This window comes from Streptococcus sp. 27098_8_91 (assembly GCF_041432385.1).
Taxonomy (GTDB): domain Bacteria; phylum Bacillota; class Bacilli; order Lactobacillales; family Streptococcaceae; genus Streptococcus.
Window position 1 is genome coordinate 1 of sequence record NZ_JAPVZN010000010.1, and the last position, 57,671, is coordinate 57,671.

General features: G+C 39.4%; 46 protein-coding genes, 8 tRNA genes and 3 pseudogenes (1 of these 57 running past the window's edge). 50 read left to right on the plus strand and 7 right to left on the minus strand.

The features are described 5' to 3' along the window. The 8 genes from O3611_RS08425 to O3611_RS08460 all read left to right on the plus strand — a co-directional run bounded on the left by O3611_RS08425 (position 1) and on the right by O3611_RS08460 (position 709). Positions 1–73, plus strand: a tRNA-Met gene (locus O3611_RS08425). Between the two features lie 13 nt (positions 74–86). Next, a tRNA-Ile gene (locus O3611_RS08430) sits at positions 87–160 on the plus strand. 11 nt (positions 161–171) lie between these two features. Beyond that, a tRNA-Ser gene (locus O3611_RS08435) sits at positions 172–261 on the plus strand. A gap of 10 nt (positions 262–271) precedes the next feature. Then, positions 272–345: transfer RNA gene (locus tag O3611_RS08440), tRNA-Met, on the plus strand. Between the two features lie 3 nt (positions 346–348). Beyond that, positions 349–421 (plus strand) — tRNA-Phe (locus O3611_RS08445). A gap of 13 nt (positions 422–434) precedes the next feature. After that, a tRNA-Gly gene (locus O3611_RS08450) sits at positions 435–505 on the plus strand. Between the two features lie 36 nt (positions 506–541). Further along, a tRNA-Ile gene (locus O3611_RS08455) sits at positions 542–615 on the plus strand. Between the two features lie 6 nt (positions 616–621). Next, a tRNA-Ser gene (locus O3611_RS08460) sits at positions 622–709 on the plus strand. A 201-nt stretch (positions 710–910) separates the two neighbouring features. On the opposite strand, the pseudogene O3611_RS08465 reads toward O3611_RS08460, so the two are convergent. The 5 genes and pseudogenes from O3611_RS08465 to O3611_RS08485 form a co-directional block, all read right to left on the minus strand. Then, positions 911–1,405 (minus strand): annotated as a pseudogene (locus O3611_RS08465) (transposase); the annotation flags it as partial. Next, a complete protein-coding gene (locus O3611_RS08470) occupies positions 1,354–1,488 on the minus strand; it encodes a hypothetical protein (RefSeq protein ID WP_371608356.1) in 135 nt (44 codons plus the stop codon). The gene O3611_RS08470 and the pseudogene O3611_RS08465, both read right to left, overlap by 52 nt. A 490-nt stretch (positions 1,489–1,978) precedes the next feature. Beyond that, on the minus strand, positions 1,979–2,710 hold the full coding sequence (locus O3611_RS08475; RefSeq protein ID WP_248035511.1) for a hypothetical protein: 732 nt from the start codon (positions 2,708–2,710) through the stop codon (positions 1,979–1,981). A 15-nt stretch (positions 2,711–2,725) separates the two neighbouring features. After that, positions 2,726–3,421, minus strand: coding sequence for an ABC transporter ATP-binding protein (locus tag O3611_RS08480; protein WP_371608357.1), 696 nt, complete (start codon positions 3,419–3,421; stop codon positions 2,726–2,728). A gap of 3 nt (positions 3,422–3,424) precedes the next feature. Beyond that, positions 3,425–3,790, minus strand: coding sequence for a GntR family transcriptional regulator (locus O3611_RS08485; RefSeq protein ID WP_000119157.1), 366 nt, complete (start codon positions 3,788–3,790; stop codon positions 3,425–3,427). 139 nt (positions 3,791–3,929) lie between these two features. On the opposite strand from O3611_RS08485, the gene nrdR reads away from it, so the two are divergent. The 12 genes from nrdR to glmS all read left to right on the plus strand — a co-directional run bounded on the left by nrdR (position 3,930) and on the right by glmS (position 20,154). Further along, on the plus strand, positions 3,930–4,403 hold the full coding sequence (nrdR, locus tag O3611_RS08490; RefSeq protein WP_001203674.1) for a transcriptional regulator NrdR: 474 nt from the start codon (positions 3,930–3,932) through the stop codon (positions 4,401–4,403). After that, positions 4,404–5,570: a DnaD domain protein gene (locus tag O3611_RS08495; RefSeq protein WP_371608358.1), complete on the plus strand. Its 1,167-nt coding sequence runs from the start codon at positions 4,404–4,406 to the stop codon at positions 5,568–5,570. Beyond that, positions 5,571–6,467, plus strand: coding sequence for a primosomal protein DnaI (gene dnaI / locus O3611_RS08500; RefSeq protein ID WP_371608359.1), 897 nt, complete (start codon positions 5,571–5,573; stop codon positions 6,465–6,467). It abuts the gene before it with no gap. Then, complete coding sequence (locus O3611_RS08505; RefSeq protein WP_371608360.1) at positions 6,464–7,177, plus strand: NADPH-dependent oxidoreductase; 714 nt, start codon at positions 6,464–6,466, stop codon at positions 7,175–7,177. The genes dnaI and O3611_RS08505 overlap by 4 nt, the downstream gene beginning before the upstream one ends. A 13-nt stretch (positions 7,178–7,190) precedes the next feature. Beyond that, positions 7,191–8,501 (plus strand): ribosome biogenesis GTPase Der, encoded by a 1,311-nt coding sequence (der, locus tag O3611_RS08510; protein WP_049508964.1) that lies wholly within the window; start codon positions 7,191–7,193, stop codon positions 8,499–8,501. A gap of 643 nt (positions 8,502–9,144) precedes the next feature. Then, a complete protein-coding gene (gene secA, locus O3611_RS08515; protein ID WP_371608361.1) occupies positions 9,145–11,658 on the plus strand; it encodes a preprotein translocase subunit SecA in 2,514 nt (837 codons plus the stop codon). A gap of 81 nt (positions 11,659–11,739) precedes the next feature. Next, entirely contained in the window at positions 11,740–12,771 is a 1,032-nt protein-coding gene (locus O3611_RS08520) for a 3-deoxy-7-phosphoheptulonate synthase (protein ID WP_315640733.1), read from the plus strand. A gap of 1 nt (position 12,772) precedes the next feature. Next, positions 12,773–13,813 carry a 3-deoxy-7-phosphoheptulonate synthase gene (locus O3611_RS08525; RefSeq protein ID WP_371608362.1) on the plus strand — a complete coding sequence of 347 codons (1,041 nt, stop codon included), beginning with the start codon at positions 12,773–12,775 and terminating at the stop codon, positions 13,811–13,813. 41 nt (positions 13,814–13,854) lie between these two features. Continuing rightward, positions 13,855–14,217 (plus strand): holo-ACP synthase, encoded by a 363-nt coding sequence (acpS, locus tag O3611_RS08530; protein ID WP_371608388.1) that lies wholly within the window; start codon positions 13,855–13,857, stop codon positions 14,215–14,217. Beyond that, on the plus strand, positions 14,207–15,310 hold the full coding sequence (alr, locus tag O3611_RS08535; protein ID WP_371608363.1) for an alanine racemase: 1,104 nt from the start codon (positions 14,207–14,209) through the stop codon (positions 15,308–15,310). Before acpS ends, alr begins: the two co-directional genes overlap by 11 nt. Positions 15,311–15,334: 24 nt before the next feature. Continuing rightward, on the plus strand, positions 15,335–17,350 hold the full coding sequence (recG, locus tag O3611_RS08540) for an ATP-dependent DNA helicase RecG (protein ID WP_371608364.1): 2,016 nt from the start codon (positions 15,335–15,337) through the stop codon (positions 17,348–17,350). Between the two features lie 995 nt (positions 17,351–18,345). Further along, positions 18,346–20,154, plus strand: coding sequence for a glutamine--fructose-6-phosphate transaminase (isomerizing) (gene glmS, locus O3611_RS08545; RefSeq protein ID WP_315640738.1), 1,809 nt, complete (start codon positions 18,346–18,348; stop codon positions 20,152–20,154). Positions 20,155–20,371: 217 nt separating this feature from the next. Here the strand turns inward: glmS and O3611_RS08550 are convergent, their stop codons facing one another. Both O3611_RS08550 and O3611_RS08555 read right to left on the minus strand, forming a co-directional pair. Next, positions 20,372–20,647 (minus strand): hypothetical protein, encoded by a 276-nt coding sequence (locus O3611_RS08550; protein ID WP_045762826.1) that lies wholly within the window; start codon positions 20,645–20,647, stop codon positions 20,372–20,374. A 285-nt stretch (positions 20,648–20,932) separates the two neighbouring features. Continuing rightward, complete coding sequence (locus tag O3611_RS08555; RefSeq protein ID WP_049549034.1) at positions 20,933–22,417, minus strand: DUF1846 domain-containing protein; 1,485 nt, start codon at positions 22,415–22,417, stop codon at positions 20,933–20,935. Positions 22,418–22,569: 152 nt separating this feature from the next. Here O3611_RS08555 and O3611_RS08560 point away from each other — a divergent pair, with 152 nt between their 5' ends. The 30 genes and pseudogenes from O3611_RS08560 to O3611_RS08705 form a co-directional block, all read left to right on the plus strand. After that, the gene (locus O3611_RS08560) at positions 22,570–24,180 is read left to right on the plus strand and encodes an alpha-glucosidase (protein ID WP_371608365.1); all 1,611 of its coding nucleotides are present in this window, start codon (positions 22,570–22,572) and stop codon (positions 24,178–24,180) included. Positions 24,181–24,349: 169 nt separating this feature from the next. Continuing rightward, positions 24,350–26,317: a peptide ABC transporter substrate-binding protein gene (locus O3611_RS08565; RefSeq protein ID WP_371608366.1), complete on the plus strand. Its 1,968-nt coding sequence runs from the start codon at positions 24,350–24,352 to the stop codon at positions 26,315–26,317. 158 nt (positions 26,318–26,475) lie between these two features. Continuing rightward, positions 26,476–28,434, plus strand: coding sequence for a peptide ABC transporter substrate-binding protein (locus O3611_RS08570; RefSeq protein ID WP_371608367.1), 1,959 nt, complete (start codon positions 26,476–26,478; stop codon positions 28,432–28,434). A 494-nt stretch (positions 28,435–28,928) separates the two neighbouring features. Then, complete coding sequence (locus tag O3611_RS08575) at positions 28,929–30,374, plus strand: LCP family protein (RefSeq protein WP_371608368.1); 1,446 nt, start codon at positions 28,929–28,931, stop codon at positions 30,372–30,374. A gap of 1 nt (position 30,375) precedes the next feature. Beyond that, entirely contained in the window at positions 30,376–31,107 is a 732-nt protein-coding gene (cps4B, locus tag O3611_RS08580) for a capsular polysaccharide biosynthesis protein Cps4B (protein WP_371608369.1), read from the plus strand. Positions 31,108–31,115: 8 nt separating this feature from the next. Further along, on the plus strand, positions 31,116–31,808 hold the full coding sequence (locus tag O3611_RS08585) for a Wzz/FepE/Etk N-terminal domain-containing protein (RefSeq protein WP_371608370.1): 693 nt from the start codon (positions 31,116–31,118) through the stop codon (positions 31,806–31,808). Between the two features lie 10 nt (positions 31,809–31,818). Continuing rightward, positions 31,819–32,508 (plus strand): tyrosine-protein kinase, encoded by a 690-nt coding sequence (locus O3611_RS08590; protein WP_371608371.1) that lies wholly within the window; start codon positions 31,819–31,821, stop codon positions 32,506–32,508. 15 nt (positions 32,509–32,523) lie between these two features. Beyond that, positions 32,524–33,894 carry a sugar transferase gene (locus O3611_RS08595; RefSeq protein ID WP_371608372.1) on the plus strand — a complete coding sequence of 457 codons (1,371 nt, stop codon included), beginning with the start codon at positions 32,524–32,526 and terminating at the stop codon, positions 33,892–33,894. Positions 33,895–33,898: 4 nt separating this feature from the next. Then, positions 33,899–34,684 (plus strand): phosphorylcholine transferase LicD, encoded by a 786-nt coding sequence (locus O3611_RS08600; RefSeq protein ID WP_371608373.1) that lies wholly within the window; start codon positions 33,899–33,901, stop codon positions 34,682–34,684. Positions 34,685–34,703: 19 nt separating this feature from the next. Next, positions 34,704–35,426 (plus strand): WecB/TagA/CpsF family glycosyltransferase, encoded by a 723-nt coding sequence (locus O3611_RS08605; RefSeq protein WP_371608389.1) that lies wholly within the window; start codon positions 34,704–34,706, stop codon positions 35,424–35,426. Further along, a complete protein-coding gene (locus tag O3611_RS08610; RefSeq protein WP_371608374.1) occupies positions 35,401–36,486 on the plus strand; it encodes a glycosyltransferase family 4 protein in 1,086 nt (361 codons plus the stop codon). Before O3611_RS08605 ends, O3611_RS08610 begins: the two co-directional genes overlap by 26 nt. Continuing rightward, a complete protein-coding gene (gene wecB, locus O3611_RS08615; protein WP_371608375.1) occupies positions 36,483–37,577 on the plus strand; it encodes a non-hydrolyzing UDP-N-acetylglucosamine 2-epimerase in 1,095 nt (364 codons plus the stop codon). The genes O3611_RS08610 and wecB overlap by 4 nt, the downstream gene beginning before the upstream one ends. Continuing rightward, positions 37,577–38,542 (plus strand): glycosyltransferase family 2 protein, encoded by a 966-nt coding sequence (locus tag O3611_RS08620; protein WP_371608376.1) that lies wholly within the window; start codon positions 37,577–37,579, stop codon positions 38,540–38,542. The genes wecB and O3611_RS08620 overlap by 1 nt, the downstream gene beginning before the upstream one ends. Positions 38,543–38,548: 6 nt before the next feature. After that, positions 38,549–39,964, plus strand: coding sequence for a flippase (locus O3611_RS08625; protein ID WP_371608377.1), 1,416 nt, complete (start codon positions 38,549–38,551; stop codon positions 39,962–39,964). 217 nt (positions 39,965–40,181) lie between these two features. Next, positions 40,182–41,330, plus strand: a complete 1,149-nt coding sequence (locus O3611_RS08630; protein WP_371608378.1) for a polysaccharide polymerase — start codon at positions 40,182–40,184, stop codon at positions 41,328–41,330. A 126-nt stretch (positions 41,331–41,456) separates the two neighbouring features. Then, positions 41,457–42,557 carry a UDP-galactopyranose mutase gene (gene glf, locus O3611_RS08635; RefSeq protein ID WP_371608379.1) on the plus strand — a complete coding sequence of 367 codons (1,101 nt, stop codon included), beginning with the start codon at positions 41,457–41,459 and terminating at the stop codon, positions 42,555–42,557. Next, a complete protein-coding gene (locus O3611_RS08640; protein WP_371608380.1) occupies positions 42,554–43,546 on the plus strand; it encodes a stealth family protein in 993 nt (330 codons plus the stop codon). Before glf ends, O3611_RS08640 begins: the two co-directional genes overlap by 4 nt. Before the next feature lie 10 nt (positions 43,547–43,556). Continuing rightward, the gene (locus tag O3611_RS08645) at positions 43,557–44,612 is read left to right on the plus strand and encodes a galactofuranosyltransferase (RefSeq protein ID WP_371608381.1); all 1,056 of its coding nucleotides are present in this window, start codon (positions 43,557–43,559) and stop codon (positions 44,610–44,612) included. A 402-nt stretch (positions 44,613–45,014) separates the two neighbouring features. Next, positions 45,015–45,365 carry an IS66 family insertion sequence element accessory protein TnpB gene (gene tnpB / locus O3611_RS08650; protein ID WP_371608382.1) on the plus strand — a complete coding sequence of 117 codons (351 nt, stop codon included), beginning with the start codon at positions 45,015–45,017 and terminating at the stop codon, positions 45,363–45,365. 53 nt (positions 45,366–45,418) lie between these two features. Further along, positions 45,419–45,626 (plus strand): annotated as a pseudogene (locus O3611_RS08655) (transposase). Positions 45,627–45,754: 128 nt separating this feature from the next. Next, positions 45,755–45,970, plus strand: a pseudogene (locus tag O3611_RS08660) (transposase domain-containing protein); the annotation flags it as partial. Between the two features lie 256 nt (positions 45,971–46,226). Continuing rightward, entirely contained in the window at positions 46,227–47,600 is a 1,374-nt protein-coding gene (gene ftsA / locus O3611_RS08665; protein ID WP_371608383.1) for a cell division protein FtsA, read from the plus strand. 17 nt (positions 47,601–47,617) lie between these two features. Then, positions 47,618–48,874 carry a cell division protein FtsZ gene (ftsZ, locus tag O3611_RS08670; protein ID WP_371608384.1) on the plus strand — a complete coding sequence of 419 codons (1,257 nt, stop codon included), beginning with the start codon at positions 47,618–47,620 and terminating at the stop codon, positions 48,872–48,874. A gap of 5 nt (positions 48,875–48,879) precedes the next feature. After that, the gene (locus O3611_RS08675; RefSeq protein ID WP_248035604.1) at positions 48,880–49,551 is read left to right on the plus strand and encodes a YggS family pyridoxal phosphate-dependent enzyme; all 672 of its coding nucleotides are present in this window, start codon (positions 48,880–48,882) and stop codon (positions 49,549–49,551) included. Between the two features lie 9 nt (positions 49,552–49,560). After that, positions 49,561–50,112 carry a cell division protein SepF gene (locus O3611_RS08680; protein WP_075231297.1) on the plus strand — a complete coding sequence of 184 codons (552 nt, stop codon included), beginning with the start codon at positions 49,561–49,563 and terminating at the stop codon, positions 50,110–50,112. After that, a complete protein-coding gene (locus O3611_RS08685) occupies positions 50,112–50,375 on the plus strand; it encodes a YggT family protein (protein ID WP_248035607.1) in 264 nt (87 codons plus the stop codon). The genes O3611_RS08680 and O3611_RS08685 overlap by 1 nt, the downstream gene beginning before the upstream one ends. Further along, positions 50,372–51,157: an RNA-binding protein gene (locus O3611_RS08690; RefSeq protein ID WP_371608385.1), complete on the plus strand. Its 786-nt coding sequence runs from the start codon at positions 50,372–50,374 to the stop codon at positions 51,155–51,157. The genes O3611_RS08685 and O3611_RS08690 overlap by 4 nt, the downstream gene beginning before the upstream one ends. Before the next feature lie 9 nt (positions 51,158–51,166). Continuing rightward, positions 51,167–51,925 carry a DivIVA domain-containing protein gene (locus O3611_RS08695; RefSeq protein WP_075231300.1) on the plus strand — a complete coding sequence of 253 codons (759 nt, stop codon included), beginning with the start codon at positions 51,167–51,169 and terminating at the stop codon, positions 51,923–51,925. 274 nt (positions 51,926–52,199) lie between these two features. Beyond that, a complete protein-coding gene (gene ileS / locus O3611_RS08700) occupies positions 52,200–54,992 on the plus strand; it encodes an isoleucine--tRNA ligase (RefSeq protein ID WP_371608386.1) in 2,793 nt (930 codons plus the stop codon). A 788-nt stretch (positions 54,993–55,780) separates the two neighbouring features. Further along, on the plus strand, positions 55,781–57,671 hold part of the coding region annotated (locus tag O3611_RS08705; protein ID WP_371608387.1) for an Ig-like domain-containing protein (this coding region is incomplete at its 3' end). 1,153 nt of the annotated region lie beyond the right edge of the window; 1,891 of 3,044 annotated nt are visible.

Below are 57,671 nucleotides of genomic sequence, written 5' to 3' on the forward strand. Positions count from 1 at the left end.
GCGGTGTAGCTCAGCTGGCTAGAGCGTCCGGTTCATACCCGGGAGGTCGGGGGTTCGATCCCCTTCGCCGCTATAATGATCTTGTTGGACCTTTAGCTCAGCTGGTTAGAGCTCTCGGCTCATAACCGAGTGGTCGTAGGTTCAAGTCCTACAAGGTCCATTAAATACGATGGAGGATTACCCAAGTCCGGCTGAAGGGAACGGTCTTGAAAACCGTCAGGCGTGTAAAAGCGTGCGTGGGTTCGAATCCCACATCCTCCTTTATTATTAACGCGGGATGGAGCAGCTCGGTAGCTCGTCGGGCTCATAACCCGAAGGTCGTAGGTTCAAATCCTGCTCCCGCAATAAGGCTCGGTAGCTCAGTTGGTAGAGCAATGGATTGAAGCTCCATGTGTCGGCGGTTCGATTCCGTCTCGCGCCATATTTGTTTTTATGCGGGTGTAGTTTAGTGGTAAAACTACAGCCTTCCAAGCTGTTGTCGCGAGTTCGATTCTCGTCACCCGCTTTGAACATATAGTTCATTTACCAAGTTATTTAACTTGGGCGCGTAGCTCAGGTGGTTAGAGCGCACGCCTGATAAGCGTGAGGTCGGTGGTTCGAGTCCACTCGTGCCCATTAATAGGAGAATTACTCAAGAGGCTGAAGAGGACGGTTTGCTAAATCGTTAGGTCGGGTAACTGGCGCAAGGGTTCGAATCCCTTATTCTCCGTAGTTGAAGAGCTTAAAAGCTCTTTTCTACCATTTGTCAAGTATATCAAGGGCCTTAAGTAAAAAAAGAGATAAGACAGTAGCTATTCTGAGGTTACTGTCTTATTTTTACCACTTATTGATCCATAAAAGGGCACGCTAAAAAACACCTCATCTGGTATTTTTTGAAACAAGGTGTTATAATAATACGGCATAGATGACCTTATCGATTTTGGGTCAAAGAGTAATCGTAAAGTTTGTTATGCGTAATGAGGTAATACATTGTTCGAATGAGACGATGTATAGAGGCAATCGCATGTGGCTTGGTTGAAGCTATTGTCGATTGTCTTTTTCGTTTCTCATAAAAGTCGGCGATATGGCAGGGATTGGTATGACTAGCTGAAGCGATGTTATGAATGCACTTGAACAAGATTTTTCTGGCATAGGGATTACCTCGCTTAGTAATGTGTTCCTTGGCGAGAAAGTTCCCAGATTCATAGTGTCTCAGGTCAATGCCAATAAAAGCGTTGATTTGATTGGTAGACTGAAAGCGACGAATATCTCCCAATTCGCCAATGATAGATGTCGCTGTGGTTTCTGCGATGCCAGGAATTGATCGTAAGATGTCATACTCTGGTAAAGGCTGAGCTAGACCTACCATGTCGTCTAAGACAACCTGTCTGTGCTCAGAAAGACGAAGCAATTCTTGAGCATAGTGTATCCATGAATCTTTTCACCGTTGACTAAAATTGCCACCTCAGAACTTGCCTTACTCACATCAATCCCAAATACTGTACGCATGATATTACCTCTTTTGTCTTGAATAATTCCGTGTTTTAGTGATTTTATTTTCAATACGCGACGTCTAGCGTCCCACATACTTTGATCAAATTCCACCTAAAACAGGTGTCTTGCCAGTTTGTCAAGCGACGTCTAGCGCCAAAGAGCCCTACGACTTTACAAGACACCTCTACTTTAACATAAAGAAAAAGTAGTGAGTACTCTCTCCCGTCGGAGATTTTCTCACTACTAATCTTAGTATGTTTTCTACACAAAAATAGGCTCCATAATATCTATAGGGGATTTACCCACTACAAATATTATAGAGCCGATAATATGCGTTTGATCATAGACAGATCTATTTCATTTTTTACTATAGTTGATTGAAATAAGATATGAACAAAGAGGTTAGGAAAGTCAAATTAATTTTTAAAAATGTTTTAGAATCCATGACGTGCTACTCTAAGTTCAATCCACTATAAAATTAAGTTTTTAACTAGCCTCTGAATGATTACTGAAGATTAACCTTGTTTTTCAAGATGTAGTAGTTTCCGAGATAGAAGACTGCGATAAGGATTAGGTCTTTGAAGATTTCATAAGTAAGCATCATATTGTAATGGGTACCAAAGTTTAAGAAGAGATCACTGAATCCAAGGACAACATGAATGACAATATAGGCTAAAACTGCAAGAGCTGTACGGTATTCATTAAAGAGTTGTCCGATTGAGATTGCCAAGTAGATGCATAGTATGCCTGCTACAGTGCTGAGGATGAATGAAATCAGAGATAAGCTGATACTGTCTAGGTACTGTTGGAACAAGTCTTTAAAAGCAAGGAAATCAACAGAATTAGGCTCAATTATCACAAGAATGATATAAATGCTCAGAACCAATACTGCTGAACTGATCAGAGACCAAATGAAGGCCCCTAAGAGTTTGGCTAGGATAATCTGGTGTTCGGAAACTGGCAAGGTCAAAGTGAGATAACCTTGTCGGTCATAGACACTACCTTTGAAGCGACGGATGATCAAAATCAAGGTTGAAATCCCAAGCGTAATCATCAAGCCACCAAATACGAGTGCAAGAAAAACAAGTAGAATAGGTTGACTTTCTTTGATGGGTAGATTGTTATAGGTCTTTGCTTGAATTCCGATAAGACCAGAAAGTGCTAACACAGCACCATAGAGGGCTAAATACCATTTGTTAACATTTTTAAATTCATAACGAACTAAATTCCAAAACATAATAATCTCCTTTAACTAGGCTTTGAATTCATGACGGAAGAGTTGATCGATAGACTCTCCAGACTCATAGCGAATATCATCAACATTTCCTTGACGGACGACTTTTCCATCCTTGAGGAAGATAATCTCATCCAAGATTGGTTCGATATCTGAAATCAAGTGAGTTGAAATCAAGACAGTTGAAGTTGGAGAGTAGTTGTTAATGATGGTGTTCAAGATATAGTCACGAGCTGCGGGGTCGACACCACCGATTGGTTCATCAAGCACATATAGACGAGCATCACGACTCATGACAAGGATCAACTGAACCTTTTCTTTGTTCCCTTTTGAGAGTTTCTTGAAACGGCTGTTCTCATCGATGCCAAGGTCACGAAGGAGACCTTGAGCACGTTCAAGATTGAAATCTTGGTAGAAGGTCTTGAAATAAGTGAGAGCTTCCTTGACCTTCATCTGTTCGTTGAGGTAGGTCGTATCAGGGAGATAAGAAATAATCGCCTTAGTTGCAGGGCTTGGTTCCATACCATTGATAAGGATACGTCCTTCCTCTGGCTGTAGCAAGTCGTTGATTAGTTTAATCAAGGTTGTCTTTCCAGAACCGTTTGGGCCAAGGAGGCCAACGATTTTTCCAGCTGGAATTTCAAGGGAAACATTTGTAAGAGCAGGGCTTGCTCCGTAGGATTTTGACACATTTTCAAATGCTAACAAGGTCATAGTTTAAACTCCTTCAATATAATCTCTCAAAACAGTCGGTAGTTCTTCTTTTTCATAGCCGAATTCTACCATGCCTGTTACAAACTGTTGCAGCTGTTCTTCTGACAGTTGCTTACGGGATTGGAGGATCAAGTCCAAATCCTCTGTGACAAAGCGTCCAGATGTTCGCTTGGTATAGACAAAGCCTTCTCTCTCCAAGTCCGATAGGGCGCGCTGGATGGTGTTGGGATTGACACCTGCCTCGCTAGCTAATTCTCTAACGGTTGGAAGCTGTTGATTGGGCTCGAGTTTATGGGAAATAATCTGCAATTTGATTTTCTCCATAATCTGCAAATAAATGGGTTTATTGTTATCAAATGTCCAAGACATCACGATCTCCTTTCTATTCACCTTTGTGTTAATTCAATAATACAACAAAACAAAAAACTTGTCAAGCTAAAAGGAGAATTATTTTGGGAATCTCTTAAAAAATGGTATAATGAAAAGAAAACGACAAGGAGGGAAAGGCATGCGTTGTCCAAAATGTGGCGCTACAAAATCAAGTGTGATCGATAGTCGCCAGGCTGAAGAAGGAAATACAATCAGAAGAAGACGTGAGTGTGAAGAGTGTCAGCATCGTTTTACAACCTATGAACGTGTTGAAGAGAGAACACTAGTTGTGGTCAAAAAAGATGGTACACGGGAACAATTTTCAAGAGATAAAATCTTTAACGGGATTATTCGTTCAGCCCAGAAACGTCCAGTGTCTAGTGATGAAATTGGCATGGTGGTCAATCGTATCGAACAAAAACTCCGTAGTCGCAATGAAAATGAAATTCAGAGTGAGGTTATTGGCTCTTTGGTTATGGAAGAGTTGGCAGAGTTAGATGAGATTACTTATGTACGTTTTGCCAGCGTTTACCGTAGCTTTAAGGATGTGAGTGAGCTTGAAAGCCTACTCCAGCAGATCACACAATCCTCTAAAAAGAAAAAGGAAAAATAAATGAAGCCAAATGACCGTTTTTCTTTTGTAAAGAATAATCGGGTGTCGCAAGATACCTCATCAATGGTGCAGTGCTACCTCCCGATTATCGGTCAGGAGGCGCTGAGCCTCTATCTTTATGCTGTGACTTTTTGGGATGGTGGTCAAAAGGAACATCTCTTTGCAGCCATGCTTAATCATCTTAATTTTGGGATGGATACCCTTTTAAAGGCTTTTAAAACTCTAACAGCCATGAAATTGGTGACCCTCTATCAGCAGGGGGAGGCCTATAACTTGTTACTCCATTCTCCCTTATCAACTCAAGAATTTTTACAACATACAGTCTATCGGACCTTGTTAGAAAAAATGATAGGGGATAGTGCGGTTGCAGCCATGAGGCAGGAAGGTGTTGAAGGGGAACCGATCTCGGTGGCCTTAAGTCAAATTTTCCCTCAGTTATCCGAGTCTGCGAGTCAAGAAACCTCTAGCAGTCAGCCTCTAGCAGATGATTTTGATTTGGAGCATTTCCGTCAGCTTATGGCTCGCGATGGTCTTCGTTTTCAAGATGAGACTTCGGATGTTTTGGCCTTGTTTGCAATAGCTGATGAGCAGAAGTGGACCTGGTTTGAGACCTATCAAGTAGCCAAAGCGACAGCAGTGTCGCAAGTGATTTCTGTCAAACGCATCCGTGAAAAGATAGCGCAAAAGCCTGTGACTTCTGACTTTAGTCCCAAGGAAGCAACCATTATCCGAGAGGCTAAGAAAAAGACAGCCTTGCAGTTCCTTGCTGAAATCAAGCAGACCCGCAAAGGAAGTATTACCCAGACTGAACGGGACCTGCTCCAGCAGATGGCAGCCTTGGGTTTGCTGGATGAAGTGATCAATGTTATCTTGCTCCTAACCTTTAATAAGGTTGATTCAGCCAATATCAATGAAAAATACGCCATGAAGGTGGCTAATGACTACGCCTATCAAAATATTCGTAGTGCTGAGGAGGCTGTCCTCCGTATTCGTGAACGTGGCCAAAAAGTAAAAACGCAAAAGCAGAATCAGACTGCCCCAGCAAAAACCAATGTGCCTAAATGGAGCAATCCTGAATATAAGAATGAAACGAGCGAAGAAACTCGCTTAGAACTAGAACGTAAGAAAAAAGAAATGTTAGCTCGATTAGAAAAAGGAGGAGACTAGATGGAAAGTGTCGGAGACGTACTCAAGCGTCAACCAAGCCGATTTCAGTATCAGGATTTGGTCCAGCAAATTGTGAAAGACCCTGATGTTGCGGCCTTTATCCAGAAAGAATCTCTCAGTCAGGAGGAGTTGAACCGTAGTATTTCCAAGTTTAACCAATATATCACTGAGAGAGATAAGTTCCTCCGAGGAGATACAGACTATATCGCGCGTGGCTACAAGCCTATCCTAGTCATGAACCATGGCTATGCGGACGTCTCTTATGAAGAGACTCCAGAGCTAATTGCAGCGGAAAAAGAAGCAGCGATTAAAAACCGTCTCAAACTAATCAACCTTCCAGCTAGTCTTAAAAAAGCTAGCTTAGCTCAAGTAGACCTGGATGATTTGGGGCGCTTGCCAGTTTTTGAAAAGCTCCTAGCCTTTGTGGAGCAATATCCAGCTATTCGAAAAGGTCTCTACCTATATGGAGACTTTGGTGTGGGTAAAAGTTTCATGGTGGCTGCCCTAGCCCATGATTTGTCAGAAAAACGTGGTGTTTCATCAACTCTCCTCCACTATCCTAGTTTTGTCATCGATGTCAAAAATGCCATCGGTGATGGCAATGTTAAGACCTTGGTGGACGAGATTAAGCTGGCTGAAGTCTTGATTTTAGATGATATTGGTGCCGAGCAATCAACAGCTTGGGTGCGTGACGAGATCCTGCAGGTCATTCTCCAATATCGCATGCAGGAAGATTTACCGACCTTTTTCACCTCCAACTTCAATTTTGAAGATTTGGAGCTGCATTTCGCTAAAGGGAAAAATGGAAATGACGAAACCTGGGAAGCTAGACGCGTCATGGAACGCATTCGTTATTTAGCAGAGGAAACCAGACTTGAAGGAGAAAATCGCCGATGACAGAAACAATCAAATTAATGAAGGCTCATACTTCAGTGCGTAGATTTAAAGAGCAAGAGATTCCCCAAGCAGAATTGAATGAGATTTTGACAGCTGCCCAAATGGCTTCTTCTTGGAAAAATTTCCAATCCTACTCGGTCATTCTTGTCAGAAGTCAAGAAAAGAAGGACGCCTTATTTGAGCTAGTACCTCAGGAAGCTATTCGCCAGTCTGCAGCCTTTCTTCTCTTTGTTGGTGATCTAAACCGTGCAGAAAAAGGGGCTCGTCTCCATACGGATGTTTTCCAACCTCAAGGGGTGGAAGGACTCCTCATCACTTCAGTAGATGCGGCTTTGGCTGGACAAAATGCCTTGCTTGCGGCAGAAAGCCTAGGCTATGGTGGAGTGATTATCGGTTTGGTGCGTTACAAGTCTGTTGAGTTAGCAGAATTGTTCAAGCTTCCTGACTATACCTATCCAGTCTTTGGGATTGCACTCGGTGTGCCAAACCAACAGCATGATGTAAAACCAAGACTGCCCCTAGAGAATGTTGTCTTTGAGGAAGAATACCAAGAACAGTCAACTGAGGCTATTGAAGCCTATGACCGTGTACAGACTGAATATGCAGGTGCGCGTGCGACTACAACTTGGAGTCAACGTTTGGCAGAGCAATTTGGCAATCCAGAACCAAGCTCGACTCGAGAAAATCTTGAGCAGAAGAAGTTATTGTAGAAAGTGAGAAAACATGGCCTTACCAACTGTTGCCATTGTGGGACGTCCCAATGTTGGGAAATCAACCCTATTTAACCGTATCGCGGGAGAACGCATCTCAATCGTAGAAGATATTGAAGGTGTAACGCGAGATCGTATCTATGCCACAGGTGAGTGGCTCAATCGTTCTTTTAGTATGATTGATACTGGGGGTATCGATGATGTCGATGCGCCTTTCATGGAACAAATCAAGCACCAGGCAGAAATTGCCATGGAAGAAGCAGATGTTATCGTCTTTGTCGTGTCTGGTAAAGAAGGAATTACAGATGCGGACGAATACGTTGCCCGTAAACTTTATAAAACTCATAAACCAGTCATCTTAGCCGTTAACAAGGTTGACAATCCAGAGATGCGAAATGATATCTATGATTTCTATGCTCTTGGATTGGGCGAACCTCTACCAATCTCATCTGTTCACGGTATTGGGACAGGGGATGTGCTGGATGCTATTGTGGAAAACCTCCCACATGAAGTTGAAGAAGAAAATCCAGATGTTATTAAATTCAGCTTGATTGGTCGTCCAAATGTCGGAAAATCTAGCTTGATCAATGCCATTTTGGGAGAAGATCGCGTCATTGCCAGCCCTGTCGCTGGTACCACTCGTGATGCCATTGACACCCATTTTACAGATGCTGACGGCCAAGAGTTTACCATGATTGATACGGCTGGTATGCGTAAGTCAGGTAAAGTCTATGAAAATACTGAGAAATACTCGGTTATGCGTGCTATGCGTGCTATTGACCGTTCAGATGTAGTTTTGATGGTCCTCAATGCCGAAGAAGGTATTCGTGAGTATGACAAGCGTATCGCTGGATTTGCCCACGAAGCTGGTAAAGGGATGATTATCGTGGTCAATAAGTGGGATACGCTTGAAAAAGACAACCATACCATGAAAAACTGGGAGGAAGATATTCGTGAGCAGTTCCAATACCTGCCTTACGCACCGATTATCTTTGTTTCAGCTTTGACCAAGCAACGTCTCCACAAGTTACCTGAGATGATTAAGCAAATCAGCGAGAGTCAAAATACCCGTATTCCATCAGCTGTCTTGAATGATGTGATTATGGATGCTATTGCTATCAACCCAACACCGACAGATAAAGGGAAACGCCTCAAGATTTTCTATGCGACTCAAGTGGCAACCAAACCACCAACCTTTGTTATCTTTGTCAACGAAGAAGAGCTCATGCACTTCTCTTACTTGCGTTTCTTGGAAAATCAAATCCGCAAGGCCTTTGTTTTTGAAGGAACACCAATCCATCTCATCGCAAGAAAACGCAAATAAAAAAGTAGAATCTGGAAGGACATTTCCAGATTTTTTGCTATAATAAAATAAGGAACGCGTTGGAGAGGTAAGGAGATGGAAAAACTATTAAAATTCTTGATTTTGGCACCCTACTTTTACTTTTTTCGTTGGCAAGGGAAGGTACAGCCAGGAAGTAAGTACTTTTCTGTCTTTTACTATTTTTATTGGTTTTATATGCCTCTAGCAGCCTTGTTTAGTCTAGTTTTCACTCTTTTTTCGCTAGTCTTATTTAACTTTATTTTACAAGAACCAAGGGATCTTGCTAGATGGATGATCTGGCTACTTTTAGTCCTTTTATCCTTAGTCAATGACTGGAAAATCTATGCTTGTCTAAAATTTATGAATAAGCTGCGATTGGAAAAGAAAAAATCCAGTCTTCCTTGAAAGAAATAGGCAAACTTGTATCTGATAGAAAATGATGGTCAATTTTTCATGGAAAAACTAGCTAGAAGCATTAATGAAGAAAACTAGCCTCGGAATAGGAATTTTAAGGGAACTAATCACCTTGGTTAGCCCTTTTTTCGTCCTAAGGGAAAACGGAATATTTCTTGAAAAAATTGGGCAAATATGCTACAATAAAAAGAACATTCTAAAATATTCAGAATTTAAAGTAAGGAAAAAAATGGCAAATTTACTAAAAACAATCATCGAAAATGATAAAGGAGAGATTCGTCGTCTGGAAAAGATGGCGGACAAAGTCCTAAAATATGAAGATGAAATGGCTGCGTTAACAGACGAGCAATTGAAAGCAAAAACAGAAGAATTCAAACAACGCTATCAAAATGGTGAGACTCTTGACCAACTTTTGTATGAGGCGTTTGCTGTTGTACGCGAGGGAGCTAAGCGTGTTCTTGGTCTTTTCCCGTATAAGGTTCAGGTTATGGGGGGGATCGTTCTTCACCATGGTGACGTTCCTGAGATGCGTACTGGTGAGGGGAAAACCTTGACAGCGACTATGCCTGTATACCTCAATGCTCTTTCAGGTAAAGGGGTTCACGTAGTTACGGTCAATGAATACCTTTCTGAACGTGATGCGACTGAGATGGGTGAGTTGTACTCATGGCTTGGCTTGTCAGTAGGGATTAACTTGGCGGCCAAATCTCCAATGGAGAAAAAAGAAGCCTATGAGTGTGATATCACTTATTCAACAAACTCAGAGATTGGTTTCGATTATCTTCGTGATAACATGGTCGTTCGTGCTGAAAATATGGTTCAACGTCCACTCAACTACGCCTTGGTCGATGAGGTTGACTCAATCTTGATCGACGAAGCTCGTACTCCTTTGATTGTTTCAGGGGCCAATGCAGTTGAAACAAGCCAACTCTACCATATGGCTGACCATTTTGTGAAGTCTTTGGATAAGGATGACTATATCATTGATATTCAGTCTAAGACGATTGGTCTATCTGATTCTGGTATTGACAAGGCCGAAAGCTACTTCAATCTAAGCAACCTCTACGACATTGAAAATGTTGCTCTGACTCACTTTATCGACAACGCCCTTCGTGCCAACTACATCATGCTTCTTGATATTGACTATGTGGTCAGCGAAGAGCAGGAAATCTTGATTGTCGACCAATTTACAGGTCGTACTATGGAAGGTCGTCGTTATTCTGATGGCTTGCACCAAGCGATTGAGGCTAAGGAAGGTGTGCCAATCCAGGACGAAACTAAGACTTCAGCTTCTATCACCTACCAAAACCTCTTCCGTATGTACAAGAAGTTGTCTGGTATGACAGGTACTGGTAAGACTGAGGAAGAAGAATTCCGCGAAATCTACAATATTCGTGTTATTCCTATCCCAACAAACCGTCCAGTTCAACGTATTGACCATCCAGATGTACTTTATGCTAGTCTTGAAGCTAAATTTAAGGCTGTTGTCGAAGATGTAAAAGCTCGCTACCAAAAAGGTCAACCAGTCTTGGTAGGTACTGTTGCAGTTGAAACTAGTGATTATATTTCTAAAAAATTAGTAGCTGCAGGCGTTCCTCACGAAGTATTGAATGCCAAGAACCACTACAAAGAAGCTCAAATCATCATGAATGCTGGCCAGCGTGGTGCAGTTACAATCGCGACCAACATGGCTGGTCGTGGTACCGACATCAAACTTGGTGAAGGTGTTCGTGAACTTGGTGGACTTTGTGTCATCGGTACAGAACGTCATGAAAGCCGTCGTATCGATAACCAGCTTCGTGGACGTTCAGGACGTCAAGGGGATCCAGGGGAATCTCAATTCTACCTTTCTCTTGAAGATGATTTGATGAAACGTTTCGGTTCAGAGCGCTTGAAGGGTGTTTTTGAACGTCTCAATATGTCAGACGAGGCAATCAAATCTCGTATGTTGACACGTCAGGTTGAAGCAGCACAAAAACGTGTTGAAGGAAATAACTACGATACACGTAAACAAGTCCTTCAATACGATGATGTCATGCGTGAGCAACGTGAGATTATCTACTCACAACGTTACGATGTTATCACTGCTGATCGCGACTTGGCTCCTGAGATTCATGCAATGATTAAACGCACCATTAATCGTGTTGTTGATAATCATGCGCGTGCTAAACAAGATGAAAAACTAGAAGCTATCTTGAATTTTGCAAGATACAACTTGCTTCCAGAAGATTCAATTTCACTTTCAGACCTAGAAGGTTTGTCAGACCAAGCAATCAAAGATGAACTTTACCAACGTGCCTTGAAAGTCTACGATAGCCAAGTTGCTAAGCTTCGAGATGAGGAAGCTGTTAAAGAATTCCAAAAAGTCTTGATCCTACGTGTTGTAGACAACAAGTGGACAGACCATATCGATGCTCTTGATCAGTTGCGTAATGCTGTTGGCCTTCGTGGTTACGCACAAAACAACCCTGTCGTTGAGTATCAAGCAGAAGGTTTCCGTATGTTTAATGATATGATTGGTTCGATTGAGTTTGATGTGACTCGTTTGATGATGAAAGCACAAATTCATGAACAAGAGCGTCCACAAGCAGAGCGTCATATCAGTACGACAGCGGCTCGTAATATTGCTGCACAACAGACTGAGCTTCCTGCAGATTTGGATCTTAGCCAAGTGAAGCGTAATGACTTGTGTCCATGTGGTTCTGGTAAGAAATTTAAAAACTGTCACGGTAAACGACGTTAAGAATGACTAATTTTCAGGCGGATGCCTAGTGAAAAGTGAATTTTCGCTTGGCATCCGTTTGCTTTATAAGGAGGATGAATCATGGTATTTACAGCCAAAAGCCCTAAAATTAATATTGAAGAAGTTCGTAGTTTGTCTAAATTAGAAGGACAAGCACTTGCCAATAAACAACAACGCGATCAAGAACTTGAAGCGATTATTCGTGGTGAAGATCAACGCATTTTGTTAGTGATTGGTCCGTGTTCGTCTGACAATGAAGAAGCAGTTCTTGAGTATGCCAAGCGTTTGGCAAAACTGCAAGAAGAAGTAAAAGACCGCGTCTTTATGGTCATGCGTGTCTACACTGCTAAACCACGTACTAATGGTGATGGCTATAAGGGATTGATTCACCAACCAAATGCCAAAGAAGCACCTAGTCTCATTAATGGGATCAAGGCGGTTCGTCACCTGCACTACCGTGTTATTTCTGAAACAGGAATGACCACAGCGGATGAGATGTTGTACCCAGAAAACCTTCCTTTGGTAGATGACTTGATTTCTTATATGGCAGTTGGAGCTCGTTCGGTTGAAGACCAACAACACCGTTTTGTAGCTAGTGGAGCAGATTTTGCGACAGGTTTTAAAAATCCAACGTCTGGTAATCTCAATGTTATGTTCAACGGTATTTATGCAGCTCAAAACAAACAAAGTTTCCTTTTCCTAGGGAAAGAAGTTGAAACGACTGGAAATCCTCTATCGCATGCCATTCTCCGTGGTGCCCTCAATGAATACGGGAAAAATATTCCTAACTACTACTATGATAATTTGATGGATACCATTGCCCAGTATGAAAAGATGGGCCTTGAAAATCCATTTATCATCATTGATACCAACCATGATAACTCAGGCAAACAGTATATGGATCAGATTCGTATCGTACGTCAGACCTTGATTAACCGCGATTGGAATGAAAAGATTAAAAAATATGTCCGTGGTTTCATGATTGAGTCTTATCTAGAAGACGGACGTCAAAATGAACCAGAGGTCTTTGGAAAATCTATCACCGATCCATGTCTAGGATGGGAAAATACTGAGACTCTTGTACGCGAAATCTACCAAAGACTAGGAGAATAATATGGCATTTATTGAAAAAGGTCAAGAAATCGATATTGAAGCGATTAAGGCGGAAACACAGCTGTCTGCAGAAGCCTTGCAACATAAGGAAAGCCGAGACCAAGAACTGGCTGATATTCTATCTGGTAAGGATGACCGTATTCTTTTGGTCATTGGACCTTGTTCATCTGATAATGAAGAAGCAGTGCTTGAATATGCTCGTCGTTTGGCAGACTTGCAGAAAAAAGTTGCGGATAAGATTTTCATGGTCATGCGTGTTTACACAGCTAAGCCACGTACCAATGGAGATGGCTACAAGGGTTTGGTTCATCAGCCAGATACTTCTAAAGCACCAAGTTTGATTAATGGTTTGCAGGCTGTTCGTCAGCTTCATTATCGTGTTATTACAGAAACTGGACTAACCACAGCAGATGAAATGCTTTATCCATCCAATCTAGTCTTGGTTGACGACTTGGTGAGCTACCATGCAGTGGGTGCGCGTTCAGTAGAAGATCAGGAACACCGTTTTGTAGCTTCAGGGATTGATGCACCAGTGGGTATGAAAAATCCAACCTCTGGAAATCTGTCTGTTATGTTTAATGCCATCTATGCTGCACAAAACAAGCAAACATTTCTTTACCATGGACAAGAAGTTGAGACTTCAGGTAATCCCCTAGCTCACGTTATCCTTCGTGGAGCTATGAATGAATATGGGAAGAATGAACCAAACTTCTACTATGAAACTCTCTTAAATGCTATCGGGCGTTACGAGTCTATGGGGCTTGAAAATCCCTTTATCATGATTGATACCAACCATGATAATTCAGGGAAGCAATATATGGAGCAAGTTCGAATTGTTCGCCAGGCTCTGCTCAACCGTGACTGGAATGAAAAGATTAAAAAAACAGTTCGAGGTTTCATGATTGAATCCTACTTGGCAGATGGTCGCCAAAATCAACCAGAAATCTTTGGTTGTTCCATTACAGACCCATGTCTAGGATGGGAAAACACAGTAGCCTTGGTAGAAGAAATCTATACTACCTTAACAAAACAAAATAAGTGAAAAGGATGGAGTTGGGGGTATCTCAACTCTTTTTGACGAAAATGATAGTTGGACACGGAATTGATATCGAAGCTTTAGCTTCTATACAAAATGCAGTTGAAAAAAGAGAAGGTTTTGCGCGGCGTGTCTTGACAGACAAGGAAATGGAGCGCTTTGCCAGTCTCAAAGGTCGTAGGCAGATCGAGTATTTGGCTGGTCGTTGGTCAGCTAAAGAAGCTTTTTCAAAGGCTATAGGAACGGGTATTGGAAAGCTAGGATTTCAGGATTTGGAAATTTTGAACAATGAGAGAGGTGCTCCCTACTTCAGCAAATCCCCGTTTTCAGGAAAAGTTTGGCTATCTATCAGCCATACAGATCAGTTTGTGACAGCTAGTGTTATTTTGGAGGAAGATTATGAAAACTAGTCCACATAGACCAACCAAGGCCCTTATTCATCTAGAAGCAATTCGCTACAATATCCAACAAATGGGAGCGCACATTCTCCAAGATACCCTCAAATGGGCAGTTGTAAAAGCCAATGCCTATGGGCACGGATCGGTTGCTGTTGCAACAGCTATCCAGGGTGACGTTGATGGTTTTTGCGTTTCTAATATCGATGAAGCCATCGAGCTTCGTCAGGCAGGAATTTCTAAGAAGATTCTTATTTTAGGAGTATCTGAGGTTGAATCTCTTTCATTGGCTAAGGACTTTGATATTGCCTTGACAGTGGCTGGGTTGGAATGGATCCAGAAACTCATAGCCACAGAGTCAGACTTATCAGGTTTAATTGTTCACCTTAAAATTGACTCAGGTATGGGACGAATTGGTTTTAGAAGTGCAAGTGAGGCGGCACAAGCTCAAACTTTACTCAAGGAGCATGGAGCAAATGTTGAAGGGATCTTTACCCATTTTGCAACTGCTGATGAAGAATCAGATAGTTACTTTAAGCAACAGTTAGAATGCTTTAAGGGAATCCTAGCTGACTTGCAAGAAGTACCAGAACTAGTCCATGCGAGTAACTCAGCAACGACTCTATGGCATGCAGAAACTATTTTCAGTGCTGTTCGTATGGGAGATTCCATGTATGGTCTCAATCCAAGTGGACAAGTTTTGGAATTGCCTTATGAACTAAAACTAGCCTTAACTTTGGAGTCGGCTATTGTTCATATCAAAACAGTAGAGGCTGGTGCTTGTATGGGTTACGGAGCAACTTATCAAGCAGACGGTGAGCAAGTCATTGCAACGGTACCGATAGGTTATGCAGATGGTTGGACACGAGATATGCAGAATTTCTCAGTTCTGGTGGATGGACAATTGTGCCCCATCGTAGGACGTGTATCCATGGACCAAATCACCATTCGTTTGCCTAAGCTTTATCCATTGGGTACCAAGGTAACCTTGATTGGCTCAAACGGGGACAAGGAGATTACTGCAACAGATGTAGCGGTTTATCGAGGAACCATCAATTATGAGGTGGTTTGCCTCCTCAGTGATCGAATTCCGAGAGAATATCATTAAAAGAAAGAAGGAAAGGAGAGTAGCATGAATTTACACCAACCCTTGCATGTCTTGCCTGGCGTGGGACCTAAATCAGCAGAAAAATATGCCAAACTAGGAATTGAAAACTTGCAGGATCTCTTGCTCTACTTTCCTTTCCGTTATGAAGATTTCAAGACCAAGCAGGTACTAGAGCTAGAAGATGGTGAGAAGGCAGTCTTATCTGGTCAGGTAGTGACGCCAGCTAGTGTTCAGTATTATGGATTTAAGCGCAATCGTCTTCGCTTTAGCCTTAAACAGGGAGAAGTTGTGTTTGCGGTTAACTTCTTTAACCAACCCTACCTGGCTGACAAGATTGAGCTAGGGGCGACTCTAGCTGTTTTTGGAAAGTGGGATCGCGCCAAGGCTAGTCTCACAGGGATGAAGGTTTTAGCCCAAGTGGAGGATGACCTTCAACCTGTCTATCGTCTTGCTCAAGGAATTAGTCAAACAGCCTTGGTTAAGGTGATTAAGACTGCCTTTGATCAAGGATTGGATCTTTTGATTGAGGAAAATCTCCCCCAAACCTTGCTAGACAAATATAAGCTCATGTCACGGTGTCAAGCTGTACGTGCCATGCACTTTCCTAAGGATTTGGCAGAATACAAACAAGCCCTTCGTCGGATCAAGTTTGAGGAACTCTTTTATTTTCAAATGCAATTGCAAAGCCTCAAATCTGAAAACATGGTCCAAGGAAGTGGGTTGGTCCTGAATTGGTCTCAGAAAAAACTAACTGCAGTGAAAGAGAAGTTGCCTTTTGCTTTGACTCAAGCCCAAGAAAAAAGCCTGCAAGAAATTCTAACAGATATGAAGTCGGACCATCACATGAATCGACTCTTACAAGGGGATGTTGGTAGTGGGAAGACAGTGGTTGCGGGGCTAGCGATGTACGCGGCTATAACGGCTGGTTATCAGGCAGCTCTAATGGTTCCGACAGAGATCCTCGCAGAGCAGCATTTTGAAAGTTTAGAGAGTCTCTTTTCAGATTTGAAACTAGCCCTCCTAACAGGTTCACTGAAAGCTGCAGAAAAACGCACGGTTTTGGAAACGATTGCTAAGGGCGAGGTTGATGTGATCGTCGGTACCCATGCTCTTATACAGGATGGGGTGGAATACGCTCGACTTGGTTTGATTATCATCGATGAACAACACCGATTTGGTGTGGGACAAAGACGTATTTTACGTGAAAAAGGAGAAAATCCAGATGTCCTCATGATGACGGCGACTCCGATTCCACGAACCTTAGCCATCACCGCCTTTGGAGATATGGATGTTTCCATTATTGACCAGATGCCTGCTGGGCGCAAACCAATCGTAACTCGCTGGATCAAGCATGAGCAATTACAACAGGTCCTGACTTGGTTGGAAGGAGAAATTCAAAAAGGTTCTCAAGCCTATGTTATTTCGCCCTTGATTGAAGAATCTGAAGCCCTAGATCTTAAAAATGCTATTGCTTTATCGGAAGAATTGACGGCTCATTTTGCAGGAAAAGCAAAAGTTGCTCTCTTACACGGTAAGATGAAGAGTGATGAAAAAGACCAGATTATGCAGGAGTTCAAAGATAGAAAGACTGATATTCTGGTCTCTACAACGGTTATCGAGGTTGGGGTAAATGTGCCAAATGCGACCGTCATGATTATCATGGATGCTGACCGTTTCGGACTTAGTCAGCTTCATCAGCTCAGAGGTCGTGTCGGTCGGGGAGACAAGCAGTCCTATGCGGTTCTTGTGGCCAATCCCAAGACTGATTCTGGAAAAGACCGTATGCGCATCATGACGGAGACAACAAATGGCTTTGTTCTTGCAGAGGAAGATTTAAAAATGCGTGGTTCTGGTGAAATCTTTGGAACCAGACAGTCGGGCTTACCAGAATTCCAAGTGGCTGATATTATAGAGGACTTCCCAATACTTGAGGAAGCACGTAAGGTAGCTAGTTATATCAGCTCCCTTCCTAACTGGCAGGAGGACCCAGAGTGGCATATGATTGCTCTAAATCTAGAAAAGAAAGAACATTTAGATTAATACTCTTCAAAAATCAAATTCAAACCACGTCAACGTCGCCTTGCCGTATATGTGTTACTGACTTCGTCAGTTCTATCCACAACCTCAAAACGGTGTTTTGAGCAGCCTGCGGCTAGTTTCCTAGTTTGCTCTTTGATTTTCATTGAGTATAAGCTTTCTCTAAGAAAATCTTAAGTTTGCTTTTAGGGTTATTGCCTATACTAGAGTCATCAAAAAGAAACGAGGACTCTCACATGACAATGACGATTAAAGTAAATTACCAAAAAACGTTTCAACAGGAGCAAGCACCTTCTCCTAAATACTAAGTAAAAGAGCGATAACGCTCTTTTTGTGTGGGGATTCGCAGCTAAGGGATTTAGAAAAATGCTTATGTTATAGTAGATTGAATCTAGAACAGTACACTACAACTGCTAAAAATATTTCTAGAAATTAGTTTGACTTTTCTAATCTTTCTGTTTATTTCAATCCACTATAATTTGATTTACGGAATATATAAACTTAAACATCACTTCAAACAACGTCTTAGTCTATCTGGTAAACTGAATGCAGTGCTTTGAGAAAGCTGTGACTAGCTTTCTAGTTTTCTCTTTCGTTTTCATTGAGTCACAAGTTACTTTTAGTTTTTTCTAAGGAAAATATAAGCTATGTTTTAGGAAGGGATTTTATACTAGGTTCATCAAAAAGAAACGAGGACTCTCACATGAAAATGACGATTAAAGTAAATTATCAAAAAACCTTTCAAGAAGTAGTAGAGGCAGACAAGCTTGCTACAAAATAGTAGTTATTAAGGGCGATAGAGCCCTTTTTAAATACTTGCTTTAGGTGAAATATGATAGACTTTTAGTATAAAGAATCAGTAGAATAACGCTATACCAATTTTTACTCTTGACAAGTAAAAGAAACAAGTATATACTGTTTTTGCTGATTCTATAAAAGAAGAATTAGACTATACCAATTTTAAGGAGAAAGCACAGCTTGCCTGTGTCGTATATACTATGTGTGGAATTGTTGGTGTTGTTGGAAACACAAATGCAACTGATATTTTGATTCAAGGGCTTGAAAAGCTTGAATACCGTGGCTATGATTCTGCGGGAATTTTTGTCCTAGGTGGTGCTGAAAATCACCTGGTTAAGGCGGTCGGTCGTATCGCAGAATTGTCTGCTAAGACAGCTGGTGTGGAGGGAACAACTGGTATCGGACATACTCGTTGGGCGACTCACGGAAAACCAACAGAAGATAACGCTCACCCACATCGCTCTGAGACAGGACGTTTTGTCTTGGTCCACAATGGGGTGATCGAAAACTATCTTGAAATCAAGGAAGAATACCTTGCAGGACACAACTTCAAGGGACAAACAGATACAGAAATCGCCGTTCACTTGATTGGAAAATTTGCGGAAGAAGATGGCTTGTCAGTTCTTGAAGCCTTCAAAAAAGCTCTTCACATCATCCGTGGTTCTTATGCCTTTGCCTTGATCGACTCTGAAAATCCAGATGTTATCTACGTGGCCAAGAACAAATCACCTCTCTTGATCGGTCTTGGAGATGGCTACAATATGGTCTGCTCAGATGCTATGGCTATGATTCGTGAGACCAACCAATACATGGAAATCCATGACCAAGAATTGGTTATCGTGAAAGCTGATAGCGTCCAAGTACAAGACTATGATGACAACAGTCGTGAGCGTGCTAGCTACACTGCGGAGCTTGACTTGTCAGATATCGGTAAGGGGACATATCCTTACTACATGCTCAAGGAAATCGATGAGCAGCCAACGGTGATGCGTAAGTTAATCCAAGCCTACACAGATGAGGCTGGTCAAGTTGTCGTAGATCCAGCTATCATCAAGGCTGTTCAAGACGCAGACCGCATCTATATCCTCGCAGCTGGAACATCTTACCACGCAGGATTTGCTTCTAAGAAGATGCTGGAAGAATTGACAGATACGCCAGTTGAACTTGGTATCTCCTCTGAGTGGGGATATGGTATGCCGCTTCTCAGCAAGAAACCACTCTTCATCTTTATCAGTCAATCTGGTGAAACAGCTGACAGCCGTCAGGTTTTGGTCAAGGCCAATGAAATGGGGATTCCAAGCTTGACAGTGACAAACGTTCCAGGATCAACTCTGTCACGTGAAGCCAACCATACTATGTTGCTTCATGCAGGCCCTGAAATTGCCGTAGCGTCAACTAAGGCCTATACAGCCCAAATCGCAGCCCTTGCCTTCCTTGCAAAAGCAGTCGGTGAAGCAAATGACAACGAAAAAGCCAAAGCCTTTGACCTGGTTCACGAGTTGTCTATCGTGGCTCAGTCTATCGAATCAACTCTTTCAGAGAAAGAAACGATCGACGCAAAAGTTCGTGATCTTCTTGAAACAACACGCAATGCCTTTTACATCGGACGCGGTCAAGATTACTACGTAGCCATGGAAGCCAGTCTCAAACTCAAAGAGATTTCTTACATTCAGTGTGAAGGCTTTGCGGCAGGAGAACTCAAGCACGGAACGATTGCCTTGATTGAAGAAGGAACACCTGTATTGGCCCTCTTGTCTGACCCAGTTCTTGCCAACCACACTCGTGGAAATATCCAAGAAGTGGCAGCTCGTGGTGCTAAGGTCCTCACCATTGCAGAAGAAAATGTTGCCAAAGATACAGACGATATCGTTCTTACGACCGTACACCCTTACCTCTCACCAATCTCAATGGTCGTACCAACGCAATTAGTCGCTTACTTTGCAACCCTACACCGTGGACTCGATGTGGACAAACCACGTAACCTTGCCAAGTCAGTAACAGTAGAATAAACTAAAAAATTAAATCATAACAAAAAAGTGAACTAGATAGTTTTCTGAAAATCAGAATGCTGTCTTGTTCACTTTTTTGTATACTTAATGAAAATCAATGACTAAACTAATTCTCTTGTGTAGATGTCTCCAAGTATCACTTTGAGGTTACAGATAAGAGTGACGCAGTCAGTCTTATTACACCAAGTTGATATTGTAGAGGAAATGGATCAAGACCTCAGCCAAGGTAGTTCAAGTCAAGATTGAAGAGGATTGATTCATACTCTTCGAAAATCTCTTCAAACCGCGTCAACGTCGCCTTGCCGTAGGTATGGTTACTGACTTCGTCAGTTCTATCCACAACTTCAAAACAGTGCTTTGAGCTGACTTCGTCAGTTCTATCCACAACCTCAAAACAGTGTTTTGAGCTGACTTCGTCAGTTTCATCTACAACCTCAAAGCAGTGCTTTGAGCAACCTGCGGCTAGTTTTCTAGTTTGCTCTTTGATTTTCATTGAGTATCACTCCTTTTAAGGATTCATTAGAAATAAATCTAAAATTAAATGTCATCCCAGTTTCTATTATAGTAGAGTGAATCTAGAATAGGACACTAAGGATTCTAAAAAAACTTCTAGAAATTAAGTTGACTTTCCTAATCTCTTTGTTCATATCTTAATTCAATCTATTATAAAATGAGAATTATTTTTGAAAGATATGCTTGTGGAAGACTTGCAAGATATAAAAAACTCTAAGAGCTGGACGATAAGAATCCAACTCTTAGAGGAGTGAGTTTCGTATTTTTACTTGCGATACAAACGATCGTATTGGTAGTAAGGATCAAAGGTTACATTGATTCCTAGTTTGCGAAGAACATTTTTATCTTCGTCTGTTAGGATAATCGTAGAGTGAGCTTCGCTTCCTTTGAGATTTCCGAGTTCTTTCATGGCACGATCTGCATCAGGATTCTGCATTGCTGTGATAGCAAGAGCGATGAGGATTTCATTTGAGTGGAGTCGAGGGTTACGGCTACCCAAGTGATTGATTTTCAAACCTTGAATTGGTTTCACCACTTCTGGTTCAATTAATTTTGTTTCAGCATCAATGTTAGCGGACATCTTGATAGCATTGATCAATGCAGCCGCTGTTGGACCAAAGAGTTCTGAGTTCTTACCAGTAACGATTTCACCAGAAGGTAATTCAAGTGCTAGAGCGGGTCCACCTGTTTCTTCTGCTTTTTGACGTGCGGCAACAGCAACCTTTCGGTCAGCTGGTGTGATACCCAGGTCATTCATGAGAAGCTCAATCTTCTTCACAGCAGTTTCTCCAACCTTCTCAGCTTTGAAGTCAAGAACTGTCTGGTAATAGCGACGGATAATTTCCTGCTTAGATGCTTCAATGGCAGCGTCGTTATCAGTGATTGCAAAACCAACCATATTGACACCCATGTCAGTTGGAGACGCATAAGGAGACTCACCGAGAATACGTTCCAGCATACGCTTAAGTACAGGGAAAATTTCAATGTCGCGGTTGTAGTTGACTGTGGTTTCTCCATAAGTTTGGAGATGGAATGGGTCAATCATGTTGACATCATCTAGGTCTGCTGTAGCAGCTTCATAAGCTAAGTTTACTGGATGATGAAGTGGGAGATTCCAAACTGGGAAGGTTTCAAATTTGGCATAACCAGACTTGATACCATTGATTTGGTCGTGGTACATGTTAGACATACAAGTTGCCAACTTACCTGAACCAGGTCCAGGAGCTGTCACGACTATCAAGTTACGACTAGTTTTGATATAGTCGTTTTTCCCCATACCTTCAGGAGAAATGATGTGATCCATATCTGTCGGATACCCTTTGATTGGGTAGTGGAGATAAGAGTCAATACCATTTTTCTCTAATTGATTACGGAAGGCATCAGCTGCCGGTTGGCCTGCATATTGAGTAATGACAACTGAACCAACAAAGATACCAAGTTCATTGAATTTATCGATCAAACGAAGCACTTCTTGGTCGTAAGAAATGCCCAAGTCTCCACGAGCTTTTGAGTGCTCGATATTGCTAGCGTTAATAGCGATAACAACCTCAACTTGCTCCTTCAATTCTTGCAAGAGTTTGATTTTGTTATCTGGTTCATATCCAGGAAGGACACGAGCAGCGTGGAAATCTTCTAACATTTTGCCACCAAACTCCAAGTAGAGTTTGCCGTCAAATTGGTTGATGCGCTCCAAGATATGGTCGCGCTGTAGATTTAAATATTGTTCAGAACTAAAAGCTTGTTTTTTCATTTTTTTACCTCTGAGCTCTATTATATAAAAAAAATGGAAGATTAGAAACTAGAGAGTCGCGAAAGTGAGAAAAAAAGATAAAGCAAACGCTTGCATAATTTTGATAAAAGGTCTATGATGGAGTAAAGTCAATTTTAAATAGAGGTAAAAAGATGCAAGAAAAATGGTGGCATAATGCAGTCGTCTATCAAGTATATCCAAAAAGTTTTAAGGATAGCAATGGAGATGGGATTGGTGATTTGCCTGGGATTACCAGTAAGCTAGACTATCTAGCTAATTTAGGGATCACAGCGATCTGGCTTTCTCCAGTCTATGATAGCCCCATGGATGACAATGGTTACGATATTGCAAATTATCAAGATATCGCCGCTATTTTTGGAACCATGGAAGATATGGATGAGCTGATTGCTGAGGCTAAAAAACGAGATATCCGAATCATTATGGATTTGGTGGTCAATCATACATCAGATGAGCATGCTTGGTTTATTGAAGCTTGTGAAAATCCTGATAGTCCTGAGCGAGACTACTATATCTGGCGTGATGAACCTAACGAATTGGAGTCAATTTTCAGTGGCTCTGCCTGGCAATACGATGAAAAGTCTGGTCAATACTATCTCCATTTTTTCAGTAAGAAGCAACCGGACCTCAATTGGGAAAATGAAGAACTTCGCCAAAAAATCTATGAGATGATGAATTTCTGGATTGATAAAGGGATTGGTGGATTCCGTATGGACGTCATTGACATGATTGGGAAAATTCCTGATCAGAAGATTGTCAACAATGGTCCTATGCTTCATCCCTACCTCAAGGAAATGAATCAGGCTACTTTCGGCGACAAAGAGCTCTTGACAGTAGGGGAGACTTGGGGAGCAACACCAGAGATTGCCAAACTCTATTCAGATCCTAAAGGACAAGAACTGTCTATGGTCTTCCAGTTTGAACATATCTGTCTTCAGTATCAGGAAGGGAAACCTAAGTGGCAGTACCAAAAAGAGCTAAATGTTGGGAAGTTAAAAGAGATTTTCAACAAATGGCAGACCGAGTTGGGAGTTGAAGATGGCTGGAATTCACTTTTCTGGAACAACCATGACCTCCCTCGTATTGTTTCTATCTGGGGAAATGACCAAGACTACCGTGAAAAATCTGCCAAAGCGTATGCCATCTTGCTTCATCTTATGAGAGGGACTCCCTATATTTACCAAGGTGAAGAGATTGGAATGACCAATTTCCCATTTGAAACGCTGGATCAAGTAGAGGATATCGAATCCCTCAATTATGCGCGTGAAGCTCTTGAAAAAGGCGTTCCGATAGAAGAAATTATGGATAGCATTCGCGTGATTGGTCGTGACAATGCCCGTACGCCAATGCAGTGGGATGATACAAAAAATGCTGGTTTCTCAGATGGTCAACCTTGGCTTGCAGTCAATCCAAATTACGTAAAGATAAATGTAGAAGAAGCTTTAGCAAATCCAGATTCTATCTTCTATACCTATCAAAAATTGGTAAACATTCGTAAGGAAAATAGCTGGTTGGTTCGTGCTGATTTTGAACTTCTTGATACGGCTGAAAAAGTCTTTGCTTATATCCGTAAAGATGGAGACCGTTATTTCCTAGTTGTGGCCAATTTGTCCAACCGACAGCAAGAGTTTGCAGTAGAAGGGTCAGTTAAGTCTATCTTGATTGAAAATACCTCAGTAGAAGCAGTTTTGACTACACAGAGCTTGGCTCCTTGGGATGCCTTCTGCGTCGAATTAGTTGCTTAAAATTACCATCTCAAGTGTCGCATGGCGCTTGGGATCTTTACTAAAATAAGTGTAGAAAATTCTTTAAAAAATATTTGTTTGAATTTTCTAAAAAATACCCTGTAAACCCTTGCTTTTATAGAAAAATAGGGTATAATGGTGAAAAATAGTATTTTAAAGGAGAATACCGATGAAATCGAAAAAGTGGCTCGCAGTAGCAGGGATAACGATGAGCGCAGCTCTTCTTTTGGCAGCTTGTGGCAAAACTGAGAAAAAAGCAGATGCTCCAACAACATTTTCGTATGTATATGCCATTGATCCAACAACATTGGACTATAGCGTTACTAGTAAAAGTTCAACATCAGACGTCATTGCCAACTTGGTCGATGGACTCTTGGAAAATGACAAATATGGGAACTTGATTCCATCGCTTGCTGAAGACTGGTCTGTTTCACAAGACGGTTTGACTTACACCTACAAGCTACGTAAAGGTGTCAAATGGTATACTTCAGAAGGAGAAGAGTATGCTGAAGTCAAGGCCCAAGACTTTGTGACAGGTTTGAAGCATGCTGCAGATGGTAAGTCAGATGGCCTAACTCTTATCCAAGATTCTATCAAAGGTTTGGCAGAATACGTCAGTGGTGAAAGCAATGACTTCTCAACAGTTGGTGTCAAAGCAGTTGACGATTATACAGTTGAGTATACCTTGAACAAACCAGAAAGCTTCTGGAATTCTAAGGTGACAACAGCAACTATGCTCCCAGTTAATGAAGAATTCTTAAATTCTCAAGGAAAAGATTACGGTGCGGCAGCTCCTTCAGGAATTCTCTACAATGGTCCGTATATTTTGAAAAACTTCACTTCAAAATCCGTGATCGAGTACGAAAAGAACCCGAATTACTGGGACAAAGACAATGTTAAGATTGACCACGTCAAGCTGACTTTCTACGATGGATCTGACCAAGAATCATTGATTCGTAGCTTTGCGTCAGGCTCATATACGACAGCTCGCCTCTTTCCAACTAGCTCAAGTTTTGACTCAACTAAGAAAGAATACGGCGATAAGATTGTCTATAGTCCACAAGAAGCGACTAGCTATTACTTTACTTTCAACGTAAATCGTCAATCTTACAATAAAACAGCTAAGACAGATGATGCCCAAAAAACATCAACTAAAGAAGCGCTTCTCAATAAAAACTTCCGTCAAGCCATCAACTTCGCTCTTGACCGTCATGCTTACTCTGCACAGATGAATGGCGAAGAAGGTGCAGACAAGATTATCCGTACCAGCCTTGTGCCTTATGACTATGTTCAAGTTGGTGAAAAGACCTTCGGTGAATTGGCTCAGGAACAACTGGTAACATACGGAGACCAGTGGAAAGATGTAGCTTTGACAGATGGTAAAGATACCCTTTACAATCCGACAAAAGCAAAAGCTGCCTTTGAAAAAGCAAAATCAGAATTGCAAGCTAAAGGTGTAACCTTCCCAATCCATTTGGATATCCCAGTTGAACAAACTGATGTCATTGCTGTACAGCAAACCAACTCTCTCAAACAGTCTGTCGAAGCAGCACTTGGAAGTGAAAATGTTGTCATTGATGTACTTCAAATGACTGACAATGAGAAAATGAGCATTACATCTCAAGCCAAAGTTCCTTCTCAAAAAGACTATGACTTGAACGGAACTGGTTGGGGGCCAGACTATCAAGACCCAGCAACCTACCTCAATATCTTAGATGCTAAGAAAGGTTCTGCCCTTAAACACTTGGGTATCACAAAAGGTAAAGATCCAGAAGTCATGGCTCAAGTTGGACTTGATGAGTACAAGAAACTCTTGGATGATGCAGCGTCAGAAACAAGCGATCTTAACAAACGCTATGAAAAATATGCCAAAGCACAAGCTTGGGTTTCAGATAGCTCACTTCTTATCCCTGTAGCTTCTTCAGGTGGTTCTCCGACAGTTAGCCGTACAGTGCCATTCACAAAAGCTTATTCTCAAGTTGGTATCAAGGGAGATCCGTTTGTATTTAAAGGTTTAGAGTTGCAAAACGATATTGTAACCACTAAAGAATATGAAGAAGCTCTCAAGAAATGGCAAAAAGAGAAAATCGAAACAAATGCCAAATACCAAAAAGAACTAGCAAATCACGTTAAATAGTCTTTTGTAATGAATAAAGAAATCCTGTTTTGAAGCGGGATTTCTTTATTTTTTGATTTTCAATGAGAGGTCAAATAAGTATATAACTTTACTTTTGGGACAAAATTTGTTAAAATATAGCCATGTTACAAAACCTAACATATAAGGAGAAATAAATCATGAGCATGAAAAAACGCTTACTAGGAGCAGGGTTGACACTTGCTGCTGCGGTCCTATTGACAGCATGTGGTCAGTCAGCATCAGATGGTAAAACATACTCGTCTACCTTTGGTGCAGATCCGACAACCTTCAACTATCTCTTGGACTACGCTGGTGATAACACTGCTATTGTAACCAACTTGGTAGATGGCTTGCTTGAAAATGATAACTATGGAAACCTCATTCCTGCTCTTGCAGAAGATTGGAGTGTTTCTAAGGATGGCTTAACTTATACCTACAAACTTCGCCAAGATGCCAAGTGGTTTACAGTTGACGGTGAAGAATACGCTCCCCTTAAAGCACAAGACTTTGTAACTGGTATCAAGTACGCTGCTGACAACAAGGGACAAGCCTTGGACTTGATTCAGAACTCTATCAAGGGCTTGGATGATTATGTAACAGGTGCAAATACTGACTTTTCAAATGTTGGTGTCAAAGCCTTAGATGACTATACTGTCCAATATACCTTGACTCGTCCAGAACCATTCTGGAACTCAAAAACAACCAACAGTATCTTATTCCCTGTAAACGAAGAATTCCTTGCTTCTAAAGGTAAAGACTTCGGAACCCTGAAACCAGATAGCATTCTTTATAGCGGACCATATTTGTTAAAAGATTTTACATCTAAGTCTTCTATCGAATATGTGAAAAACCCACATTACTATGACCAAGAAAAAGTAACGATTGAAAAGGTAAAATTGGCCTACTTTGATGGTTCAGACCAAGACTTGACAATTCGTAACTTTGAAAGTGGTGCTTACTCATCTGCAGGTGTTTATCCAAATAGCTCAAACTTCGCTAAGACCAAGGAAAAATACAAGGACAATATCGTTTATAGCTTGCAAGATGCAACATCTTGGTACTATAACTTTAACGTCAACCGTGGTGCTTATAACCACACTGCAAAAACAAGCGATGAGCAAAAACAAGCAACTCAAGCTGCAGTTTTGAATAAAAACTTCCGTCAGGCAGTTAACTTCGCCATTGATCGTACAGCCTACTCAGCTCAATCAAATGGTGAAGAAGCAGCTAAGAACACTCTTCGTAACTCGCTTGTACCACCAACTTTCGTACAAGTTGGAGACAAGACTTTTGGTGAAACAGTTGCTTCCAAATTGGTCAACTATGGTACACAATGGTCAAATATGAATCTTGAAGATGCTCAAGACGGTTATTTCAATAAAGAAAAAGCACAAGCCAAGTTTGCAGAAGCTAAAAAAGAATTAGAATTCCAAGGTGTGAGCTTCCCAATTCATTTGGACTTGCCTGTAGACCAGGTTAACAAGACCTTGCTTTCTGGAACAAACTCAATCAAACAATCAATCGAATCAACGCTCGGTTCTGAAAATGTAGTGGTTGATGTTATCCAATTGCCGACAGATGATTATACAAATGCAACAGTTCAAGCACCAACTCCAGCTGATCATGACTATGATTTGAATTTGGATGGATGGTCAGCTGACTACCAAGATCCTTCAACTTACCTCAATCCTTTCAATGCTGAGGATGGATTCTATCTCAAGATTTTGGGACTTGATCCAAGCAAGGATGCTGATAAGATTACAAGTATCGGATTAGACCAATATACTCAAAAATTAAAAACAGCAGATGCAGAAAATACAGACGTAGCTAAACGCTATGAAAACTACGCAGATGCACAAGCTTGGTTGATTGATAGTTCCCTTCTAATCCCAGTTGTGTCAAACGGTGGTGGAGCTTCGGTGACACGCGTGACACCATTTACACGTGCTTACTCACTAGTTGGGATCAAAGGAACTGGAAGCAACTACAAGTACATGAGATTACAGACAGATGTTGTTACAAGCTCTCAATTTGCTGAAGCTAAGTCTAAATGGGAACAAGAACGTAAAAATTCTGTCGAAAAGAGTCAAAAAGACTTTGAAAGTCACGTGAAATAAGTTTAAGAAGATAGGCTGGGTAAAAACTCAATTTGAAAATTAAATTGAGTGAAGTTTTCAATTATAAAATGCATAGTATAAAGTTTTTGAACACTTAATACTATGTTTTTTTATTTTGAAGACTTTTACCCTGCCTCTTGCTTTTTATTAACGATAAATCTTTACTGCGATAGCTGGTTGTTTTTTGTTTTCGAGACTCTAAAAGGCTATTTTTATAAAAACTTGAGTTTCTCTAGTCAAAATTTTCCACTTTCTTGGTAATTATTGAAAGTTTTAGGGTGTGAGAGTATGGTGTTGAGAGGTTGTCAACCGATTTCTATCTCCTGGTATTTTTGTTGGCAGTCTTCTTTCAAAAAAAGATATGAGGCATTTAATGATTGAAATATAATATTTTTGGTTTTAAGGTAAAATAAAACGGTTGCAATTCAGGTGTTGATAGCATCCGGTGTTACTTTGTGATATAATAGAAATAAAATAATTAATAGAGGTGTAAGGTGGGAAGACGTTTAAAAGAAAATAAAACGAGCAAGTTTCAGCAAAGTTTCAATATTATTTTGTTGTTTCTATATATAGTGCTTACTTGTTTTTTGCTGTTTTTAATATTCAGATATCATATCTTAGCCGTTAGTTATTTCAATCTTCTTCTAGCAGCTATTATGGTGTTCATTGCGCTAGTAGCTTTATTTTTAATATCAAATAGAAAAGCTAAGAAGTTTACTTTAATCATGCTCTTGCTATCTATTGTAGCCAGCTCACTAGCTTTGGTTGGAGTTCATCAGTTCGTTAGTTTGGCCAATCATTTAAATGCAACATCTAACTATTCTAGTTACTCTATCAGTGTTGCAGTTTTGGAGGATAGTGAGATTGGTAATGTATCCCAACTATCCAGTGTGACAGCTCCGACAAAAACAGATGCGGAGAATATCAAAAAACTGCTTGATGATATTAAGACAAGTCAGAATAAAGACCTAAAGGTTGAGGATAGTTCTTCTTACCTTGCGGCTTATAAGAGTCTCTTAGCTGGAGAGACCAAGGCAATTATTTTGAATAGTGTCTTTGAAAATCTGATTGAACAAGAGTATCCGGATCACGCCAAAAAAATCAAGAAAATTTATACCAAGGAACTAACCAAAACTGTTGAGGCACCTAAGTCTTCTCAAAACAAGGCTTTTAATATCTATATTAGTGGTATTGACACATACGGACCGATTAGCTCCGTTTCTCGTTCGGATGTCAATATCATCATGACGGTCAATCAAGAAACCAAGAAAATTCTCTTGACAACGACCCCTCGTGATGCTTACGTGCCCATAGCTGATGGAGGCAATAACCAAAATGATAAATTGACCCATGCAGGTATTTATGGTGTGGATGCTTCGATTCATACTTTGGAAAATCTTTATGGAATTGACCTAAATTACTATGCACGACTCAACTTCACTTCCTTCTTGAAATTAATTGATCTTTTAGGTGGTGTCGATGTTTATAATGACCAAGAATTCACCTCGCTTCATGGGAACTATCACTTCCCTGTTGGTAATGTTCATCTAGACTCTGAACAAGCTCTGGGATTTGTGCGCGAGCGTTATTCATTATCAAACGGTGATGGAGACCGTGGGCGCAATCAACAGAAAGTCATTTCTGCTATTATTCAAAAACTAACTTCAACAGAAGCTTTGAAGAATTTTGATGGCATTATGCAAAGCTTGCAAGATTCAGTGCAAACAAATATGCCACCTGAAACAATGGTTAGCTTAGTGAACGCCCAACTAGCAAGTGGAGGGAAATATACTGTCATCACTCGAGATCTAAAGGGAACTGGTCGTATGGATCTTCCTTCCTATGCCATGCCTGACAGCAGTCTTTATATGCTAGAGGTAGATCCAAATAGCTTAGAGACACTCAAAACAGAAATTAAAGATATCATGGAAGGAAAATAAGATGATTGATATCCATTCACACATAGTTTTTGATGTAGATGATGGTCCTGAGGATAAGACAGAAAGTATAGCGCTTCTGAAGGAAGCCTATGCTCAAGGAGTCCGTACCATCGTTTCGACTTCCCATCGTCGAAAGGGGATGTTTGAAACACCAGAAGAGGACATATTAAGAAATTTTAAAGTTGTCAAGGAGTTGGCTAAAGAGGTTGCTCCTGATTTAACTATCTTGTATGGAGCAGAGATTTATTACAGCAGTGATGCTTTAAACAAATTAGAGAATCAGCAGATTCCACAACTAAATGGCACCCGTTATGCCTTGATAGAATTCAGTATGAATACCCCTTACCGAGACATTCATAATGCACTAACGAATGTTCTCATGTTGGGGATAACACCTGTAATAGCTCATATAGAGCGATACGCTGCTTTGGAAAATAATGAAAAAAGAGTGCGAGACCTCATCAACATGGGATGTTATACACAGGTCAACAGTTCGAGTATCCTTAAACCAAAATTGTTTGGTGATACTTATAAATTTATGAAAAAACGGGCTCGCTATTTCTTAGAGAGGGATTTGGTTCATATAGTTGCTAGTGATATGCATAATCTAGATGGTCGCCCTCCTTATATGAAGGAAGCCTACGAAATAGTGAGTAAAAGGTATGGCCAAGATAAGGCTCGGGAACTCTTTATATTAAATCCCGAAAAAGTCATTAAAGATCAAATTATTTAGGAGTTATAATGAAAGAAAAAGATACTATTGAAATCAATGTTATTCAGTTGTTAAAGGCACTATGGAAAAAGAAACTGCTAATCCTTCTTGTAGCCATCGTAGCAGGAGCTGCTGCATTTGCATATAGTAATTTTGTTGTTAAACCTGAGTATAGAAGTACAACTCGGATCTATGTAGTTAATCGAAACCAAAGTGATAAACCGGGATTGACAAATCAAGATCTACAAGCAGGAACTTACCTGGTTAAGGACTATCGTGAGATCATTCTTTCCCAAGATGTCCTAGAGAAAGTAGTTGCTGATCTTGGCTTAAACATTAATGCGAAAATATTAGCTAAGAAGATTCAAGTAACGGTTCCCGCAGATACACGTATCGTATCTATTTCAGTTAGTGATCACAAACCTGACGAAGCAAGTCGAATTGCAAATGCTCTTCGAGATGTTGCGGCACAAAAGATTATTGCGGTCACCCGTGTTTCTGACGTAACTACCTTGGAGGAAGCACGTCCAGCAACTGGACCGTCTTCACCAAATATTCGTCGAAATACCATTATGGGAGTTGTAGCAGGTGCAGGATTAGTGATTGTAGTGGTCTTGTTGCTTGAACTATTCGATGACCGTATTAAACGTCCAGAAGATATCGAAGATGTTATGGAAATTTCACTCCTTGGAGTCATTCCAGACATGGATAAATTAAAGTAAGGGAGAACTTATGGCGAAGTTAGAATTATCACAACAAAAACTGAACTCTGTAAAAAAAGCAGAAGAGTACTACAATGCTTTATGTACAAATATACAACTGAGTGGGAATAACTTAAAGGTTATTGCCGTTACATCGGTTGACCCTAGCGAAGGAAAGTCTACAACAGCTACTAATGTTGCTTGGGCTTTTGCGCGTGCTGGCTACAAGACGCTATTGATTGATGCCGACATTCGAAACTCAGTCATGTCTGGAGTATTCAAATCAAGAGAACGAATCACAGGTTTAACTGATTATCTTGCTGGTACGCAAGATTTATCTCATGGCCTTTGTGAAACAAACATTGATGATTTGTTTATAATCCAATCAGGGTCACCTTCTCCAAACCCAACAGCTCTTCTTCAAAGTGCCAATTTTGGCTTGATGATTGAAACCTTACGGAAATATTTTGATTATATTATTGTTGATACAGCACCAATCGGAGTTGTAATTGATGCAGCAATTATTGTGCAAAAATGCGATGCATCGATTTTGGTTACAGAAGCTGGCGGAACAAAAAGAAGAGACATTCAAAAAGCTAAAGTTCAGCTAGAACAAACAGGGGTTCCATTTTTGGGTGCGATTTTAAATAAATTTGATGTTAAACGAGAAAAATATGGATCTTATGGAACTTACGGTTCTTATGGTAAAAGAAAAAAATAAGATAGGGAGTTCAGTATGGAAGGAAGAGGCCTCCACAATATAACTCTGGCCCTCTTGCAGAGTATACTTGTTAGTTTATTAGCTTATGTACTGATTGCAATTTCAGAAACTGACATTGTTTTAAATACAGTATTTGTTCTGTTTTTTCTTCACTTTGTTGCCTTCTACATCAGTGGATACGGTAAGAATTTTTTTAAACGAGGCCAGTATGTGGAGTTAGTAGAAACAATTAAATATATTATCTTTTATGCTCTGCTGATTAGTTTTTCAAGTTTTTTCTTGAAGGAAAAGTTTGTAATTTCAAGGCGAGGGATGGTATACTTGCTTTCCTTGTACAGTGTTTTGAATTATCTACTCAGTTTCTTTGTGAAGAGATATTGGAGAATCTTCAAACATAATTTGAAGGGCAGTCGTAATATTTTGTTGATTACGGCGATGTCACGTACCGAAAGAGTATTGGATCGATTATTAACAGCTAATGATGTTCAAGGGAAATTCGTTGCAGTAAGCGTTTTAGACATGCCAGAGTTTACTCATGATAAGGTCGCCGTTGTGCCGAGGGAACAGTTGCTTTCTTATGCCACGCATGAAGTGGTAGATGAAGTTTTTGTCAATCTCCCAAGTGAGGACTATGATATTGAGACTGTTATTTCTCAGTTTGAAATAATGGGGATTGATGTAACAGTTAACTTAAATGCTTTCGATAAAAGTTTAGGTCGAGATAAACAAATCCATGGGATGGCAGGTTTGAATGTGGTGACATTTTCTACAAACTTTTACAATCCTAGTCATATAATTGCCAAACGAATCCTTGATATTTGTGGAGCTATTGTTGGGTTGCTCCTTTGTGGAATTGCTAGTCTATTTTTGGTCCCCTTGATTCGTAAAGATGGTGGACCAGCTATTTTTGCTCAAACTCGTATAGGGAAAAATGGTCGACATTTTACCTTTTATAAATTTAGATCAATGTGTGTTGATGCAGAGCAGAGAAAAAAAGATTTTATGGGGCAGAACACGATGCAAGGTGGAATGTTTAAGATGGACGATGATCCTCGTGTTACAAAAATTGGTCGTTTTATTCGTAAAACCAGTTTAGATGAGTTACCCCAGTTTTGGAATGTCTTTATAGGAGATATGAGTCTGGTCGGCACACGCCCACCAACTGTAGATGAGTACGAAAAGTACACACCTGAGCAAAAACGTCGTCTTAGCTTTAAACCTGGTATTACAGGCTTGTGGCAAATTAGTGGCCGAAGTAAAATAACCGATTTTGACGATGTTGTAAAACTAGATGTGGCTTATATTGATAATTGGACAATCTGGAAAGATATTGAAATTTTGTTGAAAACTGTAAAAGTTGTGTTGATGAGAGATGGAGCGAAGTGATTCTATGAATAAAGTGAGAGAAATTCAATTAGGAGAGTTAACTCTTTTAGAAAGTTATATCGACCTTTGTAAAAGATATAATTTGCGTTATTACGCCTTGGGTGGTACATTACTTGGTGCCATTCGTCATAAAGGATTTATCCCATGGGATGATGATATGGATTTAGGAATGCCTAGAAAAGATTACGAAAAATTCTTGTCAATCTGTGAGAAAGAGCTTCCTGAAAGTGTTGTTTTAAGACTTCACGATGATAATCTAGGTAATACTTCGATTATGGATACTTCAATCCAAATTCAATTTGGCAATGAATGGTGTAGTCCTTTTATTGATATCTTTCCCTTAGATGGTTACCCAGAAGATGGAATCCATTACTGGGTGCATACAAATAAAATAAAGTTCTATCGTGCCTTGTCTAAAATTTCTGTTATCGATCGTTTGCATGAGAGAGATAGAGGTTCGTTCGAAAATGCGATTGTGAAAGTTTCAAGAGCCTTAAAATTAAATAAACTCTTAAAGACTTCAAAAATTAACAAAAAATTACAAAGTATCATTAAACAATATGATTACGAGACTAGTACCATGGTCGGAAATGTCTTGGGTTCCTACCGCGAACGAGAACTCGCAAGAAAAGAAGTGTTTGGGGAACCGCAATTACTAGAGTTTGAAAACTTACAAATTAGTTGTCATGAAAATCCTGATGAATATTTGACAAAAATATATGGTGATTACATGCAACTACCAAAAGAAGCTGAGCGTAAGGGTCATTTTGAGTCTACGTGGGGAGATTAAATTGAATAGTTTTAATTTGATGGGGGTCAGAATTGACCCCTTAACAATGGACGAAACTGTCCAAGCAGTTGAAAAATTTGTTGTAGAAAAGCGTCCGCTCCACTTAATGGGGGTAAACGCAGATAAAATTAACCAATGCCAAAACGATGAATCAATTAAAAAGATCGTGAATGATTCTGAAATCATCAACGCAGATGGAGCCTCGGTTGTTCTTGCTTCCCGTTTTTTGGGTTATCAAGTTCCTGAGAGAGTCGCTGGGATTGACTTAATGCAAAGATTGCTTCATTTAGCTAATGAAAAGTCTTATTCGGTTTATTTTTTTGGTGCCAAGGAAGACGTTTTAATAGATATGCTAGAAATTTTTAAGAAAGATTATCCAAATTTACGAGTCCTTGGATATCGGAATGGTTATTTTTCTGAAGAAGATGAATACGGTATTCAAGAAGACATTCGAGAGAAAAATCCTGATTTTGTTTTTGTTGGGATTACCTCTCCCAAGAAAGAATACATCATTCAAAAATTTATGGATCAAGGTGTTAATTCAGTCTTTATGGGAGTTGGAGGTAGTTTTGACGTTTTATCTGGCCATATTAAACGAGCTCCTCTCTGGATGCAAAATGCACATCTTGAGTGGTTGTTCCGAGTGGCAAATGAACCTAGACGACTCTTTAAGCGTTATTTTGTAGGGAATGTCACTTTTATTAAGCGAGTTTTAGATGAAAAACGAAAATCGAAAAAATAATATTTTACATATTTCACGTACCATGGATATTGGTGGTGCAGAGCGTATTGTTTACCAGTTGAGCTCAGATTTGAAAGATGAGTTTGACAGCGTTCACGTCGCATCTACGGGTGGGCTTTGGGAGAGCGAGCTTTCTGCTAAAGGGATCCAACATCATAAAATTTTAGATATTGATAGCAAAAACCCCGTGACGGTATTAAAGCTACTTTTTAGCATTCACCAGATTATCAAACAAAAAGGGATAACAATAGTTCATACTCATCATCGGATGGCTGCTTTTTATATTCGATTATTAAAATTTGTTTATCCAAAATTAACACATGTTTATACAGCTCACAATGTCTTTAAAGATAAATTGCCCTTATATAGATTTGCCTTAAAGAATGCCAAAAGTGTTGCTGTAGGAGAAGCTGTGAATAATAACCTGAAAGAAGACGTAGGAATTACTGATAGTAAGGTTATTTACAATGGAGTTATCTTAAAGGAAACGGATAATCAAGTCGATGATATTATCGGTTATGATGGGACTAAGCTTGGGTGTATAGCTAGATTGTCTGAACAAAAAGGTTTGACTTATCTTATTGAAGCTATGTCTTTACTTACAGTGAAGAATATTCGGTTGTTTATCGTTGGTGATGGTGAGCTTAGAAATGAACTTGAGAACAAGGTTGAAGAGTTACATCTTCAAGATTCGGTGACATTTTTAGGATATCGCAAGGATATAGTAGAATGTATCAATAGTTTTGATTTTTGTATCTTACCTTCAGTATTTGAAGGATTTGGCTTAGTTGCTATTGAGGCATTTATGAATAGCAAAACCTTAGTTGCGACGGATATACCGGGATTAAACGAAGTTGTTACAAATGAAAATGGGATTTTAGTTCCAGCAAAAGACCCTGTTGCCCTATCAGTTGCTATTGATAAATTAGCTACAGATGCAACATTAAGACAGGAACTTGCTAGTCAAGCTAAGAAAGACTATGAAAACAAATTTAGTTATCCTTTGTTTTTGGAAAACTATCGAGCATTGTATAGAGAAATACAGGGAGAACCAAAATGAAAAAAGTAATGTTGGTTTTTGGGACACGTCCAGAAGCAATCAAAATGTGTCCGTTAGTAAATGAGTTGAAGGAAAATGATTCAATCAAGACCATTGTCTGTGTAACTGGCCAACACAAGGAAATGCTTGACCAGGTTCTGAATGTCTTTAAGGTTGTTCCTGATTATGATTTGGGGATTATGAAGGCTAATCAAACTCTATTTACAATTACGACCAGTATTCTAGACAAGATTCAAGCAGTTCTTGAACAAGAAAAGCCTGATATTGTTCTGGTCCATGGGGATACAAGTACAACATTTGCCACAGCTTTAGCTGCCTTTTACATGGGCATCAAAGTTGGACATGTGGAAGCAGGATTACGAACTTATAATCTTCAAAGTCCATTTCCTGAGGAGTTTAATCGTCAAACGACATCTATTATAGCGGATTACCATTTTGCACCGACAGAAGTTGCAAAGGAAAATCTTCTAAAAGAGGGAAGAGAGAATATTTTTGTAACGGGTAATACGGTTATTGATGCTTTAAAGACAACTGTTCAGGATAATTACAATCATCCAATTTTAGAGTGGGCTAAGGACAGTAAATTGATTATGTTGACAGCTCACAGACGTGAAAATCTTGGGCGACCAATGGAAAATATGTTTAATGCTGTTAATCGTATTTTAAATGAATTTGAGGATGTTAAAGTTGTTTACCCAATTCATAAAAACCCTAAGGTTCGTGAGCTGGCAAGTAAAGTATTTGGTGACAATGAACGTATGAAAATTATTGAACCTTTAGAGGTCATTGATTTCCATAATTTTATGAACCAAAGCTACATGATTTTAACAGATTCTGGTGGAGTTCAGGAAGAAGCTCCATCCTTAGGGAAGCCTGTTTTAGTCATGCGTGACACAACAGAGCGTCCAGAGGGGATTGCTGCTGGAACATTAAAACTAGTGGGTACGGAAGAAGAAAATATTTACTCTAATTTTAAACTTCTTTTAGAAAATCAAACAGAATATAACAAGATGAGTAAAGCAAGTAATCCATATGGAGATGGAAAAGCTTGTGAGCGTATTGTTGATATCATTTTGGAAGGATTATCATAATGGATCAGATTTCTATTGTTATACCAGTGTACAATGTTGAGAACTGTTTGAGTTATTGTGTAGAAAGTCTAAGACAACAAACATATAAAAATATTGAAATAATCCTAGTAGATGATGGTTCGACGGATAGTTCTGGAGAAATTTGTGACCAATATGCTCGAGAAGATAACAGAATAAAAGTTCTGCATATTGAAAATGGGGGATTGTCCAATGCCCGCAATACTGGGGTAAAAGAATCTTCAACGGATTGGATTGTTTTCATTGATTCAGACGATTATTATGACCATAGAGCCATTGAATATTTAGTAGAACTTAGAGATAAGTATAGAGTTGATCTTGTAGCAACTCCAGTGATTGAAGTTAGAAACTATGAAAATAGTGATTTCCTAGGAGATTTCAGAGAGAAATATTCTGGAAAATTAGATCGTCGAACAGCTTTAGAACAAATGTTTTATGGAAATTATGTTGGGACACATTCAGGTGGTAAACTATATAAGAAAGAAATCTTATTAAGGTTTCCATATCCTAATGGGATGTTGTATGAAGATTTAGCTCTTGCTTATGAGCATATTGCTTCTTGTGAAAATATTGCTGTTAGTGATCTAAATCTTTATAAATACTATCGAAGACCAGGAAGTATTGTAAATTCTAAGTATAGTGATCGTCTCTTAGATTTTTACAAGGCAATGGAATGGAATAGAAGTTATGTTGAACGAGACTATTCAGGTGATAGGGATATGAGAAGAGCCTTGAATGTTCGCTATGTTTTTAATGGTCTGCATATTGTACATGCTATGCTTAGTTCAGATATGTATGCTGAAGTTAATAAAATTAGAAAAGAATACATTCAATATTTTAAAGATGTTATTCCGAATTCAAATGTTACAAGGAAAAATAAAGTGAAATACTTGATGTTTTTGGTTTCTCCAAAACTGTATGAAAAAATTAGAGAGAAGATGGGTTAGGTAAGAATGAAGGTTTTAAAAAACTATGCGTATAATCTTTCCTATCAACTTCTAGTGATAATTCTTCCTATTATAACAACACCTTATGTAACTAGGGTATTTAGTTCAACTGATTTAGGTACTTATGGTTATTTCAATTCAATTGTAACCTACTTTATTTTATTGGCGACATTGGGCGTGGCCAATTATGGTACAAAAGAAATTTCAGGCCATCGTAAAGATATCAGAAAAAACTTTTGGGGCATATACACCTTGCAGTTTGGTGCGACCATTCTGTCGATATGCTTATACATTCTCTTATGTCTATCCATGTCATTTATGCAAAATCCCGTTGCATATATTTTGGGCTTGAGTCTGGTATCTAAAGGGATGGATATCTCCTGGTTATTTCAAGGGTTAGAGGATTTTCGCAAGATAACAGTTAGAAATATTACTGTCAAACTGATCGGTGTCATTTCAATCTTCTTATTTGTAAAATCAGCAAATGATTTATATCTTTATGTGTTTTTGCTAACAATATTTGAATTATTGGGGCAGTTTAGTATGTGGTTGCCAGCTAGAGAATTTATCGGGAAACCACATTTTGATTGGTCCTATGCTAAACAACACTTGAAACCAGTTGTTCTCTTATTTTTGCCGCAAATAGCTATTTCGCTATATGTTACTTTGGATCGTACTATGCTAGGGGCATTAGCATCAACTAAAGATGTCGGAATTTATGACCAAGCCTTAAAATTGGTCAATATTTTGCTTACACTAGTGACTTCGTTAGGAAGCGTAATGCTTCCTCGTGTTGCCAATCTCCTATCAACTGGAGATCACAAGGCTGTAAACAAAATGCATCAGATGTCTTTCTTAATATACAATTTAGTCATTTTTCCTATAATAGCAGGAATGTTAATTGTTAATGATGATTTCGTGCAATTTTTCTTAGGACAGGATTTTCAAGATGCTAAATATGCGATAGCAATTATGATTTTTAGAATGTTCTTTATTGGCTGGACAAATATTATGGGTATTCAAATCTTGATTCCACATAATAAAAATAAAGAATTTATGATTTCGACAACTATTCCAGCTATTGTGAGTGTCGGTTTAAATTTATTACTACTACCTAAATTAGGTTATATCGGAGCAGCTATTGTTTCTGTATTAACAGAAGCCCTAGTATGGGCTATTCAACTGTATTTTACAAGAAACTATTTAAAGGAAGTGCCTCTTCTAGCTTCGACAGTTAAAATTATAGGAGCATCAGCTCTTATGTACGGTGTACTATTCGTTGTAAAAACTACAGTGAATTTTACGTCTGTTATAAATGTTATGCTATTTGCTACAATAGGAGCGATACTTTACATTTTTCAAATACTATTCTTAAAGGTAATTAGTCCAAAAGAGTTGAAACAGCAGTTATTGAATAAGTGAAATTGAATGGAATAAATAGAAATTTCAGTAGCTTATAGTCTTATTGTAAACTGAACTCTTGTATAGATTAAATTCGCTTTGGTTGATTAAATAGTTAGGAAAGGGAGGATAGAAGAGTATAAGTGAACTAGAAGATTAAAGAAATATTATTTTTTCTCATTCAATTCCATATTTCTTTTTCTTATAATTCACCCTGTATGATTCTTTTTCAAAAAATATGATAAAAATTAAATTTGAAAACCTACTAGTCAGCATTGTTGTATCTGTAGTGGTGTTTTTTAATACCATATCAACTACGATGCTGGATAGGACTTTTTTTCAAGTCAAAGTAAATTTCCTATTTTTGGTTGTATTGCTTTTAGGGCTTCGTTTTTTGTATAAAATGCGGGTCTCATACAAATATCTAATACTTTCTATTTTATTGTTGCTTTCGGGGGGGTTAGTGTATTTTCAAACGAACAGGCTTAATTTTCTAGTCTATTCGATGCTACTAGTCCTCTTGGTTAATGTAGATATGAAAGTAGTTTTGAGGACCTATGTAGTTGTGGTTGGTATCCTTGTAGTAGCAGTTTTTCTTTTATCACTCGTTGGTATGGTCCCTAACTTGCAATATAATCGTGAGGGTGTTATTCGAAATTCGTTTGGGTTTATTTATCCAACGGACTTTGCATCACATTGTTTCTATCTATTTTTAGCAATTTCTTATCTTTTAAAAGATAAATTTATTTGGACCAGATCTTTGTTTGGTGTCTTGCTATCAGCTTTTATTATAAAATACTGTGATGCACGTTTAAATGCTTTGTCTATTCTCTTAGCAACGATAATATTTGTATATTTTTACTTTACTAAAGAGAAAAAATATAGATTGTATTCTATTTTACCCTTTTCATCAATTATATTTTCAGGACTAATTTTATATTTGACATACTACTTTTCATGGTCTTCTCAGTTTTTTGTTTCGATAAATAAACTTATTACTGGTAGACTTTCTTTGGGGAAAAATGCATTCAATTCTTATGAATTACATTTATTTGGGACAAGAAACGTTCAATTTATCGGATCAGGTGGAAAAACAGAATCTGTAATAGGGTATAACTATGTAGATTCCTCTTATGTGCAGATGTTGTTTACATATGGAATAGTGCCTGTAGTCCTATTGATAATAATTTATGTTGTCGCCTCAAGAAAACAGTATAAGGATGGTCAATATTTATTAGTTGCGATTTTATCATTGATTGCTTTTAACTGTATGATTGAAGCCTTTTGGTTTGTTCCTACATATAATATATTCATGTTTTTACTATTTACAACAAATACTTTTAGCAAAAAAGAATCAAATGATATTGTTGCATTAAATGTGACCTAGCTCTAGTACTAGATTTTAGGCGGGTCTAATACATGATATGATACCTTTCTAAAAAAACAACTTACTTTTGCTGATCCTGAGTTGGCATTAATAAGAAATTGCAGAGTTCATTAACGGAGTTTTAATATGTATGACTATTTAATTGTTGGTGCAGGTTTGTCTGGAGCAATCTTTGCACACGAAGCTACAAAACGTGGCAAAAAAGTAAAAGTGATTGACAAGCGTGATCACATCGGTGGAAATATCTACTGTGAAAATGTTGAAGGTATCAACGTTCACAAGTACGGTGCTCACATTTTCCATACTTCAAACAAAAAAGTTTGGGATTATGTCAACCAGTTTGCTGAGTTTAATAACTATATCAACTCACCAGTAGCCAACTACAAGGGCAGTCTTTACAATCTTCCCTTTAATATGAATACTTTCTACGCTATGTGGGGGACAAAAACTCCGCAAGAAGTCAAAGACAAGATTGCGGAGCAAACGGCGGATATGAAGGATGTTGAGCCCAAGAACTTGGAAGAACAAGCTATCAAGTTGATTGGCCCGGACATTTATGAAAAATTGATCAAAGGCTACACAGAAAAACAATGGGGACGTTCTGCAACAGAACTTCCACCATTTATCATCAAGCGCCTCCCAGTGCGTTTGACCTTTGATAATAACTACTTTAACGACCGTTACCAAGGTATTCCAATCGGTGGTTACAATGTCATCATTGAAAACATGCTTGGCGATATAGAAGTAGAGCTTGGAGTTGATTTCTTTGCTAATCGTGAAGAGCTGGAAAAATCAGCTGAAAAAGTTGTCTTCACTGGAATGATTGACCAATACTTTGATTACAAGCATGGAGAGTTGGAATATCGTAGTCTTCGTTTTGAACACGAAGTCTTGGATGAGGAAAATCATCAAGGGAATGCTGTGGTCAACTATACAGAACGTGAGATTTCTTATACTCGTATCATCGAACACAAGCATTTTGAGTATGGTACCCAACCGAAGACGGTCATCACTCGCGAGTACCCAGCTGATTGGAAACGTGGAGATGAACCATACTATCCAATCAATGATGAAAAGAACAATGCTATGTTTGCTAAGTATCAAGAAGAAGCAACCAAGAATGACAAAGTTATCTTCTGTGGACGCCTAGCAGACTATAAATACTATGATATGCATGTGGTCATTGAACGTGCTCTTGAGGTTGTGGAGAAAGAATTTTCTAAATGACACAAGAAAAAATTGATATTGTTGTACTATGGGTTGATGGGAGCGATCCAGAATTTATCCGTGAAAAGCAAATGGTTGCAAGAAAAGATGGTGGCTCAGATTCGTATATAGATAGTGACATGCGATACCGTGACTATGGAACCTTCAACAATTGGTTCCGTATGATTGCAAACCATGCTCCTTGGGTCAATAAGATCTTTCTAATCACCAATGGACAGAAACCTGAATGGCTGAACTTGGCTCATCCCAAGTTGAGGTGGGTTACGCATAAAGAATTTATGCCACAAGAATATCTTCCGACCTTTAACTCAGCAGCAATTGAATTAAATCTGCATCGTATCGAAGATTTGTCAGAAAACTATCTCTATTTCAATGACGATATGTATATGATTAGGGATTGCAAACCTTCAGATTTCTATAAAAATGGTTTGCCTAAACTACTTGCTGTTTATGATGCAATAGTTCCTTGGGCTCCGATTACAAAGACATATCTCAACAATATCGAGTTAATTTATCGCCATTTTCCTAATAAGGCTGCTATGAAAGCATCGCCATGGAAATTCTTTAATTACCGCTATGGTTTGCGCTTGTTTAAGAATTTAGTATTGCTACCTTGGGGACCAACAGGATATGTTAATCCGCATTTGCCGGTTCCTATGAAGAAGAGTACTTTAGCGCACCTCTGGGAAATCGAATTTGAAACCCTTGATAGGACGTCAAAAAGTCAAATTCGAGACTATAAAGTTGATGTGAATCAGTATATATGTCAAAACTGGCAGATTGAAAGCAATCAATTTTACCCAATTGCACACAATATAGGGAAGTCGATTGACCTGAATCGACTTGATCAGCTGGACCGTATTTTTAAGGATAAGCATAAAAAGCTTCTTTGTGTAAATGACAATGTTGACTTCAAAGAAGAAAATTTGCTCCGTTTTAAACAGTTCTTAGATGAACGTTATCCTGAAAAGTCGGCTTTCGAACTATGAGAACAAAGAGATGAAATATTATTTAAAAGAAGAATTTTTAAAGGATAAAAATATCAAAAACGCTGGTAATAAGGCGCGAAATGATGTCGAGGAAATTGTAAAACAAGAGGGCTTTAGTCCTTTGTTATTGACGGTTGAAGACTGGTACAAAATGAGTACGATTAAAGCTCAACAACACAAATCAAAAGCCTTGGCACAAGCCTTTTCGCTGTTGAAACCAGGAGATCAACTGTTAATTCAATTTCCTATGCTCCATCATAGCTTCTTTACTACCTATTTAGTAAAAAAATTGCAAGCTAGAGGGGTCAAAGTCTATTTTATTATCCATGATTTAGAAGTTTTGCGCTATGCTAATTTGGATACAGTACCTTTAAAGCATAAAATTCGTGTACAGCTTCAAGAATCAAGTCTTTTAAAAGTTGCTGATGGCCTTATTGCGCATAATCCGATTATGAAGTCAGTCCTGGTCAATAAGGGTATTTCAGAACAAAAAATTGTCAGTCTAGGTATTTTTGATTATCTGATCCCCGATTTTCAGGAAAAAGAAGAACTTTCGAAGGATCAACCGATTATTGTGGCAGGTAATCTAGCACAAGAAAAAGCGGGTTATTTGTACAATTTGCCGTCTAGCCCTGCCTATAACCTTTATGGTGTTGGCTTTGATGAAACTAGAAAGTTAGCAAACCAAGAGTATTTCGGTTCCTTTCTCCCTGATGAACTCCCTGCTGCACTTTCAGGAGGATTTGGACTTGTCTGGGATGGTGATAGTTCCGAAACTTGTAGTGGTGTTTTTGGGGAGTATCTTCGATATAATAATTCTCATAAGGCATCGCTTTATCTAGCTTCTGGGTTTCCATTGGTGGTATGGAAACAATCTGCTTTATCTAGTTTTGTACTAGAGAACCAGTGTGGAATTGCAGTTGAATCGTTACACGATCTAGCTCAAGTCATTGAACAATTAACCCAGAATGACTATCAAAAGTTACTAAAAAATGTGAGAAATGTAGGTCAAAAGATTCGAAAAGGGAACTATCTGATTACAGCATTAAGTCAATACGACTTTTAACAGATAGTACTAATTACTTTTTTATTCTTTGAGAAGTGTATTTACTAATAGATGGGGAAAGAGTGGTAGTGGAAGTTTTGAAATACTATTCCACTTTAAAGATTGAATAATTTGGGCTTTTTTCTACATTTGTCAAGTCTATCAAGCACTTAATAAAAAATGATGTATAGAGGTTGTTGTCTTATTTGGCTCTTTGTTAACAGTAGTGGGTTGAATAAAAGCTAACATCTGGAGTGGACAATCGTTGTCCTCTCCATTTTTATATTCAGAGCGATGAAAATCCGTTTTAAACTAACTTCCACTTTGGCTAACCGTAAGCGCGTCATAACAAGGTATCTATCCTACTTCCCAAACTTCCAGTATACTAGATAAAAATAGTTATCGGAGGAAAGGTACTGTACTATGATGATTCAATTAAACGATTTAGGTCAAGTTTACCTTGTTTGTGGCAAGACAGATATGAGGCAGGGAATAGACTCCTTAGCCTATGTAGTTAAAACTCACTTTGAATTGGACCCTTTCTCAGGTCAAGTCTTTCTCTTTTGTGGTGGACGTAAAGACCGCTTTAAAGCCCTTTACTGGGATGGTCAAGGATTTTGGCTACTTTATAAACGCTTTGAGAACAGAAAACTGACTTGGCCAAGTACAGAAAAGGATGTCAAAGCTCTAACACCTGAACAAGTAGATTGGCTGATGAAGGGCTTTTCTATTACTCCAAAAATAAATCCATCAGAAAGTCGTGATTTCTATTGAAATTAGGACTTTCTTTTCGGTAGAATAAAGTTAGAAAATAAGGAGGAAAGTCTATGGGAGAATTATTGAAAATCATTCAACAACAGAGTGCGACAATTGATAGTCTCACCAATGAACTTGCCCTTCTTCGTGAACAAGTGGCTTATCTGACGCAAAAGCTCTATGGAAAATCTCTCTGAGAAAAGTGTTTGCCTTTCTGGACAACTCAACCTTTTTGAGGAAGAGGTTCCATCTGAGGAAGATGGAGATGTTCCCAGTTGAAACAGAGGAGATTACCTACAAACGTAAGAAATCTAAAGGTAAACGCCAAGCTCTTCTTGCCCAATTTGATTCAGAAGAATTTCATCATTAACTAGAAAAGTGCATTTGCCCTGATTGTCAGGTTTAAACAGCGAGGGTGGTTGTTTTCTCAAAGTTTTGAAGGAGCTAAAGCAGCAGCTATTATTATGAGCTTGTTGGAAACAGCTAAACGTCACCAATTAAATAGCGAGAAATATCTATCCTATCTTCTAGAATGTCTTCCAAACGAGGAAATTCTCGTAAACAAAGAGGTTTTAGAGGCTTATTTACCATGGACTAAAGTTGTACAAGAAAAGTGCAAATAAGAAATCTCCAGATTAGGAACTATCAGTGAATTCTCTAGTCTGGAGATTTTTCAATATACTTCATTATTAGGCGGTTACGGCTAACCAAGTGGAAGTTACTTTGAGAAATTACCTCCAAGAAAAAGCTTGCGTAAATGTTAGAAAATTCGAGCACGAATGTATTTTTTGTGTTATAATATTCTGTGAGTAGTTATGCCTTGGTGTAGCTATTAAAAATAGAAGTGTGAAACTGGTAAGATAGAGAGGACGCAGTGTAATGACTAGGAATGGTTTTTTTACAGGCTTAGATATCGGAACTAGCTCTATTAAAGTGTTGGTTGCAGAGCTTGTAAATGGTGAAGTAAATGTAATTGGCGTAAGTAATGCCAAAAGTAAAGGTGTCAAAGATGGGATTATCGTTGACATCGAAGCAGCAGCGACTGCTATTAAGTCTGCAATTTCTCAAGCAGAAGAAAAAGCAGGGATTTCAATCAAGTCTGTAAACGTTGGTTTGCCAGCTAATTTGCTACAAGTTGAGCCAACTCAGGGCATGATTCCGGTGACATCAAATACAAGAGAAATTACAGATCAAGATGTTGAAAATGTAGTTAAATCAGCTTTGACTAAAAGTATGACTCCAGACCGTGAAGTTATCACCTTTATTCCAGAGGAATTTGTCGTAGATGGATTCCAAGGAATTCGTGATCCTCGCGGGATGATGGGTGTGCGTTTGGAAATGCGCGGTCTCTTGTACACTGGCCCACGTACGATTCTCCATAATCTTCGTAAAACTGTAGAGCGTGTAGGCATTCAAGTTGATAACGTGATTATTTCACCTCTTGCAATGGTTCACTCTGTCTTGAATGAAGGTGAACGTGAGTTTGGTGCGACTGTTATCGATATGGGTGGTGGCCAAACGACGGTTGCCACTATTCGCAACCAAGAACTTCAATATACAAATGTCAACCAAGAGGGTGGCGATTATGTCACAAAAGACATTTCAAAAGTTCTTAAGACTTCTAAGAAAATTGCAGAAGGTCTAAAATTGAACTATGGTGAAGCTTATCCACCGCTAGCTAGCAAGGAAACTTTCCAAGTTGAAGTGATCGGTGAAGTTGAACCAGTTGAAGTGACTGAAGAATACTTGGCTGAGATTATTTCGGCAAGACTTAAGCACATTTTTGAGCAAATTAAGCAAGATTTGGAAAGACGTCACCTATTAGACTTGCCAGGAGGTATTGCTTTGATTGGTGGGAATGCCCTCCTTCCAGGTGTCGTTGAATTGGCCCAAGAAGTATTTGGAGTCCGTGTTAAGTTATTCGTACCAAATCAAGTTGGGATTCGCAATCCTGCTTTTGCCCATGTCATTAGCTTGTCAGAATTCGCTGGAAGCCTTACTGAAGTGAATGTTCTAGCTCAGCGAGCAATTCGAGGTGAACATACTTTAAGCCACCAGCCACTTGACTTTAGAAGTTCAGCTCAACCTGTTTCACCTGTTTCTCCACGACCAGTATTTAATACAGTGACAACACCTGAGCCTGAAACAAACCAATCTGTTGAACCAGTAGCTCCTCTTCAATCAGAAGAAAAGAGCAAAGGTAAATTAACAGATCGTTTCCGTAGCTTGATTGGAAGCATGTTTGACGAATAAAATAGAGGAATATAAATATGACATTTTCATTTGATACAGCAGCAGCACAAGGTGCAGTAATTAAAGTAATCGGTGTCGGCGGTGGTGGTGGGAATGCCATCAACCGTATGGTTGACGAAGGCGTTTCTGGCGTTGAATTTATCGCAGCCAACACAGATGTACAGGCTTTGAGCAGTACAAAAGCTGAGACAGTTATCCAGCTCGGCCCTAAATTGACTCGTGGACTTGGTGCAGGAGGTCAACCTGAAGTTGGTCGTAAAGCTGCAGAAGAAAGCGAAGAAGTATTGACAGAAGCGATCAGCGGTGCTGATATGGTCTTCATCACTGCTGGTATGGGTGGTGGTTCTGGTACAGGTGCTGCACCAGTTATCGCTCGTATTGCAAAAAGTCTTGGTGCTTTGACAGTCGGTGTTGTAACTCGTCCGTTTGGCTTTGAAGGAAGCAAACGTGGACAATTTGCTATCGAAGGGATTAACGAACTTCGTGAGCATGTTGATACACTCTTGATTATCTCAAACAACAACTTGCTAGAAATCGTTGACAAGAAGACTCCACTTCTTGAAGCATTGAGTGAAGCAGATAACGTTCTTCGTCAAGGTGTACAAGGGATTACAGATTTGATTACAAGTCCTGGTTTGATCAACTTGGACTTTGCAGACGTTAAGACTGTTATGGCTAACAAAGGAAATGCCCTTATGGGTATTGGTATCGGTAGCGGTGAAGAACGTGTTGTAGAAGCTGCTCGTAAAGCAATCTACTCACCACTTCTCGAAACAACTATCGATGGTGCTGAGGATGTTATCGTTAACGTAACTGGTGGTTTGGACTTGACTTTGATTGAAGCTGAAGAAGCATCAGAAATTGTTAACCAAGCAGCTGGTCATGGTGTTAACATCTGGCTTGGAACATCTATTGATGAGACTATGAAAGACGAAATCCGCGTGACTGTTGTTGCGACAGGAGTACGTCAAGATAAAGTGGAGAAAGTTGTAACTGCTCAACCACGCCAAGCAGCCTACCGTGAACCTGCTAGAACTAGCCATACACATGCATATGATCGCAATTTTGATATGGCTGATACAGTAGAGTTACCAACTCCAAGTCATCGTCGCCCAGAAGCTCCAAAGACATCAGCCTTTGGTGACTGGGACTTGAGACGTGATGCCATTGTTCGCCAAGGAGATCCAGTTGTTTCTCCTGTAGAACGTTTTGAGGTTCCAGCCGCAACAGATGAAGATGAGTTGGAAACTCCACCATTCTTTAAAAATCGTTAATGAAGATGAATTTAAAAGAAAATACGAACCTTGTTTTTCAACAGATATCGAATGCAGTTCAGGAAGCTGGTCGTGAAAACGACTCGGTTTCTGTGATTGCGGTGACCAAATATGTAGATGTTGAAACAGCCTCAGCTTTGGTTTCGCAAGGAGTGCAACACATTGGTGAGAACCGTGTTGATAAATTTCTTGACAAGTATCATGCTCTAAGTGATAAGAATCTTACCTGGCATTTGATTGGAACCTTACAGAGACGTAAAGTCAAGGAAGTGATTTCTTATGTGGATTATTTTCATGCTTTAGATTCCTTAAAGCTAGCTCAGGAAATTCAAAAACGAGCAGACCACAAGATTAAGTGCTTTTTGCAAGTAAATATTTCTAAGGAAGAGAGCAAGCACGGTTTTTCGAAAGAAGAATTGTTAGCCCTCTTACCAGAACTTTCAGAATTAGACCAGATTGAGTATGTGGGACTGATGACCATGGCTCCATTTGAAGCAACTAGTCAAGAGTTACTAGAGATATTTAAAGAAACGCAAGAATTGCAAAAAAACATTCAAGAAAAACATCTCCCCAATATGCCGATGACAGAACTAAGTATGGGTATGAGTCGAGACTTCAAAGAAGCGATTCAATGTGGTTCAACTTTCGTTCGAATCGGCACAGCATTTTTTAAGTAGGAAATAACCATGTCACTAAAAAATAAATTTGAAAAGTTTATAGATTATTTCACTGAAGATGGAGAAGAAGTGGCACCAAACGTTGCTGAATTAAAGCCTGAAAAAACGCTAACATCAGTTTCTGCCCCCATGGAAGAACTTCCACAAGCTCAACAACTTCCCCAGCCTTCACAAGTGAATTCAAAGGAAAAAAATATTACGCGCCTTCATGCTCGTCAGCAAGAATTAGCGATGAAGAGTCATCGTAGTACAGAAAAGGTAACCATTGATGTTCGTTATCCTCGTCGCTACGAAGATGCAACGGATATCGTTGATTTACTAGCAGGTAATGAAAGTATTTTAATCGATTTCCAATACATGACTGAAGTACAAGCGCGTCGTTGTCTAGACTATTTAGATGGAGCTCGTCATGTACTTGCTGGTGAGTTAAGAAAGGTTGCAAATACCATGTACCTTTTGACACCGGTAGGAGTTGTGGTTAACATCGAAGATATTCGTTTGCCAGAGGGAACTCATGGTGAAGAGTTTGATTTCGATATGAAGAGAAAACGAGTGAGATAATGATATTTCTAGTTCGCTTTATTCAAAACGCTACAGATATCTATTCTATGATACTTGTAGCGTTTGCTCTCTTATCCTGGTTTCCAAATGCCTATGAGACTAGAGCAGGTCGTTTGTTGACTAATTTAGTCAAACCAATTCTTCAACCCTTGAGACGTCTGCCGCTGAGTATTGGTGGTTTAGATTTTTCAGTTTGGGTGGCCGTCGTTTTAGTTCATTTACTTGGAAACTATCTGATCCGTTTTCTTTTAATACTAGCATGAGAAAAGATATCTATCAGCATTTTTCAGTCGAGGATATTCCTTTTATTGATAAAGGTTTGGAGTGGCTCAGGCAGGTTGAGGAGCACTACGCTCCCATCTTAACTCCCTTTATCAACCCCCATCAGGTCTTTATTTTAAAGACATTGGGCAATCATCAAGGGATTAAAGTTTTTTCTAGCAATGATTTTGTAGCTAGCGAGTATAGTCGTGTACTACTTGCACCAGATTATTTCATACCGACTTTGACGGATTTTGAAATGGACTTGCTTGAGATTGTTTATTCTAGCAAGTTTGACCAATTGACTCATTCCAAGATTTTAGGAACTGTTCTGAATCGTCTGGGAATCGATCGCAAGTTATTTGGTGATATATTGGTAACGGAAAATAGAGCTCAAATCATTGTGGACCGGAAATTCACTTCTCTCTTTCAGGATGGGATTCAAAAGATTGCTCGATTGCCTGTCAAACTTGAAGTCAAATCCTTTGAAGAATTGGTAGAAGCCGAGAGTGATTATCAGGAAAAGGAAGTTTTAGTTCCGAGTATGCGCTTGGATGCTTTCTTGTCAAATGTTCTGAAATTGTCTCGCTCTCAGACAGCTGATTTATTAGAAAGAAAATATGTTCAGGTAAATTACCATCTGGTTGAAAAATCTGATTATCAAGTTAAAATTGGTGATTTAGTAAGTGTCAGACGTTTTGGAAGGATTAGTGTTCTGAGAGAAAATGGTCAGACAAAAAGGGATAAGAAGAAATTGACAATACAATTATTATTAAGTAAGTGAGGGGAAAATATGCCAATTACATCGTTAGAGATTAAGGATAAAAGCTTTAGTACTAAGTTTAGAGGTTTTGATCCTGAAGAAGTTGATGAATTTCTCGATATTGTAGTTCGAGACTATGAAACATTGGTTCGAAGTAACCATGATAAAGAGCAACAAATTAGAAATTTAGAAGAGCGTTTGTCTTATTTTGATGAGATGAAAGATTCATTGAGTCAGTCTGTTTTAATTGCTCAAGATACTGCTGAGCGAGTTAAACAAGCAGCTACTGAACGCTCTCATAATATCATTCATCATGCTGAACAGGAATCACAACGTTTGCTTGATGAAGCTAAGTACAAGGCAAATGAAATTTTACGTCAAGCAACTGATAATGCTAAGAAGGTTGCGATTGAGACAGAAGAACTGAAGAATAAGAGTCGCGTCTTCCATCAACGCTTGAAATCTACAATTGAAAGTCAATTGGCCATCGTTGATTCATCTGATTGGGAAGAAATTTTACGTCCAACAGCAACTTATTTACAAACTAGTGATGAAGTCTTTAAAGAGGTGGTTAGAGAGGCTTTGGGGGAAAATATTTCAGCATTTCATGAGGAGGAAGCCAATGATTTGACTCGTCAGTTTTCACCTGAAGAGGTTGCTGAGCTCCAAGCACGTATAGAAGCAACTAATCGTGAATTGATGGAAGCACAGGATGAATCAACTTTATCTGACTTATCTTCGTTAGTAAATAATGAAATGAGTTCTGAGTCTAAAGAGGATTCAGAATAACAATTTCTCAACATTTATAATTGTAAAATCTGAGAACAAGATCTAATCAAACATATTTCCAGCGAGTAGGAGATGGTGAAAGTCCTACAATCCCTGTTGATGAGATTATCCTCTCAAGTTATCAAGTCTGAAGTTAGTAGGATTTGACGTTGCCCACGTTACGGGAAAAGAGGGAGAAAGACTAGTTCTTTTTCCGAACAAAGGTGGTACCACGATTTTCGTCCTTTTTAGCGAGTCGTGGTTTTTATTTTGCCTATATAAAAAAGGAGATATCATGAAACTCAAAGAAACTTTAAATCTTGGGAAAACTGACTTCCCAATGCGTGCAGGCCTTCCTACAAAAGAGCCAGTCTGGCAAAAAGAGTGGGAAGAAGCAAAACTCTACCAACGTCGTCAAGAGTTGAATGAAGGGAAACCTCACTTCACTCTTCATGATGGGCCTCCGTACGCTAACGGAAATATCCACGTTGGTCATGCTATGAACAAGATTTCAAAAGATATCATTGTTCGTTCTAAGTCTATGTCAGGATTCTACGCGCCATACATCCCAGGTTGGGATACACATGGTCTGCCAATCGAGCAAGTCTTGGCAAAACAAGGTGTCAAACGCAAAGAGATGGATTTGGTTGAATACTTGAAACTTTGCCGTGAATACGCTCTTTCTCAAGTAGATAAACAACGCGAAGACTTCAAACGTTTAGGTGTGTCTGGTGACTGGGAAAATCCATATGTAACTTTGACCCCTGACTATGAAGCAGCGCAAATCCGTGTTTTCGGTGAGATGGCTAACAAGGGCTACATCTACCGTGGTGCCAAGCCAGTTTACTGGTCTTGGTCATCTGAGTCAGCTCTTGCTGAAGCGGAAATTGAATACCATGACTTGGTATCAACTTCTCTTTACTATGCCAACAAAGTCAAAGATGGCAAAGGTGTCCTAGACACTGATACTTATATCGTTGTTTGGACAACAACTCCATTTACTATCACTGCTTCTCGTGGTTTGACTGTTGGTGCGGATATTGATTACGTTTTGGTTCAACCTGCTGGTGAAGCCCGTAAGTTTGTGGTTGCTGCTGAATTGTTGAACAGCTTGTCTGAAAAATTTGGTTGGACGGATGTTCAAGTTTTGGCTACTTACCGTGGTTCAGAATTGAACCACATCGTGACAGAGCACCCATGGGATACTGCAGTAGATGAACTTGTTATTCTTGGTGAACACGTTACAACAGACTCAGGTACTGGTATCGTCCATACAGCTCCTGGTTTTGGTGAGGACGACTATAATGTTGGTATTGCTAACGGACTTGAAGTTGCTGTGACAGTTAACGAACGCGGGCTTATGATGGCTAATGCTGGTGCTGAGTTTGAAGGCCAATTCTATGATAAGGTTGTTCCAACGGTTATCGAAAAACTTGGTGATTTACTTCTTGCTCAAGAAGAAATCTCTCACTCATACCCATTTGACTGGCGTACGAAAAAACCAATCATCTGGCGTGCAGTTCCACAATGGTTTGCTTCAGTATCAAAATTCCGTCAAGATATTTTAGATGAAATCGAAAAAGTGAAATTCCATTCAGAATGGGGTAAAGTCCGTCTTTACAACATGATCCGTGACCGTGGTGACTGGGTTATCTCTCGTCAACGTGCTTGGGGAGTTCCTCTTCCAATCTTCTACGCAGAAGATGGCACACCAATCATGACAGCTGAAACGATTGAACATGTAGCTCAACTCTTTGAAGAGCATGGTTCAATCATCTGGTGGGAACGTGATGCTAAAGACCTATTACCAGAAGGATTTACACATCCAGGTTCACCAAATGGAGAGTTCAAGAAAGAAACTGACATCATGGACGTATGGTTTGACTCAGGTTCATCATGGAATGGTGTCGTGGTTAACCGTCCAGAACTCAAATACCCAGCTGACCTCTACCTTGAAGGTTCAGACCAATACCGTGGTTGGTTCAACTCTTCTCTTATCACATCTGTTGCCAACCATGGTGTGGCACCATACAAACAAATCTTGTCACAAGGATTTGCCCTTGACGGTAAAGGTGAAAAGATGTCTAAATCTCTTGGAAATACCATTGCTCCAAGCGATGTTGAGAAACAATTTGGTGCGGAAATCTTGCGTCTCTGGGTAACAAGTGTTGACTCAAGCAATGACGTGCGTATCTCAATGGATATCTTGAGCCAAGTTTCTGAAACTTACCGTAAGATCCGTAACACTCTTCGTTTCTTGATTGCTAACACATCTGACTTTAATCCAGCTGAGGATACAGTTTCTTACGAAGAACTTCGTTCAGTTGATAAGTACATGACCATCCGCTTTAACCAGCTTGTGAAAACAATTCGTGATGCTTATGCTGACTTTGAATTCTTGACAATCTATAAAGCCCTAGTGAACTTTATCAACGTTGATTTGTCTGCCTTCTACCTTGATTTTGCCAAAGATGTTGTTTACATCGAAGGTGCCAAATCATTGGAACGCCGTCAAATGCAGACTGTCTTCTATGACATCCTGGTGAAAATCACTAAACTCTTGACACCAATCCTTCCTCACACTGCGGAAGAAATCTGGTCATATCTTGAGTTTGAAGCAGAAGACTTTGTTCAATTGTCAGAATTGCCAGAAGCTCAAACATTTGCTAATCAAGAGGAAATCTTGGACACATGGGCAGCCTTTATGGACTTCCGTGGTCAAGCTCAAAAAGCCTTGGAAGAAGCTCGTAATGCCAAAGTCATCGGTAAATCCCTTGAAGCTCATTTGACAGTTTATCCAAACGAAGTTGTGAGAACTCTTCTTGGAGCTGTTGATAGCAATGTTGCTCAACTTTTGATTGTCTCAGAATTGACTATCGCAGAAGGTGCAGCTCCAGAAGGTGCAGTAGCCTTTGAAGATGTAGCTTTCACTGTAGAACGTGCAGCTGGTGAAGTTTGTGATCGTTGCCGCCGTATTGATCCAAGTACAGCAGAACGTTGCTACCACGCAACCATCTGTGACCACTGTGCAAGTATCGTAGAAGAAAACTTTGCGGATGCAGTCGCAGAAGGATTTGAAGTAAAATAAAAGTAAAAAATGGCGAGGGTAGTCCAAAGGTTGATTTGAAAAGAAAGGCCAATAGCGCTCTCCAACATTAAACGCATACTATCAAGACTTTTAAAGTCTTGATAGTATGCGTTTTTTCTTGTAATACTATTTTTACCATGTATCTTTTTTGTACAGTGGATTGAATCCAGAATAGTAGGCTATGGATTCTATAGTAGATTGAACTTAGAATAGTACGCTACGAATTCTAAAACATTTTTAAAAATTATTTTGACTTTCCTAATCGATTTGTTCATATCTTATTTCAATCCACTATATTTTCATACTCCGTTATAGTAGATTGAATATTGAATAGTACACTGTTGCTTCTAAAATATGGATAGAAATTGATTTGATTTCCCTAGTCAATTTGTTCAGATTTTATTTCATTTTACTATAAAATAAAATTGCTCTTTTTTGTTAGCAGGCTGCTTAAGAAATATCTAAGCCCGTGTATAAATTTGGAATTCTAGCAGCTAATCAACGTATTCTAGGAGGATAAGGAAGAGTTTCTAACAAAACATACAATATATATGTTTGTGTAGTTAAAATTTCTGCTCTTTTTGATTTTAAAAGAACATCAAGTTTTTAAGAAAAAAACTAACAAAATAGAGAAAAACTGTATTTAGATATTATAAAAACTTATATGTATATATTTGGAATGTAATAAACTGAAAGAAATCTAAAGAATAAATTTGATTTATTTAAGTAAAAAGATTATAATAAAATTGTATTTATAATACTACATAAACACAAAAGGAGAAATAAATATGTGTTTTAATCGTAAAAATGCAGAACAAAAGAATTGGCGTATGATCAAAAAAGGAAAACATTTCTTGTTTGGTTGTTCGCTAGTCTTTGCGGTTGGAGCTACACTAGCTACTCCAACGGTTCACGCTGACAGTGTAGAAGCTAAGACAGAAGCTACAAATTCAGCAACACAAAATGAACCTACTGCAGAGGCGACGACCTATGCGGCACCAGCTGCAACTAGCCCAGTTGCGACTGAAGCAGTAGAAGCAAATTCAGCAACAACTGTCGTTTCAGCTGACAAATCTCAACTAGAAGCTGTTTTGACACAAGCTAAAGCTAAAAACTTGGATGGTCAAGAAGCTTCAGTTAAAGCTGAAGTAGCAGCTGCAATTGCAGAAGCAGAAGCATTAGTTGCGAACGGTTCAGCAAGCCAAGATCAAATCAACCAAAGTGTTGAACGTTTGACTCAAGCAGTGGCAAGTGTGAAGGAAGTTACTGAAGCAGCAATTGAGAAAACATCGGAAGCAACTACAGAATCTTCAGCAACTCCTAAAGTAAGAAGCAGACGTGCGACTACTGAAGGAACAACTCGTTCAATTGATGAAACTAACCTTGCTCGTGCTATCGTAACCAAGGAAAACTTTGAAAGTTTCTTCCAAGAAGGTGGAACTGCAAGTTATGAAAAATCTTCAGGAACTATTAAGTTGACAGAAGATGTATCAGGACAGGCTGGTAATGCCTACCTACGTTTTAAAATCGATCCTAGCCAAGATTTCTCTTTCACTGGTAAAGTAGATATTGGTAATAAATATGAAGGACACGAAGTGGATGGTCGTGCTGGTGGTGACGGAGTCGGTTTCGTCTTCCATACAGGTAAGCAAAGTCAACTAGGTCTTTCTGGTGCATCAATCGGTATGGGTGGAATTAATGCAGCTTTTGGTTTCAAACTTGACTCATGGTGGAATAAAGGTACTCCAAAACCTGAAATCAAATCAATGGCAGATCCTTCATACAACCGTGGAGATACGAATCATGCGTTCGGTGCGTTTTATTCATCAAACAATCAAGGAAGAGTAAATTCTATTACAGAGATGAAACCTTTAAATCCAGCACCAAATGGACAATGGGTTGATTTCAAGATTAACTATAATGGAACTAAAAAAGAATTCACGGTAACATACGGTAGCCAAACTTGGACAACAAAACTTGATAAATCTAGCCGTAGTATGACAAATGAAGCCAAGAATGCTTTGACTGCTAGAAATGCTACCTATGCCCTCTCATTTGTCGGAAGTACAGGTTCTGGTACAAACTTGCAACGTGTTCAGATTGAAAAATTTGAGTTTACAGCGCCACAAATCGTCCACATGAAATTTGTTGATGAAAGTGGTCAAGAAATCGAAGCAAGTAGTGCGATTCCAGGTGACGAAAATGAAGTTATTAATCTGAGCACTCAAGACAAAAAGATTGCAGCAGTTGAAGCTAAAGGGTATACACTGAAAGAAATTGATTCTAGCAAGGCTCCTTCATACATTAAAGAAAACAACACAGTTACCCTAACTCCAGGTGGTCAATTGTTGACTTATGTATTTAAAGTAAAAGATACCACACCACCAGCAGCCCCAACTGTAAATTCAGTTACAGCAGGCGCTACAGCGGTAACGGGTACAGCCGAAGCAGGCTCAACCGTAGAAGTAACTCTTCCAGGTGGGTCTAAAGTATCCGCGAAAGCCGACCAAGATGGAAGCTACAGTGTTCCAGTAAGTGCCTTGAAGGAAGGCGACACCGTATCTGTGACTGCGACAGATGACGCTGGTAACAAGTCAACACCGACATCAGTAACGGTACCAGATAAAACGGCCCCAGCAGCCCCAACTGTGAACCCAGTTAAGGCAGGTGCTACAGCCA

Excerpts from the sequence above, each read along its gene's own strand:
- O3611_RS08470 (WP_371608356.1), bottom strand. The coding sequence starts at position 1,488 with ATGCGTACAGTATTTGGGATTGATGTGAGTAAGGCAAGTTCTGAGGTG.
- O3611_RS08475 (WP_248035511.1), bottom strand. The coding sequence starts at position 2,710 with ATGTTTTGGAATTTAGTTCGTTATGAATTTAAAAATGTTAACAAATGG.
- O3611_RS08480 (WP_371608357.1), bottom strand. The coding sequence starts at position 3,421 with ATGACCTTGTTAGCATTTGAAAATGTGTCAAAATCCTACGGAGCAAGC.
- O3611_RS08485 (WP_000119157.1), bottom strand. The coding sequence starts at position 3,790 with ATGTCTTGGACATTTGATAACAATAAACCCATTTATTTGCAGATTATG.
- nrdR (WP_001203674.1), top strand. The coding sequence starts at position 3,930 with ATGCGTTGTCCAAAATGTGGCGCTACAAAATCAAGTGTGATCGATAGT.
- O3611_RS08495 (WP_371608358.1), top strand. The coding sequence starts at position 4,404 with ATGAAGCCAAATGACCGTTTTTCTTTTGTAAAGAATAATCGGGTGTCG.
- dnaI (WP_371608359.1), top strand. The coding sequence starts at position 5,571 with ATGGAAAGTGTCGGAGACGTACTCAAGCGTCAACCAAGCCGATTTCAG.
- O3611_RS08505 (WP_371608360.1), top strand. The coding sequence starts at position 6,464 with ATGACAGAAACAATCAAATTAATGAAGGCTCATACTTCAGTGCGTAGA.
- der (WP_049508964.1), top strand. The coding sequence starts at position 7,191 with ATGGCCTTACCAACTGTTGCCATTGTGGGACGTCCCAATGTTGGGAAA.
- secA (WP_371608361.1), top strand. The coding sequence starts at position 9,145 with ATGGCAAATTTACTAAAAACAATCATCGAAAATGATAAAGGAGAGATT.
- O3611_RS08520 (WP_315640733.1), top strand. The coding sequence starts at position 11,740 with ATGGTATTTACAGCCAAAAGCCCTAAAATTAATATTGAAGAAGTTCGT.
- O3611_RS08525 (WP_371608362.1), top strand. The coding sequence starts at position 12,773 with ATGGCATTTATTGAAAAAGGTCAAGAAATCGATATTGAAGCGATTAAG.
- acpS (WP_371608388.1), top strand. The coding sequence starts at position 13,855 with ATGATAGTTGGACACGGAATTGATATCGAAGCTTTAGCTTCTATACAA.
- alr (WP_371608363.1), top strand. The coding sequence starts at position 14,207 with ATGAAAACTAGTCCACATAGACCAACCAAGGCCCTTATTCATCTAGAA.
- recG (WP_371608364.1), top strand. The coding sequence starts at position 15,335 with ATGAATTTACACCAACCCTTGCATGTCTTGCCTGGCGTGGGACCTAAA.
- glmS (WP_315640738.1), top strand. The coding sequence starts at position 18,346 with ATGTGTGGAATTGTTGGTGTTGTTGGAAACACAAATGCAACTGATATT.
- O3611_RS08550 (WP_045762826.1), bottom strand. The coding sequence starts at position 20,647 with ATGAAAATCAAAGAGCAAACTAGAAAACTAGCCGCAGGTTGCTCAAAG.
- O3611_RS08555 (WP_049549034.1), bottom strand. The coding sequence starts at position 22,417 with ATGAAAAAACAAGCTTTTAGTTCTGAACAATATTTAAATCTACAGCGC.
- O3611_RS08560 (WP_371608365.1), top strand. The coding sequence starts at position 22,570 with ATGCAAGAAAAATGGTGGCATAATGCAGTCGTCTATCAAGTATATCCA.
- O3611_RS08565 (WP_371608366.1), top strand. The coding sequence starts at position 24,350 with ATGAAATCGAAAAAGTGGCTCGCAGTAGCAGGGATAACGATGAGCGCA.
- O3611_RS08570 (WP_371608367.1), top strand. The coding sequence starts at position 26,476 with ATGAGCATGAAAAAACGCTTACTAGGAGCAGGGTTGACACTTGCTGCT.
- cps4B (WP_371608369.1), top strand. The coding sequence starts at position 30,376 with ATGATTGATATCCATTCACACATAGTTTTTGATGTAGATGATGGTCCT.
- O3611_RS08585 (WP_371608370.1), top strand. The coding sequence starts at position 31,116 with ATGAAAGAAAAAGATACTATTGAAATCAATGTTATTCAGTTGTTAAAG.
- O3611_RS08590 (WP_371608371.1), top strand. The coding sequence starts at position 31,819 with ATGGCGAAGTTAGAATTATCACAACAAAAACTGAACTCTGTAAAAAAA.
- O3611_RS08595 (WP_371608372.1), top strand. The coding sequence starts at position 32,524 with ATGGAAGGAAGAGGCCTCCACAATATAACTCTGGCCCTCTTGCAGAGT.
- O3611_RS08600 (WP_371608373.1), top strand. The coding sequence starts at position 33,899 with ATGAATAAAGTGAGAGAAATTCAATTAGGAGAGTTAACTCTTTTAGAA.
- O3611_RS08605 (WP_371608389.1), top strand. The coding sequence starts at position 34,704 with ATGGGGGTCAGAATTGACCCCTTAACAATGGACGAAACTGTCCAAGCA.
- O3611_RS08610 (WP_371608374.1), top strand. The coding sequence starts at position 35,401 with ATGAAAAACGAAAATCGAAAAAATAATATTTTACATATTTCACGTACC.
- wecB (WP_371608375.1), top strand. The coding sequence starts at position 36,483 with ATGAAAAAAGTAATGTTGGTTTTTGGGACACGTCCAGAAGCAATCAAA.
- O3611_RS08620 (WP_371608376.1), top strand. The coding sequence starts at position 37,577 with ATGGATCAGATTTCTATTGTTATACCAGTGTACAATGTTGAGAACTGT.
- O3611_RS08625 (WP_371608377.1), top strand. The coding sequence starts at position 38,549 with ATGAAGGTTTTAAAAAACTATGCGTATAATCTTTCCTATCAACTTCTA.
- O3611_RS08630 (WP_371608378.1), top strand. The coding sequence starts at position 40,182 with ATGATAAAAATTAAATTTGAAAACCTACTAGTCAGCATTGTTGTATCT.
- glf (WP_371608379.1), top strand. The coding sequence starts at position 41,457 with ATGTATGACTATTTAATTGTTGGTGCAGGTTTGTCTGGAGCAATCTTT.
- O3611_RS08640 (WP_371608380.1), top strand. The coding sequence starts at position 42,554 with ATGACACAAGAAAAAATTGATATTGTTGTACTATGGGTTGATGGGAGC.
- O3611_RS08645 (WP_371608381.1), top strand. The coding sequence starts at position 43,557 with ATGAAATATTATTTAAAAGAAGAATTTTTAAAGGATAAAAATATCAAA.
- tnpB (WP_371608382.1), top strand. The coding sequence starts at position 45,015 with ATGATGATTCAATTAAACGATTTAGGTCAAGTTTACCTTGTTTGTGGC.
- ftsA (WP_371608383.1), top strand. The coding sequence starts at position 46,227 with ATGACTAGGAATGGTTTTTTTACAGGCTTAGATATCGGAACTAGCTCT.
- ftsZ (WP_371608384.1), top strand. The coding sequence starts at position 47,618 with ATGACATTTTCATTTGATACAGCAGCAGCACAAGGTGCAGTAATTAAA.
- O3611_RS08675 (WP_248035604.1), top strand. The coding sequence starts at position 48,880 with ATGAATTTAAAAGAAAATACGAACCTTGTTTTTCAACAGATATCGAAT.
- O3611_RS08680 (WP_075231297.1), top strand. The coding sequence starts at position 49,561 with ATGTCACTAAAAAATAAATTTGAAAAGTTTATAGATTATTTCACTGAA.
- O3611_RS08685 (WP_248035607.1), top strand. The coding sequence starts at position 50,112 with ATGATATTTCTAGTTCGCTTTATTCAAAACGCTACAGATATCTATTCT.
- O3611_RS08690 (WP_371608385.1), top strand. The coding sequence starts at position 50,372 with ATGAGAAAAGATATCTATCAGCATTTTTCAGTCGAGGATATTCCTTTT.
- O3611_RS08695 (WP_075231300.1), top strand. The coding sequence starts at position 51,167 with ATGCCAATTACATCGTTAGAGATTAAGGATAAAAGCTTTAGTACTAAG.
- ileS (WP_371608386.1), top strand. The coding sequence starts at position 52,200 with ATGAAACTCAAAGAAACTTTAAATCTTGGGAAAACTGACTTCCCAATG.